Origin of the sequence: Roseateles albus, assembly GCF_028595345.1 — a bacterium.
Classification (GTDB): Bacteria; Pseudomonadota; Gammaproteobacteria; order Burkholderiales; family Burkholderiaceae_C; genus Paucibacter_A; species Paucibacter_A albus.
Genome location: NZ_JAQQXT010000011.1, coordinates 113647 through 167678, shown reverse-complemented (window position 1 = coordinate 167678; position 54032 = coordinate 113647). Strand labels below are relative to the sequence as shown.

General features: G+C 64.1%; 60 protein-coding genes (2 of these 60 only partly in view). 26 read left to right on the top strand and 34 right to left on the bottom strand.

What is annotated here, in order from left to right; all coding sequences use genetic code 11:
* A protein-coding gene (locus PRZ03_RS17685; RefSeq protein ID WP_273601543.1) for a S9 family peptidase crosses the window boundary here: on the bottom strand, positions 1–831 show its 5' portion. The gene continues 1212 nt to the left of window position 1, outside the view; only the first 831 of its 2043 coding nucleotides appear in the window; its start codon is at positions 829–831; its stop codon lies off the left edge, out of view.
* Positions 832–967: 136 nt separating this feature from the next.
* Here PRZ03_RS17685 and PRZ03_RS17680 point away from each other — a divergent pair, with 136 nt between their 5' ends.
* Positions 968–1102 carry a hypothetical protein gene (locus PRZ03_RS17680; protein WP_263534806.1) on the top strand — a complete coding sequence of 45 codons (135 nt, stop codon included), beginning with the start codon at positions 968–970 and terminating at the stop codon, positions 1100–1102.
* 305 nt (positions 1103–1407) lie between these two features.
* On the opposite strand, the gene PRZ03_RS17675 is transcribed toward PRZ03_RS17680, so the two are convergent.
* A complete protein-coding gene (locus PRZ03_RS17675; RefSeq protein ID WP_273601542.1) occupies positions 1408–2619 on the bottom strand; it encodes a M24 family metallopeptidase in 1212 nt (403 codons plus the stop codon).
* Positions 2620–2730: 111 nt separating this feature from the next.
* Here PRZ03_RS17675 and PRZ03_RS17670 point away from each other — a divergent pair, with 111 nt between their 5' ends.
* Both PRZ03_RS17670 and PRZ03_RS17665 read left to right on the top strand, forming a co-directional pair.
* Positions 2731–3306, top strand: a complete 576-nt coding sequence (locus PRZ03_RS17670) for an NnrU family protein (protein ID WP_273601541.1) — start codon at positions 2731–2733, stop codon at positions 3304–3306.
* Positions 3307–3417: 111 nt separating this feature from the next.
* Entirely contained in the window at positions 3418–3891 is a 474-nt protein-coding gene (locus tag PRZ03_RS17665; protein ID WP_273601540.1) for an RcnB family protein, read from the top strand.
* A 28-nt stretch (positions 3892–3919) separates the two neighbouring features.
* Here the strand turns inward: PRZ03_RS17665 and PRZ03_RS17660 are convergent, their stop codons facing one another.
* The 12 genes from PRZ03_RS17660 to PRZ03_RS17605 form a co-directional block, all read right to left on the bottom strand.
* Positions 3920–4846, bottom strand: a complete 927-nt coding sequence (locus PRZ03_RS17660) for a response regulator (protein WP_273601539.1) — start codon at positions 4844–4846, stop codon at positions 3920–3922.
* Positions 4846–7038 (bottom strand): hybrid sensor histidine kinase/response regulator, encoded by a 2193-nt coding sequence (locus tag PRZ03_RS17655; RefSeq protein ID WP_273601538.1) that lies wholly within the window; start codon positions 7036–7038, stop codon positions 4846–4848. The genes PRZ03_RS17660 and PRZ03_RS17655 overlap by 1 nt, the downstream gene beginning before the upstream one ends.
* A 204-nt stretch (positions 7039–7242) precedes the next feature.
* Positions 7243–7467, bottom strand: coding sequence for a CsbD family protein (locus PRZ03_RS17650; RefSeq protein WP_263534812.1), 225 nt, complete (start codon positions 7465–7467; stop codon positions 7243–7245).
* Between the two features lie 34 nt (positions 7468–7501).
* Positions 7502–7825 carry a BON domain-containing protein gene (locus PRZ03_RS17645; protein WP_273601536.1) on the bottom strand — a complete coding sequence of 108 codons (324 nt, stop codon included), beginning with the start codon at positions 7823–7825 and terminating at the stop codon, positions 7502–7504.
* A 43-nt stretch (positions 7826–7868) separates the two neighbouring features.
* A complete protein-coding gene (locus tag PRZ03_RS17640; RefSeq protein ID WP_273601564.1) occupies positions 7869–8381 on the bottom strand; it encodes a ferritin-like domain-containing protein in 513 nt (170 codons plus the stop codon).
* Between the two features lie 157 nt (positions 8382–8538).
* A complete protein-coding gene (locus PRZ03_RS17635) occupies positions 8539–17232 on the bottom strand; it encodes a GH36-type glycosyl hydrolase domain-containing protein (protein ID WP_273601535.1) in 8694 nt (2897 codons plus the stop codon).
* Between the two features lie 3 nt (positions 17233–17235).
* Complete coding sequence (locus tag PRZ03_RS17630; protein ID WP_263534815.1) at positions 17236–17478, bottom strand: hypothetical protein; 243 nt, start codon at positions 17476–17478, stop codon at positions 17236–17238.
* A gap of 16 nt (positions 17479–17494) precedes the next feature.
* Entirely contained in the window at positions 17495–18409 is a 915-nt protein-coding gene (locus PRZ03_RS17625) for an OmpA family protein (protein ID WP_273601534.1), read from the bottom strand.
* Between the two features lie 50 nt (positions 18410–18459).
* Positions 18460–18876 carry a DUF4398 domain-containing protein gene (locus PRZ03_RS17620; RefSeq protein WP_263534817.1) on the bottom strand — a complete coding sequence of 139 codons (417 nt, stop codon included), beginning with the start codon at positions 18874–18876 and terminating at the stop codon, positions 18460–18462.
* 115 nt (positions 18877–18991) lie between these two features.
* A complete protein-coding gene (locus tag PRZ03_RS17615) occupies positions 18992–19543 on the bottom strand; it encodes an NADPH-dependent FMN reductase (protein ID WP_273601533.1) in 552 nt (183 codons plus the stop codon).
* 37 nt (positions 19544–19580) lie between these two features.
* Positions 19581–19904 (bottom strand): chaperone modulator CbpM, encoded by a 324-nt coding sequence (locus PRZ03_RS17610; protein WP_273601532.1) that lies wholly within the window; start codon positions 19902–19904, stop codon positions 19581–19583.
* A gap of 23 nt (positions 19905–19927) precedes the next feature.
* On the bottom strand, positions 19928–20911 hold the full coding sequence (locus tag PRZ03_RS17605) for a DnaJ C-terminal domain-containing protein (RefSeq protein WP_273601531.1): 984 nt from the start codon (positions 20909–20911) through the stop codon (positions 19928–19930).
* Positions 20912–21213: 302 nt separating this feature from the next.
* Here PRZ03_RS17605 and PRZ03_RS17600 point away from each other — a divergent pair, with 302 nt between their 5' ends.
* From PRZ03_RS17600 to PRZ03_RS17590, 3 genes are all read left to right on the top strand, one after another.
* Positions 21214–21933, top strand: coding sequence for a Crp/Fnr family transcriptional regulator (locus PRZ03_RS17600; RefSeq protein ID WP_263534821.1), 720 nt, complete (start codon positions 21214–21216; stop codon positions 21931–21933).
* Positions 21934–22078: 145 nt separating this feature from the next.
* Entirely contained in the window at positions 22079–22804 is a 726-nt protein-coding gene (locus tag PRZ03_RS17595) for a Crp/Fnr family transcriptional regulator (RefSeq protein WP_273601530.1), read from the top strand.
* A 113-nt stretch (positions 22805–22917) separates the two neighbouring features.
* Positions 22918–23610 (top strand): Crp/Fnr family transcriptional regulator, encoded by a 693-nt coding sequence (locus tag PRZ03_RS17590; protein WP_273601529.1) that lies wholly within the window; start codon positions 22918–22920, stop codon positions 23608–23610.
* A 139-nt stretch (positions 23611–23749) separates the two neighbouring features.
* Here the strand turns inward: PRZ03_RS17590 and pepA are convergent, their stop codons facing one another.
* From pepA to PRZ03_RS17545, 9 genes are all read right to left on the bottom strand, one after another.
* A complete protein-coding gene (pepA, locus tag PRZ03_RS17585; protein ID WP_273601528.1) occupies positions 23750–24559 on the bottom strand; it encodes a flocculation-associated PEP-CTERM protein PepA in 810 nt (269 codons plus the stop codon).
* Between the two features lie 220 nt (positions 24560–24779).
* The gene (locus tag PRZ03_RS17580; RefSeq protein ID WP_273601527.1) at positions 24780–25427 is read right to left on the bottom strand and encodes an ABC-type transport auxiliary lipoprotein family protein; all 648 of its coding nucleotides are present in this window, start codon (positions 25425–25427) and stop codon (positions 24780–24782) included.
* Positions 25424–26389: an MlaD family protein gene (locus PRZ03_RS17575; RefSeq protein WP_273601526.1), complete on the bottom strand. Its 966-nt coding sequence runs from the start codon at positions 26387–26389 to the stop codon at positions 25424–25426. The genes PRZ03_RS17580 and PRZ03_RS17575 overlap by 4 nt, the downstream gene beginning before the upstream one ends.
* A complete protein-coding gene (locus tag PRZ03_RS17570) occupies positions 26386–27258 on the bottom strand; it encodes an ABC transporter ATP-binding protein (RefSeq protein WP_273601525.1) in 873 nt (290 codons plus the stop codon). The genes PRZ03_RS17575 and PRZ03_RS17570 overlap by 4 nt, the downstream gene beginning before the upstream one ends.
* Positions 27255–28391, bottom strand: coding sequence for an ABC transporter permease (locus tag PRZ03_RS17565; protein WP_273601524.1), 1137 nt, complete (start codon positions 28389–28391; stop codon positions 27255–27257). Before PRZ03_RS17565 ends, PRZ03_RS17570 begins: the two co-directional genes overlap by 4 nt.
* A 10-nt stretch (positions 28392–28401) precedes the next feature.
* On the bottom strand, positions 28402–28791 hold the full coding sequence (locus PRZ03_RS17560) for a hypothetical protein (protein WP_273601523.1): 390 nt from the start codon (positions 28789–28791) through the stop codon (positions 28402–28404).
* Entirely contained in the window at positions 28788–29144 is a 357-nt protein-coding gene (locus PRZ03_RS17555) for a hypothetical protein (RefSeq protein ID WP_273601522.1), read from the bottom strand. Before PRZ03_RS17555 ends, PRZ03_RS17560 begins: the two co-directional genes overlap by 4 nt.
* Complete coding sequence (locus PRZ03_RS17550; RefSeq protein ID WP_263534831.1) at positions 29141–29332, bottom strand: hypothetical protein; 192 nt, start codon at positions 29330–29332, stop codon at positions 29141–29143. Before PRZ03_RS17550 ends, PRZ03_RS17555 begins: the two co-directional genes overlap by 4 nt.
* A 153-nt stretch (positions 29333–29485) precedes the next feature.
* Positions 29486–29983, bottom strand: coding sequence for a BON domain-containing protein (locus PRZ03_RS17545; protein ID WP_273601521.1), 498 nt, complete (start codon positions 29981–29983; stop codon positions 29486–29488).
* A gap of 232 nt (positions 29984–30215) precedes the next feature.
* Between PRZ03_RS17545 and PRZ03_RS17540 the strand changes: the two genes are divergently transcribed.
* Genes PRZ03_RS17540 through PRZ03_RS17530 form a run of 3 tightly spaced genes read left to right on the top strand, consistent with a single transcriptional unit; the run spans position 30216 to position 33849 of the window.
* Complete coding sequence (locus tag PRZ03_RS17540) at positions 30216–30665, top strand: hypothetical protein (RefSeq protein ID WP_273601520.1); 450 nt, start codon at positions 30216–30218, stop codon at positions 30663–30665.
* A complete protein-coding gene (locus PRZ03_RS17535) occupies positions 30662–32146 on the top strand; it encodes an ATPase domain-containing protein (RefSeq protein WP_273601519.1) in 1485 nt (494 codons plus the stop codon). The genes PRZ03_RS17540 and PRZ03_RS17535 overlap by 4 nt, the downstream gene beginning before the upstream one ends.
* 44 nt (positions 32147–32190) lie before the next feature.
* Positions 32191–33849, top strand: a complete 1659-nt coding sequence (locus PRZ03_RS17530) for a diguanylate cyclase domain-containing protein (protein WP_273601518.1) — start codon at positions 32191–32193, stop codon at positions 33847–33849.
* Positions 33850–33921: 72 nt separating this feature from the next.
* Here the strand turns inward: PRZ03_RS17530 and PRZ03_RS17525 are convergent, their stop codons facing one another.
* Complete coding sequence (locus PRZ03_RS17525; protein ID WP_263534836.1) at positions 33922–34155, bottom strand: glycine zipper 2TM domain-containing protein; 234 nt, start codon at positions 34153–34155, stop codon at positions 33922–33924.
* 150 nt (positions 34156–34305) lie between these two features.
* On the opposite strand from PRZ03_RS17525, the gene PRZ03_RS17520 reads away from it, so the two are divergent.
* The 5 genes from PRZ03_RS17520 to fumC all read left to right on the top strand — a co-directional run bounded on the left by PRZ03_RS17520 (position 34306) and on the right by fumC (position 38932).
* Positions 34306–34524, top strand: coding sequence for a hypothetical protein (locus PRZ03_RS17520; protein ID WP_263534837.1), 219 nt, complete (start codon positions 34306–34308; stop codon positions 34522–34524).
* 33 nt (positions 34525–34557) lie between these two features.
* Positions 34558–35442: a YihY/virulence factor BrkB family protein gene (locus tag PRZ03_RS17515; protein ID WP_273601517.1), complete on the top strand. Its 885-nt coding sequence runs from the start codon at positions 34558–34560 to the stop codon at positions 35440–35442.
* Positions 35435–36568, top strand: coding sequence for an AI-2E family transporter (locus PRZ03_RS17510; RefSeq protein ID WP_273601516.1), 1134 nt, complete (start codon positions 35435–35437; stop codon positions 36566–36568). Before PRZ03_RS17515 ends, PRZ03_RS17510 begins: the two co-directional genes overlap by 8 nt.
* 131 nt (positions 36569–36699) lie before the next feature.
* Positions 36700–37512 carry a Crp/Fnr family transcriptional regulator gene (locus PRZ03_RS17505; protein WP_273601515.1) on the top strand — a complete coding sequence of 271 codons (813 nt, stop codon included), beginning with the start codon at positions 36700–36702 and terminating at the stop codon, positions 37510–37512.
* 16 nt (positions 37513–37528) lie between these two features.
* Positions 37529–38932: a class II fumarate hydratase gene (fumC, locus tag PRZ03_RS17500; protein WP_273601514.1), complete on the top strand. Its 1404-nt coding sequence runs from the start codon at positions 37529–37531 to the stop codon at positions 38930–38932.
* A 27-nt stretch (positions 38933–38959) separates the two neighbouring features.
* On the opposite strand, the gene PRZ03_RS17495 is transcribed toward fumC, so the two are convergent.
* Together PRZ03_RS17495 and PRZ03_RS17490 are read right to left on the bottom strand one after the other, a co-directional pair.
* Entirely contained in the window at positions 38960–39451 is a 492-nt protein-coding gene (locus PRZ03_RS17495; protein ID WP_273601513.1) for a CBS domain-containing protein, read from the bottom strand.
* A gap of 84 nt (positions 39452–39535) precedes the next feature.
* Complete coding sequence (locus PRZ03_RS17490; RefSeq protein WP_273601512.1) at positions 39536–39937, bottom strand: hypothetical protein; 402 nt, start codon at positions 39935–39937, stop codon at positions 39536–39538.
* 275 nt (positions 39938–40212) lie between these two features.
* On the opposite strand from PRZ03_RS17490, the gene PRZ03_RS17485 reads away from it, so the two are divergent.
* Both PRZ03_RS17485 and PRZ03_RS17480 read left to right on the top strand, forming a co-directional pair.
* Entirely contained in the window at positions 40213–40590 is a 378-nt protein-coding gene (locus tag PRZ03_RS17485; RefSeq protein WP_273601511.1) for a hypothetical protein, read from the top strand.
* Between the two features lie 65 nt (positions 40591–40655).
* Entirely contained in the window at positions 40656–40805 is a 150-nt protein-coding gene (locus PRZ03_RS17480; protein ID WP_273601510.1) for a hypothetical protein, read from the top strand.
* Between the two features lie 28 nt (positions 40806–40833).
* On the opposite strand, the gene PRZ03_RS17475 is transcribed toward PRZ03_RS17480, so the two are convergent.
* Together PRZ03_RS17475 and PRZ03_RS17470 are read right to left on the bottom strand one after the other, a co-directional pair.
* Positions 40834–41904, bottom strand: coding sequence for a flavodoxin family protein (locus PRZ03_RS17475; protein ID WP_263534846.1), 1071 nt, complete (start codon positions 41902–41904; stop codon positions 40834–40836).
* Positions 41905–41937: 33 nt separating this feature from the next.
* Positions 41938–42162, bottom strand: a complete 225-nt coding sequence (locus tag PRZ03_RS17470; RefSeq protein ID WP_273601509.1) for a hypothetical protein — start codon at positions 42160–42162, stop codon at positions 41938–41940.
* A gap of 195 nt (positions 42163–42357) precedes the next feature.
* On the opposite strand from PRZ03_RS17470, the gene PRZ03_RS17465 reads away from it, so the two are divergent.
* The 6 genes from PRZ03_RS17465 to PRZ03_RS17440 all read left to right on the top strand — a co-directional run bounded on the left by PRZ03_RS17465 (position 42358) and on the right by PRZ03_RS17440 (position 47965).
* On the top strand, positions 42358–42831 hold the full coding sequence (locus PRZ03_RS17465; RefSeq protein WP_263534848.1) for a PRC-barrel domain-containing protein: 474 nt from the start codon (positions 42358–42360) through the stop codon (positions 42829–42831).
* Between the two features lie 18 nt (positions 42832–42849).
* Positions 42850–44577, top strand: a complete 1728-nt coding sequence (locus tag PRZ03_RS17460) for an ABC transporter ATP-binding protein/permease (protein ID WP_273601508.1) — start codon at positions 42850–42852, stop codon at positions 44575–44577.
* Between the two features lie 103 nt (positions 44578–44680).
* Positions 44681–44965 (top strand): hypothetical protein, encoded by a 285-nt coding sequence (locus PRZ03_RS17455; protein WP_273601507.1) that lies wholly within the window; start codon positions 44681–44683, stop codon positions 44963–44965.
* Positions 44966–45005: 40 nt separating this feature from the next.
* Positions 45006–45164, top strand: coding sequence for a DUF3309 domain-containing protein (locus tag PRZ03_RS17450; protein ID WP_263534851.1), 159 nt, complete (start codon positions 45006–45008; stop codon positions 45162–45164).
* 9 nt (positions 45165–45173) lie between these two features.
* Positions 45174–46526 carry a PQQ-dependent sugar dehydrogenase gene (locus tag PRZ03_RS17445; protein ID WP_273601506.1) on the top strand — a complete coding sequence of 451 codons (1353 nt, stop codon included), beginning with the start codon at positions 45174–45176 and terminating at the stop codon, positions 46524–46526.
* Positions 46527–46678: 152 nt separating this feature from the next.
* Positions 46679–47965, top strand: coding sequence for a phospholipase D-like domain-containing protein (locus PRZ03_RS17440; RefSeq protein WP_273601504.1), 1287 nt, complete (start codon positions 46679–46681; stop codon positions 47963–47965).
* Here the strand turns inward: PRZ03_RS17440 and PRZ03_RS17435 are convergent.
* The 5 genes from PRZ03_RS17435 to PRZ03_RS17415 form a co-directional block, all read right to left on the bottom strand.
* Positions 47953–48420, bottom strand: coding sequence for a hypothetical protein (locus PRZ03_RS17435; protein ID WP_273601503.1), 468 nt, complete (start codon positions 48418–48420; stop codon positions 47953–47955). The two genes, PRZ03_RS17440 and PRZ03_RS17435, sit on opposite strands and share 13 nt — an antisense overlap.
* Positions 48417–48833: a hypothetical protein gene (locus tag PRZ03_RS17430; RefSeq protein WP_273601502.1), complete on the bottom strand. Its 417-nt coding sequence runs from the start codon at positions 48831–48833 to the stop codon at positions 48417–48419. Before PRZ03_RS17430 ends, PRZ03_RS17435 begins: the two co-directional genes overlap by 4 nt.
* Positions 48834–48864: 31 nt before the next feature.
* Positions 48865–49242, bottom strand: a complete 378-nt coding sequence (locus PRZ03_RS17425; RefSeq protein ID WP_273601500.1) for a hypothetical protein — start codon at positions 49240–49242, stop codon at positions 48865–48867.
* A 44-nt stretch (positions 49243–49286) separates the two neighbouring features.
* Positions 49287–49451 carry a DUF1328 domain-containing protein gene (locus PRZ03_RS17420; RefSeq protein ID WP_263534857.1) on the bottom strand — a complete coding sequence of 55 codons (165 nt, stop codon included), beginning with the start codon at positions 49449–49451 and terminating at the stop codon, positions 49287–49289.
* Positions 49452–49619: 168 nt separating this feature from the next.
* Complete coding sequence (locus PRZ03_RS17415; protein WP_273601498.1) at positions 49620–51011, bottom strand: CHASE3 domain-containing protein; 1392 nt, start codon at positions 51009–51011, stop codon at positions 49620–49622.
* A gap of 56 nt (positions 51012–51067) precedes the next feature.
* Here PRZ03_RS17415 and PRZ03_RS17410 point away from each other — a divergent pair, with 56 nt between their 5' ends.
* Positions 51068–51700, top strand: coding sequence for a response regulator (locus PRZ03_RS17410; protein WP_273601497.1), 633 nt, complete (start codon positions 51068–51070; stop codon positions 51698–51700).
* Positions 51701–51755: 55 nt separating this feature from the next.
* Here the strand turns inward: PRZ03_RS17410 and PRZ03_RS17405 are convergent, their stop codons facing one another.
* A complete protein-coding gene (locus tag PRZ03_RS17405; RefSeq protein ID WP_263534860.1) occupies positions 51756–52157 on the bottom strand; it encodes a response regulator transcription factor in 402 nt (133 codons plus the stop codon).
* Positions 52158–52499: 342 nt separating this feature from the next.
* On the opposite strand from PRZ03_RS17405, the gene PRZ03_RS17400 reads away from it, so the two are divergent.
* The 3 genes from PRZ03_RS17400 to PRZ03_RS17390 all read left to right on the top strand — a co-directional run.
* Positions 52500–53303, top strand: a complete 804-nt coding sequence (locus PRZ03_RS17400) for a beta/gamma crystallin-related protein (RefSeq protein WP_273601496.1) — start codon at positions 52500–52502, stop codon at positions 53301–53303.
* 135 nt (positions 53304–53438) lie between these two features.
* Positions 53439–53582 (top strand): hypothetical protein, encoded by a 144-nt coding sequence (locus tag PRZ03_RS17395; protein ID WP_263534861.1) that lies wholly within the window; start codon positions 53439–53441, stop codon positions 53580–53582.
* Between the two features lie 53 nt (positions 53583–53635).
* On the top strand, positions 53636–54032 hold the 5' portion of the coding sequence (locus PRZ03_RS17390) for a hypothetical protein (RefSeq protein WP_263534862.1). 155 nt of this gene lie beyond the right edge of the window; the window shows 397 of its 552 coding nt (coding positions 1–397); it begins with the start codon at positions 53636–53638; its stop codon lies beyond the right edge, outside the window.

Below are 54032 nucleotides of genomic sequence, written 5' to 3'. Positions count from 1 at the left end.
GCTGGCGCGCAGCTGCTCACCCGCTGCGGGCAAGATCTGGCGTTTCTCGCCGCTGGCAATATCGAGCAGCCAGATGCGCGACTCATTGGCCGAGATGTATTCGCTCAGCGCGATCTGCTTGTCGTCCCTTGACACAGCGCCGACGCCCCAGCCGCCGCCCGGCAGTTCGGCCAGCAGGCGTTTTTGCGCCGGCTTGAGCGGGTCCATCAGCCACAGCTGCGTTAGCACCTGGGCGCGGCTGCCGCCTGCGGCCGTACGGTCCAGCGGCACCGAGGTGAACAGCATCTGGCTGCTGTGATGCAACCAGCCGCTCATCGCATGCCGCTGGTTGGGGTCGGTCAGCAGCAGCGGCTCTTTGCTGGCTGCGTCCAAGCGATAGAGCTGGGCCACCTCGTTGCCGCCGCTGGCGCGGGCAAACACGATGTAGCGTCCGCTGCCCGGCTCATAACTGGCGTTGCTGACGGGGTCGGCGGCGTCGGTCAGCTGCTCCGGCTCGGCCATGGGCTTGCTGACCCGGTAGAGCTGGGCCGTATTGGCGCCGGCCTTGCGGTGCGTGACCAGCATCTCACGCTGACTCGGGTGCCAGGCCACAAAACCATGACCACGGAAGTCGTTATAGCGGCCCACCGCGTCCGCCAGGCTCTGCGGCACCGGCGGAACACCCTGCACCAGCAAATTGGCGTTAGGTGCCAGCACGGCCGCAGCCGGCTCAGACGCGGCGGCCGCAGGCGCTGGCATGGGCGTATGTGCCAGTACGGCGCCTGAGGCCATCAAGAAGGCAATGGCCGATGCGCCAAGGCGCGGCCGGAACAAATCAAACAAGGGCTTCATGCGAGACACACTCCTGGGAATCAAGCTCGGCATTCTGACTGGAAACACCGACCGCTGCTTTCACCCTCGCTTGAGGCCCTGGGCATGGCTCTTGCGTGCGGCTTGCCACCGCAATCACCTCTGAACAGGAGCATCCATGAAGCTGATAGCCGATCAAAAGCGCGCCAAGAGCGCAACCTTGGCCCTCAAAGCATTGCTGCTGGTCGCCTTGGTGTGGGGCTTGATTTATCCCGCCTTGCTGTGGGGCGTGGGAAGCTTGGTGCAACTCTGAGCAGATTCCCCAGTGGGCCGCTGCACAGCGCTGCGCGGCTTCACTTCGCTTGGCCCAGCGAGGCCTGCACTCATTTTTGAGCCCCACGACTCGCCTTGGTGCAAGGCAAATCCGCACACGCACCAAGAACAGGCAGCCCTTGCAGCTAGCTGGCAAGAACAGGCAAAAAAAAGCCCCAGGCACGAGGCCTGGGGCATAAATCCATCCAGGGGCGATGGAGGAGACAACTGAAGATAACTAGGTTTAGCAGCTTCCGTGCCAGCTTTTTAAAACAGCAAGTTTTCTTAGCCTGCGACGCGAGCTGATCAGGCCTGCAGCCCAAAGGGATCGTCGATTGAATGCGCCGGCTGGCTGAACCAGCGCGGCCCGTCCTCGCTCATATAAACATGGTCCTCATGCCGGATGCCGAACTCACCGGGGACGCAAATCATCGGCTCGTTGCTGAAGCACATGCCGGGGGCCAGCGGTGTTTCATCGTTTTCAACCAGATAAGGCCATTCGTGGATGTCCAGGCCGCAGCCATGGCCGGTGCGGTGCGGCAGGCCCGGCAATTGATAGCCAGGGCCCAAGCCAGCGGCAGCGATGACGCTGCGTGCGGCACGGTCCAACTCGCGGCAGGGCGTGCCCAACTGCGCAGCCGCAAAGGCGGCCGCCTGCGCGGCTTTCTCCAGATTCCAGATCTGCCGCTGGCGCGTGCTGGGCTCGCCAAACACATAACTGCGGGTGATGTCCGACATATAGCCATGGACCAGACAGCCGGTGTCGATCAAGACCATATCGCCGTCCTGCAAGACTTGCGCCTCCTTGACCCCATGCGGGAAGGAACTCGCCACCCCGAACAACACGATGCAAAAGTAGGAGCCGCTGGCCCCCACCTTGCGATGGGCCGCCGCAATAAAGGCCTCGACCTCGGTGGTCGTGATGCCCGGCCTGAGCATGCTGGCAGTGGCGCGGTGCACGGCCATGGTCATGTCATGCGCACGCTGCATCAGGGCGATTTCGGCCGCTGACTTGTGCATGCGGCAGGCGGCGGTAACCGGCTTGGCATTGACCCAGGCAAGCCCCTCGCGCTGCAGACCGTCAAGGACGAAGAGCGGCGTGTCCTCGCTGACGGCCAAGCGCGCCGAACTGGCCACGCCCGCTTGCGCCAGCACTCGCCGGCACAGCGCGTAAGGGCTTTCATGTTCTTGCCAGACATGCAAGTCGCCCGGCAGCTGCATATATTCCCGCAGCGTGCCCTCTTCAAAAGCCGGGGCCACGTATTGCGGCTCACCCTCGGCCGGGATGATCAGACCCACCAGGCGTTCGCTGGGGTACCAGACCGTGCCGCTGAAGTAACGCATATTCGTGCCGGCATGCGCGTAGAGCGCGCCGAGACCCCGTTCGCGCAAAAGCGCCTGCACGCTAGCGACCCGCGTGCGGTACTCGGCCACACCAATCGGCTCGGCGCCGGCCATCATTGAGCTCAGCCCCGCCAAGGCCTGCTCGGCGGTCTGCCCGCCCACCCCTATCGTCATTGTTTATTCCTTTAAATATATTTACATAATATCCCAACCAACAAGGTCGTCATCAGCTACTCATCGCGTACAAAGCGAGCCAGCGGCAGCGTTGCCGCGCGGAGAACATTGATGCTTGAACTGGTTTTGGGGCTGTTTATTTTTTTGGGCGTGCACTCGGTGCGCATTGTTGCCAATGACTGGCGCAGTGCGCAAGTGCGCCGGCGCGGCGCCGCAGCCTGGAAGCTGGGCTACACGGCGCTGTCTTTGCTGGGTTTTGGCTTGATCCTCTGGGGCTATAGCCTGGCTCGTCAAAATCCTCAAATCCTCTGGGCCACGCCCAAAGGCATGAACCACCTCGCCGCGCTGCTGACCCTGATCGCGTTTGTGATGCTGGCCGCCGCCTATGTGCCGCGCAATGCCATCAAAGCCCGGCTGCATCACCCCATGGTTTTGGGCGTCAAGCTCTGGGCCTTCGCGCATCTGCTGGCCAATAACAGCTTGGCCGATCTGCTGCTGTTCGGCAGCTTTTTGGTGTGGGCCGTGCTGAGCTTTCGCGCTGCGCGCCAGCGTGATCGCTTGAACCCACCCGCTGTGCTGACGGCCAAAGCCAGCGGCACCGCGCTGACGGTCTTGATCGGCGCTTTGGCCTGGGCCGGTTTTGCCTTCTGGGGGCATGCGGCGCTGATTGGGGTGAGCCCGCTCTAAGCCGCTCTAAGGCGCGTGTGCTGGCGTACGCTGACGCACAGTCAGCGCACGCCGCTGGCTCTAGGCTCCAAAGCACGGGCGCTCGCTCCGAGCCGCCACGAGGAGTTCCCTATGAGCAAGAAGCAACAATGCCTGAGCGGCCTGCTGGTGATGAGCCTGCTGCTGAGCGGTGGGGTGCAGGCGCAGCCGCATGACAAGAACGACAAGAGCGAAAAAAGCGAACGCGGCGCTCGCGACGATCGGGAAGACCAACATCAGCAGCAGCCACCGCGGCCCGATGACAAGCGCAGAGATGATCCTCGGGAGCAGCGCCGAGACCCACGCTATGAGCAGCGCAGCGACGGTCGCTACGACAGCCGCCAGGGCGGCCGCTACGAAGGACGCGGCGCCGGCCCGGATTTCAACTACTACCGCGGGCAGCGCCTGCCTTCGCAATATCGGCAACACCCCTATGTGGTGCAAGATTGGCGCGCTCACCAGCTCTATGCGCCGCCACGCGGCTACCACTGGGTGCAATCGGGGGATGACTATCTGCTGGTGGCGATTGCGACCGGCGTGATCCTGCAACTGATGCTGAGCCACTGAGCACCGGGCTGCCAGGCTGGAGAAATCATCAAACCTCGACCTTGTCAACTGGCTGCCCGACTAGCAAGCGGCTAGGCTTATGCGCAGGCGGCGCTTGCATTGGCGTCGGCAGCAGGGACTGCTTGCAAACCTTGCAAGCCTCGGTCAAGACTTCGCAGCCAATGCCGCGATAGCCGACAAAACCAGATCGCTGGTCGAACATCGGTTCACCGCTGACGCGGTATCGGTGCTCGACGCCGTCAGCGCCGGTGCGGCTGAAGCTGAAGTCCAAGAAGGGCCGGCGGGCCGCAATGGCCGCTTGCACCTGGGCTCGCTCGACTTCATTCCAGCCGCTGACACTGCCCTTGTTTGCGTGCCCTAGAAATGCGCCCAGACCCAGGCCCAACAGCTCTTGCACCGGGCCGGACACGGTGGTGAAGTCGCCGCTCTCGTTTTGTTCCCAATACCAATCGGCGGCCAACTCGGTCAAGCGTCGAAAGCGGCTTTCGCTCTCGCGCAGCTCGGCGGTTCGCTCAGCCACCGTGCGCTCCAAGAGCTGGTTGAAGCTGGCCAGCTTTTTGTACAAGAGCCGCACTTCCAGCATATTGTGAATGCGCGTCTTGACCTCCAGCAGGTCGAACGGCTTGCTGATGAAGTCCTTGGCCCCTGCTTGCAAGGCGCGCAGCTTGTGGGCCGGTTGAGCCGTCAACACGATCACCGGCAAGTAACCGTCGGCGTGCAGCGGCTGCAGCGCCGCCATCACTTCGAAGCCATCCATGCCCGGCATCTGCAAGTCAAGCAGGATCAGATCGAAATCATGCAGCTGGTGCAAGGCGCAGACTTCGGTGGGCTGCATGGTCGACCAGACTTGCGTATAGCCGGCGCCGTGCAGCAGCCGCTCGAACAACTGCAGGTTGGCATCCAGATCATCGACGACCAAGATGCGCGCTTGAAGAATACTGGCTTCATCACTCATCATGTGCTCTCTTTCTCAAACGCCGGTCTTGCAGCACCGCTCAACTGGCGCTCCTGCAAGGCCAGCGCCAGCGTGGCGAAAAATTCGTCGACCCGAATCGGTTTGGTCAGGTAGCGGAAAAACCCCGCCTCCAAGCCCTTGGCAATGTCGCGCGGCATCGCGTTGGCGCTCAGCGCAATCACCGGAATAGCGCTCGTCAAAGGATTGCCGCGCAGCACCTGCAAGACTTGGAAGCCATTGATGCCGGGCAAATTGATGTCCATCAGAATCACGTCGGGCAGGGCCATCAGCGCCAGCTCCAAGCCTTGGCGCCCATCGCGCGCCTTCAGAAGGCGCAGGTCGGCTCGCCTTGCCAACAGCTTTTCAATCAAGAGCATATTGGCCGGGTTGTCCTCCACATAAAGCAAGGTGGCCACTCCCGCCGGCGCTTGCTCAGGCTTGACCGGCGGACTGACCGGGTCTTCGGCCAAGGTCGCATCGGCATCCCACTGCGGGGCAAGCGCTTGCTGCAACTCGATCCAGAACACGCTGCCAATCCCCGGCTGGCTGCGCACGCCGATCTCGCCGCCCATCAGCTCCATCAAACGCTTGCTCACGACCAAGCCGATGCCGGTCCCTTCGGTCGCGCCGCCTTCTTGGCCGAGGCGGTTGAAGGGCTGAAATAGTTGTTCGATCGCCGCCGTGCTCAGGCCTTCGCCATCGTCTTCGACACTCAGGCGCAGACGCGTCTCAGCGCCCGAGTTGCCCGCAGCGGCTGTGCATATGACCCGCACCTCACCGCCGCTGCGGTTGTACTTGATCGCGTTGGAGAGCAGATTGATCAACACCTGTTTGACCCGGGTGCGGTCGGCGGTGATGAAGGCCGGGCCCTCGGGTGCGGTGAAGTTCATCCTGATGCCGGCCCGCTGCGCCTGCGCTTCCATCATCGCCTGGCAATCCAGCAAGACCTCGGCCAGCGACATCGGCTCGGGTGACAGCGACAGCTTGCCCGACTCGATCAGGGCCAGGTCAAGAATCTCATTGATCAGCTCCAGCAGATACCAGCCGGCCTGCAGGATCTGATCGATGCTGGCCTGCTGGCTGGGCACGGGCAGCGGCTCGCCCGTCTCCATCAGCTGAGCAAAGCCCAGAATCGCATTCAGCGGCGAGCGCAGTTCGTGGCTCATGCTGGAGAGGAAATCGGACTTGGCTTGATTGGCTTTTTCCGCCACCACCTTGGCGCTGCCCAGCGCCACATTGACGTCCTGCAACACCAGGTCGAGCGCCTTGCGCTCGGTGATGTCGCGCGCGGCGGCAAACACGCCCTGCAGATTGCGGTCGCGGTCGTAAAAAGTCGTGGCGTTATAGGACACAACAGTTTGTTTGCCGTCGCGCGCCAGCGCGGTCAGCTCGTAATTGGTGACCTTGTTCTCAGCCAGCACCCGTTTGATGCCGGCCTCCGCGCGCAGCGGATCGGTGAAATAGTTCTTGAACGGCGCCCCGATCAGCTCATCGCGGGTGCAGCCGGTCAGCGCCTCCATCTGTTTGTTGACGTCGGAGATGATGCCGGCCGGGTCGGTGGTCATGATCGCGTCGATATTCGCTTCGATCAGCGAGCGGGTGTAAAAGTGCTGGTCACGTAGGCGCTGGTCGAGCTTTTTGCGCTCCTCCTCGATCTGCTTGCGCGCGGTGTTGTCGGTGCCGATCAGCAAATAGCCGATGATGGCGCCGGCCGCGTCGCGCAGCGCCGTCACCGACACCACCGCCGGGAAGCGGCTGCCGTCCTTGCGGATATAAGTCAGCTCATAGATGTCTTCGATGCCGCGCGAAGCCTTGAACACCAGCGCCTCAAAGCCCGGTGTGATGGTGGTTCCCAGCTCCACGCTGAGCGCTTGGGCACGCGCAATCACTTCCAGCGGGTCGGAGATATCGGCCGGGGTGATTTTGTTCATCACATCGGCGGCGGCAAAGCCCAGCATGCGCTCGGCGCCGACATTGAAGAGCTGGATCACGCCTTTCTCATCGGTCGCGATGCTGGAGAAATTAGCGCTGTTGAGAATGGCGTTTTGCAGCGCGCCGGTTTTGAGCAGGGCGGCTTGGCGGCGCTGCTCGGCGCTCAGTGCGGAGCCAATGCTGACACCGGCGTCGCCATCATCTTCGGCATCGGCAAAATCCTGCACCGCTGGCGCAAGGGGTAAAACAGCATCCAACATGGGGCGATCCTCGAACAGCGTACACAAACCCCGAAAACAGGGCAACGCTCATCGGGCCGACCTAGCCAGCGGTCGAACGAACAAGGCGAGGAAGGAAAACAAGCGCCCAAGCTCTTAGGAACTTGGGCGCTTGAATAGTCACCTACAAGGCGTCTGCCGTCTGTACGCTGACGCACATTGACAAGCAATCGCCAAACTAACTCTTTAGTTAGCCGGTGTGAACCAGTCGTCGGTGGCGGAACGTTCCCAGGCACCGATTTGCGCCTCGGCCTCGTCCTTGGCGACGCCGTAGCGTTCCTGGATCTTGCCGGCCAAGATTTCGCGGCGGCCGGCGACAACATCAAAGTCGTCCTTGCTCAACTTGCCCCATTGCTCGGTGGCGCGGCCGGTGAGCTGTTTCCAATTGCCTTCGATGCGGTCCCAATTCATAGCTAACTCCTGAAATGTGGTGATTGAATGAGGTTCAAGGACGAACGGTGATTTCGTTCTTGACGGCCTTCACGCCGTTGACCTTCCAGGTCAGGCTTTGAGCCATGTCCTTTTCTTTCTGATTCTTGGCGAAGCCCGACAGCATCACGGTGCCCTTCATCGTTTCCACGCTGATGGCGGCGGCGTCGACTTCCGTGTTCTCGACGAAGCGGGCCTTGACGGCGGTGGTGATGGCGCTGTCATCGATATAGGCGCCGACCGGCTCTTGGCCGCGCGTGACGGCGCAGCCCGTGGCGGACAGCAGAGCGACAGCGGCGATCACGCCAGCCAAGATATTGCGTGCATTGAATGTGTTCATGGTCAGTCTCCGTTGGGGTTAAAAAAATGTGCGGGCTGTGGCCTTAGGCCACCAACCAGTCTTTCAATTCGTCGGCATGTTCTTGCTCATCGCTGAGGATGCTTTCAAGCATGCGGCGGGTGGTGCTGTCCTTGTCGCCTATCAGGCGGATCAGCTGGCTGTAGCATTCGATCGCGACCCGCTCGGCGATCAAGTTGGCGCGGATCATGTCCTTCAGATCGCTGGACTCGTCGTAGGCCGCGTGGCTGCGCTCGGTCAAGGAAGCGGGCGAGAAGTCCGGTTCGCCGCCAAGCTGCACGATGCGCTGTGCCAGCAAGTCGGCATGCGCCGCCTCCTCATTGGCGTGAACCATGAACTCCTCGGCAATCTTGGGCGAGGCCAAGCCTTGCGCCGTGAAGTGGTGGCGCTTGTAGCGCAAGACGCAGACCAGTTCGGTGGCCAAGGAGTCATTCAGCAGCTTGATGATGTCGGCCGCCCAGGGCCCGTAGCCGGGCGTCACCGCGCCCTGATCGAGGCTATTCTTGGCGGCCTCGACGGCCGCCATATCCAGTTGCATGGCCGGCTGCAGTTGTGGCTGCTGCGGTGCTCTGTCGTGGTCTTTGTGGTGTGTCATGGCGCGGTCCTGTTTGGGCTTGCTGGCTGGCTTGATCTGCTGGGCCGGGGCTGGCCCCAAGCGATAAGCCCACTTTAAAAAAACGGGCCCTGAATCACCATCAGAGCGCAACGCCCGCCGCTGTAGGAGAAGGCCGCGCGGGGCTGTGGGCTGCTGCCGGCACAAGATGAACAAGAGGCACGACAAAGCTGCTCGGCACCGCGTTGGCCGGCAGGTCGGACCAGGCCAGGCTTTCACCCGGCAGCAAGACCTGAGCCCCTTCGGCCGCGGCGCTGGCCAGCGCTTCGGTCCTTGTACAGCGCAGCAGCACAAAGCGCATCACCCGCCCATCCCGCCTGAGCGTCAGCTCCACGCGCGGCCAGTGACTGGGCAGGCAGGGCTGGAAGGAGAGTTGGCTCGCCTCCAAGCGCAGGCCACAGATCGACTCGATGGCGGCGCGGTGCAGCCAGGCCGCCGCGCCGGTGTACCAGCTCCAGCCCCCGCGCCCCACATAGGGCGGCTGGCTGTAAACATCCCCGGCCAGCACATAGGGCTCGGCGCCATAGACCGGGCCACGCTGCGGGTGAGCGGCCCGGTGCGCCGGGCTCAGGTAGCTGAAGTAGCGGTATGCGGCGTCCCCTGCAGCTTCACCCTCAGGCCCATCTGCCCGCTCGGCAGCACCCTGCCCCAGCTGCGCCCTGGCCATCAAGGCCCAGACGCCGGCATGCGAATACTGGCCGCCGTTCTCGCGCACTCCCGGCGGATAAGCCTGGATATAGCCAGCACTCGGCACAGCCTTGGCCAGTGGTGGGTCAAGCAAGCGCAAGAGGCCGGCGTCTGAGTCGATCAAATGGCTTTGCGCGGCCGCCATGGCCATGCGCTGCAAGGCCGGCGGCGCCGCGCCCGACAGCACACTCCAAGCCTGCGCGATCAAGTCGATGCGGGCTTCGGCGTTCTGGCTGCTGCCCAGCGGCTCGCCGTTATCGAAGAAGGCGCGCTTGAACCATTGCCCGTCCCAAGCCGGCCCGATCAGCGCCGAGCGCCAGCCAGCAGCGGCCGACTCCCAGGTAGCGGCACGAAAGCTCTCGCCGCGCGCCCGCGCCAGCGGCGCAAAGTCAGTCACCACGCGGCACAAGAACCAGCCCAGCCAGACCGATTCACCGCGCCCCTCAGCGCCCACGCGGTTCATGCCGTCGTTCCAGTCGCCGCTGCCCATCAAGGGCAGGCCATGGACGCCGACGCGCAGGCTGCGGTCCAGCGTGCGCGCCGCGTGCTCGTAGACCGAGGCAGCCTCTGCGCTCTGCGTCGGCGTGTAATACGCATCCTCGGCGCCGGCAGGGATCTGCGCGCCATCAAGGAAGTGCACGCCTTCTTCCAAGAGCCCGGCGTCGCCGGTGCAACGCAGGTAATGCGCGCAGGCCAAGGGCAGCCACAGCAAATCATCGGAGAAATGCGTGCGCACCCCTGCGCCCAAGGGGCTGTGCCACCAATGCTGCACATCGCCCTCAACAAACTGGCGCGAAGCGCACAAGACGATTTGCTGGCGCAGCAACTGCGGCGCGGCCCAGGCCAATGCCATCGCATCTTGCAGCTGATCGCGAAAGCCGGTGGCGCCGCCGGCCTGGTAGAAGCCCGCCTTGGCCCACAACCGGCAGGCCACGGTCTGGTAAAGCAGCCAGCGGTTGACCAAGGCATCGAACAAGGGGTCAGGTGTTGCTAGCTCGGTGGTTCCCAGCAGCGCATCCCAGCTCGCCTGCGTGGCGCCGAGGCGCTGCGCGGCGGGCACACCGACGGCCTGCTCGGCCAGCGCCAAGGCCGCGGCGGGGCTGGCGCCATAGCCGAGCAGGAACACGCGCTGCGCGCTGGCACCCGGCGCCAGTTGCAACTCGGTCGCCAGTGCGGCGCAGGGGTCCAGGCCAGCACCATCGCGCTTGCCCAAAAAGTCGGGCATCACCAAGCGGCCGCGCGCATCGAAGAACTCGCGCCGATCGCAGGTCCAGTCCACGCTCTCGGCCCCAGGCCCATGTTTGCCGGCAGGCTCGGTGGGCGCCGCCAGGGCAAAGAAGGCCGTGCCCTCGCCAAAGCCCTGCCCCTGCTCGCGCTGCGTCGCCAGCAAGGTGTTCAAGCGCCGGTCGCTGGCGCGGGTCGGCTTGGACAGGGTTTGCAGCGTGCTGCGCTCGGCGCGGCCGGCACCCATCTGCCACTCCACCATGCCCAGCACCCGCAAGGTCAAGCTGCGGCTGCCATGGTTGACGAAGGACAGCTCGATTTGCTTGACCGAAGTCGCCGCATCGACACACCAGGTCGCCGCAACGCCCAGATCGCCCCTCCGGTGCTTGATCACGCTATAACCCTGACCGTGGCGCACCTCATAGCCAAGCTCGGCCTCGCCCCAAGCGCCAGGCGCCACGCTCCAGACCGCCAGCGTCGCCATATCCTGCAGCAAGAACCATTCACCCGGCGGGTCGGCCACGGCATCATTGGCCCATGGGGTGAGTTGATTCATGCGGCTGTTCAAGGCCCAGCTGTAGCCGCCACCCGACTCGGACAGCTGCGCGCCAAAGTCGCGGTTGGCCAGCACATTGATCCAAGGTCGCTGCGGCTTGCGCTGTGCGTCGACCTCGAAGCTGAACTCGCCCAGCTCGGGTGTGGCGGCGCCGCCAAACTTGCCTTGAAATTGCTGCGCGGAAGTCTGCACATGGGGCCCGAGCTCAGGGCCCACGACCGTGCTTGAAGCCTCCAGGCGTGCATCCAAGGCCTGCTCATGCTGGCCCAGCCAGTCCGCAATATGGTGCGGCAGCGGCCGGCCGTCAGCATGCAGGCGCAGGCAGGCCAGCGTGCGCAGGCTGCTCAGCTCGGAGGGCGAGAGCTCCTCCGCGCGCAGCACGTGCAGGCCGCTCAGGTCTTGCCCGCTTGCGGCGCCGGCCTGGTTTTCGGCCAAATGGCGCTCGCGCAGGGCCAGCAGTTCGCGCTGCAAGGTCATCAGATAAGAGGCCGGCTCGCCGTTGATGATCACCAGATCACAGGCCACCCCGCCCCAAGACCACAGGCGCAGCGCCTTGGCCAGGGTGCGCAGCAGCCCCAGGCCCTGCAGCACCCCTGCCGACACCAGGATCAAGGGCTTGTCGCCCGAGATACCGAAGCGCCACAACACGCGTCGATCACAGACCGCCGTGGCCTCCAACAGTGCGGGGTCCCCATCGTCCGGCGTGGCGGCTTGCGGCCGCGCCAAGCTCAGCAGCAGCGCGGTCGTGACCGACTGCAGCGCGGCCAAATTCTCGGCACTCAGGCCCAGCGTGCGCAAACGGATGCAAGTCAGGGTGGCCGACATCAGCGTGGCCCGCTGCACATGGCTGGGTTGGCGGTATTTGTCGATGATGGCGTCCAGCTTGGCGCGGCTGTCGCAAGCGGCGGTGGCAAAGGTCAGCACCACCTTGGCCTGCGGCGCGATGTGTATCCGCGCGGCCAGGGCGCAAACCGGGTCCAGTCCGGTGTCCTGTTCGGCCGGCATGCCGGGCTCAGCGCTGTCATCGGCGTCAAGGGGGGTCTCAAAATCAGCCAAGGGCCGGCCAGCTTGTCGATTGCGGCCCAGCCATTGCTGACGGTCGGTCTGGCAGCGCAGGCCGAGCAGATGCGGCCCGCCGTCGGCCAGAAAATGCGCCGCCAACACACCCTGCTCGGTGTCCAGGCGTGGCTTGCGCTCAAACAGCAGCGCCTGATCCTCGGCCTGCCATTCGGCGCGCAAGAAGAGCTTGGAGAAGGCCGGATGCGCCTCGTCAGCGCGCGGCTCGGCCAGGGTCGGCTCGAAGGCCGAGATCAGCTCGAAGTTCAGCGTTCGCTCGCTCAGATTGCGCAGCTCGACCTGGCGAAACTCGATATCGTCTTCAGGGCTGACCCAGACGGTCAGCTTGGCCTGCAACTGCGGCCATGTCGCCTCGAAGCAGACGGTATCGGCATGAAAAGTACTGCGGTACTGAGCGGCCGGATCGGGCGCCGGATGCTGGGTGAGCGACACCAAGCCGGGTCCGGCAGAGGGCGTCAAACCACGCAGATAGAAGAAGCTACCCAGCGCGTCACGCAAGGCATCATCGCGCCAGCGGCTGATGCCGACCCGCCCCCAACGGCTCCAGCCCGCACCATTGGCGCGCAGCGAGACGCTGTAGCGCCCGTTCGACAGCAGATGGGTCGGAGCCACGGCGGTCTCGCCCGGCAGCACTTCGCGAAGCAAGCTGGGCGCGCGCAACTCCCGCGTGGGCTGCACCCAACCTTGCGGAGGCTCGAACAAGACCGGCACCTCGCGCGGCGCACGCTCATGCAGCAGCGAGGCGACCGCCTCAATCTGCGCCGGCGCCATGCCCCAGCGCTGCGCCACGCCGCCCAGCAAGACATTGGCCAGCGCCACCACACTCATGCCCTGGTGGTGAGCCATAAAGGTGCTGACCGGGGTGAAGCGGGCCTTGCCGGCTTGGCGGGCGGGTGAGTAGTCAAGCGCCTCGATAAATCCATAACGCCCTCGCACAGCGGGGCTCAGCCCCTCCAGCAGGGCAAAATTTCGGCAGGCCGCCTGCGGCGCGATCTGCGCGGCCAGCGCGGTGGCGTAGGGCGCAATCACCAGCTCATCGCTAGGCGTGCGGCGCAACGCCAGCCTGGGCACACCTTGGGGCGCGTACTGATAGGCCAGCGTGTAATCGCGCCCGGCAATCGCTGATTCTGAAATTCCCCAAGGCGTTTGGTTCTGCGCGGCAAAGCGCATCTGCTCTTGCAGCGCGGCCAGGCAGGCTTCACGCAAGACGCTGCCATGCGGCTCGTCCAGCACCAGGCTGGGCATCAAATACTCGAACATCGAGCCCGACCAGGAACGCAGGCCCGCCACCTTCGCGACCGCAAAAAACGGCCGCCCGAGTGCGCACCAGTGGCGCACCGGCACATCGCCCTTGGCCACGGCAAACAGGCTGGTCAAGCGCGACTCCGAGGCGAGCAAATCGTAAAAGCCCGAGTCCAGCTGCTGCTCGGCGACGCGGTAGCCAATATGGAAAAGATGGCGCTTGGGGTGGTAGAGGAACTTGAAATCCGCCTCCATCGCCAAGCGCTCGAAGGCGCCGGCCAGCGCCAGCAAGCGGCCGATAGCCGCCGGCTGCTCGGCGGCCACCAAGTCCAGCGCAGCCGAGCGCCGCGTGGCTCGCAGATCGGCCAGGCACCAGCGCAATTGCTCGCGCACAGGTGCACCTGCGCCGCAGCGGCTGGTCAATAAAGGGGCGAGCCGTTCTTGTGCGATGCGCTGCGCACGCGCGCCCGCCTCGGTGTCAAAGGGCGCTTGCGCCAGCTTGCGGCAGGCCTGTGCCGCGGCCAGCAAATGGCCACACAGATTGCCGCTGTCCACGGTGGACACATAACGCGGCAACAACGCGGCCCCTCGTTCAGTGTCATACCAATTCAAGAAGTGACCCCGGTGGCGCTCCAGCGCGGCAAGGCTGGCCAGCGTCGCTTCGAGCCGACTCAAGAGCTCCTGCGTGCCTATCCAGCCGAACTCGCGTGCGCAAGGGACAGCCAACAGGTACAGGCCGATATTGGTCGGCGAGGTGCGATGCGCCAGCATGTCTTGCGGGTCGGTCTGAAAATTGTCGGGCGGCAAATAGCGGTCGCCGGGGCCTATGCAGCGCTCGAAAAAGCGCCAGGTATCTCGCGCCACGCCATGCAGATAGACCTGCTCGGCGGCCAAGAGCACGGGCTGCTCACAGGCCAGATTCGGGCGGCTCACCCACCAACTCAGCAGCGGCGCCGTCAGCCAGGCGCCGCAGAGCAAGGCCGCCAACAGGGGATGCTCGGTGCCCGTGTAGAGCAGGCCCACAAACAAGAGCAGGGCCAGCAAGGGAGCGCGCCAATGTTGGCGCAAAACCGCAGGCAGCGCCGTCTTGGCGGCGGCTTGCGCGGCCGCGGCGGTAGTCCATTGCAGCAGCCGGCGGCGGCTGATGAACATACGGAACAGCGCGCGTGCGACAGCGTCCAGCGCCATCAGCGCCTGCTGCATCAACTGCCCCAGCAGCCAGGCCCCACTGAGCAAGGCGCGCAGCAAATCGCTGCCGGCGCGCCCGTAAAAATGGCGCAGGGCAAGATCATCTCGGCTCGGCGCAAAGCCAGCCAAGGCACCCAGCAAGGGCCCCGCCGCCAGCGCGGCCCACACCAGGCCCAAGGCCACCCAGATCGGCGCACCGTCGCCCGCCAGCGAAAGAACCAGCAAAGCCATGGACGCCGGCGCCACCAGGGAGCGGCGCAAATTGTCAAACATCTTCCAGCGGCTGACGGCCCGGAAGGGGTAACGCCAGGGGTTCATCAGAATCGGCAGTAACTGCCAATCGCCACGGGTCCAGCGGTGCACGCGCGACGCGGCCACGTCGGCATGGAAAGGGGCGTCCTCGACCACGGTGATGTCGCTGACCGCTGCGCAGCGAGCCAGCGCGCCCTCCAGCAAATCGTGACTCAAGACCTGGCCCTCGGGCAAGCGCGCATGCAGCACGGCATGCAGCGCCTGCACATGCAGCAGGCCCTTGCCACTGAAGCTGCCCTCCTGGAACAAGTCCTGGTAGACCTCGGAGCTGGCGGCGCTGTAGGGGTCGATGCCGCATTGGCCGGCGAAGAACCAGTGGTAGAGCGTGAAGTCCTTGGGCGCCGGCAGCGGCGTGACCACGCGCGGCTGCAAGATGCCATAACCCTGGGCGACAAAGCGCCCGCTCGGATCAAGCCTGGGCTGGTTATGCGGATGGGCGGCCACGCCGACCAGTTCGCGCAAGCGCCCCGGCGGCAGCTGGGTGTCGCTGTCCAGGGTGACGATGTAGCGCGTGTTCTGCATGGGCGTGGACAGCTCGCCGAGGTCGACGAAGCTGGACTCACCGCCGGGCTCGGCCAGCAGCGTGATCAGTTGCTCCAGCTTGCCGCGCTTGCGCTCCCAGCCTATCCAGGCCTGCTCGGTGGGGCTGAAAGCCCGGCGGCGGTGCAGCAAGATGAAGCGCGGCGCGCGCTGCTCGCTCAGCTGCGGATGGCGCAGATTGAGTTTGCTCAGCTGTGACTGGGCCAGCGCCAGCAAGGCCGCATCGCCTGCCAGCTCGGGCGAGGGCGCATCGAGCCAATCGCTCAACAAGGCGAACTGAGCCTGAGGCTCTGGATTGGCAAGATAGTGCAGGTGCAGGCGATGCACCAACTCGGCCACGGCCGCCGCGCTGCTCAACATCGCCGGCATCACCACCATCACCCGATGCTCCGGCGGTATGCCTTGCGCCAAGGCCAGGCGCGGCAAATGGCTGGGGCGGGCCGACTCGCTGACCAGCCGATTGATCACCGCCACCACCGCCTCTGAAGCCGGAAACAACATCAGCAAGGCCACCAAGGGCCAAGCAGCCTGCGCCGGCAAGCCCCAGGCCACCAGCCCAATGCTGCCGCAGAGCAGCGCGCAAAGATAAAAAGGCAGGGCCAAGCGCCGCGTGCAGCGCTGCAGCAGGCCGATGTGCCGCCCTGGCAGACCCAGCGCGGCCCACAGGGCGGGCCTGCCAGCGCCGCTGAGCCAATGGCTGGCGTCTGTTTTGCTGGCGTGCGCTTGACTGGCATCCGTGTCCTTGGCGTCGATCGCCCCATGCGACACGTCCATCAGGCCCAGCAAGGCCTGCGCCACGGCCACCTCGCTGCGGCCGCTGCGCCGCGCCAGGCGCTCGATCGCGTGCAGGCTTTGGTCGCGGCTGACCATATGCTCGGCCGCAAATACCGGCGAGCCCATCATCACATGCATCAGGCTGCTGCTGCGCGCGACGATGTCGGGCCAGTCGGCGTCACCGATGGCGCGCAAGCTGGTCAAGGCATTGCTGACACTCAGGTTGTCGGCGGTCTGATCGGCGGTTTGCTGCAGCTGTGCGGCGGCCAAGTCGGGCAAGGCCTCGCTCAACCAGCGCGCCCGCCAGGAGTCGCTCAGGCGCTCCCCGGTCATGCGCTGATCCTGCAGGCGCTGCGCCATCTGGGCGAGGAAAATCCGCCCGACGCCGCGCCGGTTCAGCAGCGCCAGCAAGTCCTCCAGCGCACCGGTGGTGAAGCTGTCGAGCCGATCAAAGCAAAGGTTAGCGACTTCGCGCGCAGCCTTGTTGGTCGCCACCCGCTCGGCCAAGCGGCGCAGGTTTTCCACCAGCACGACCCGCAAAGTGGTCGGCAGCGCCCAGATCTCGCGCAGGCTCAGCTCACGCGTTTCTTGGTAGGCGGACAGGAACTGCAGCAGCAAGTCCTCGTCGAAAGCGCCGTCGGTATGGGCGACAAAAGCCCAGGCCACGCCGTAGATGCGCGGCAGGCCAGCGAGCGGCTCGTCCACCAACACCGGCAAGGCGCGGAAATAGCTGCGTGGCAGCCCTTCGTGGACTTCTTTGAGTTGCGCCTCAACCAGGTGAAAGTTATCCAGCAGCCATTCGGCTGCAGGGCTGATGTCATAGCCACTTTTGGCACGCTCGCCGATATAGCGGTGGGCCTGGCGCAGCGCTTGAACATTGCTGCGCAGGCGCGGAAAGAAGCTCGCCGCAAAGGCGCTGGCGCGCTCGGCGCTGTGGGTCGCACCGAGGCTACGACCATGCTGGGCGAAGCGCTGCTGGCCGAAGATCTCGGCCCGGATCGGTGCTTGCAGTGCGCCATGCTGGCTGCCCAGGATGTCGCACAGCAGGGCCGAGGCTTCGGGCAGCAGGCGCTGCAACTCGCGCGGAAACGCGGCAGCCCCAAAGGTCTCCCGGACCCCTCTCGGGGCGGCGGGCGCAGCAATGCTGCGACCTTGGGGGCGCTCAGAGCTGCCCATCGCTCAGCCCAGCAAGACGCTGCCGACCATCAATAGCAAGAGGGCCAGAATCAGGCTGGTGATGAAGCGGGGAGCGACAAAACCGTGCAAGCTCTCGGCCGCACAGCGCAGCCTGAAGACGGCGCCGCTATTGGCCCGGCACAGGCCCAGGTGCTCGCCCATGGCTTGGAGTTCGCCGGGCGAGGTGTCGGCGCTGTCGCCAAAAGACGAGGTGCTCCAGGTGCCGGCAGCGTGTTTGTAAGACATGGTGTGCCCCATTCGCTTAACGACGCGGACGCACGGGCTGGTCGTTCTCCGAGATATAGATCTCGACTCGACGGTTCAAGGCCCGGTTGCTGGCATTGCTGTTGTCGGCCACCGGAAAGCGCTCGCCGTGACCCACGGTTGAGATGGCTACCGTCGGCAGGCCGTTGCCGGCGCTCAGCAGGGCGGCCTTGACCGCGTCGGCGCGGCGCAGCGACAAGGCGTCGTTCAAGGCGCTGCCGCCACTGTTGTCGGTATGGCCTTCGATCAAGACCTGGCGCTTGGGGTTCTGCTGCAGATAGTCGGCCAGCTTGCGCATAGCCTGTTGAGCCGCAGGCTTGACTTCGGCACGATTGAGCTCGAACAAGACGTCGCCCAGCGTCACCAGCATGCCGCGTTCGGTCTTTTGCGCCTGCAATGCCGACAACTCGGCTTGCGCTTTGGCCGCGTCTGCCTGCGCTCCTGCGGCTGTCGCGACTGCTATTTCCGTGACCTGTTCGGCCGCAGCGGCTTGACGCTGCGCGACGCCGGTCTGCTTGCGCGAACTGGCCAACTCCTGGGTGCGTTGATCGGCGCGGGCGCGCTCGCGCTCGGCCACGCTGCCGGCCACGGCTGCGTCATTGCTTTTGGCCAAGGCCACTGCAACGGCGCGACGCGCTTGTTGATTGGCCACATAGGCCGCGCTGGCCAGCTCGGGGCCGTCATCGCCCTTGGCCAACATGGCGTTGGCGCGGCCGAGCGAGTCGGTCGCGGTCTTCAATTCCAACGGTGCATGCGTGCGCACCATCGGGTCGCCCTCGGCGCTTTGCACGGCTTGCCGCGCTTGGGTCAAAGCGGCCGGCGGCGCCGGCGGCGTGCTGGCGCAAGCACCCAGCAAGAGGCTGGTCAACAGCAGGCTGGAAGTCTTCTTGGGAGAGTAGGCGAATGATGTCATGGGGCTGGTTTCCTGTGGGTTTGGCGGCGGCAAACGAATCTTTTGTTCACTTACTTGCGCGACATCTCGTCGCGCAGCTGACGGATGCCTTCGCGCACCTCGGCCAGCGCGCGGGCCGAGCGCACCGAGCGGGCTTGGCTCTCGGCCAGGGCCGCGTCGGCTTCGGCCTGTTCGGCCAAGCGGCGGGCCAGTTCAAAGTCCTGCTTGGCAAAGGCCGCATTGGCCAGATTGAGCTTGGCGCGCGCGGCGGCAACTTCGACGGGTGCGTCGACTGCGGCGGAGGTGTCGGCGCGTTCCACGGCGGCCTTGCTGACGGCCATTTGTGCGGTGGGCGGCGTGCTGGAGCAAGCCGCCAACACGGCGACCCAAGCGAGCACAGCGGCCGAAGCCAGCTTAGGCCCAGCCTTCATGGCGGGGCGCTGGGCCGGTATTGCTTGCATTGCTGCTGTTGTGTTGATGTTTTTCATGGCTTCTCCATAGGTGATCAAGGACTGCAGCCATCATGCTGGCGGGGGGGCGCGGCCACCATCAGCAGAGCCCGCGCGCCCTTGTCGGACAGGGCCTACAGCAAGGCAGCAAGATTCAATCTGCGTGCCGCTTGAGCCAAGCGAGGTAATGCTCGACCCAACGCTGCATCAAATCCTTGACACTGGCCCCGAAGCCTCCGTCTGCATCAAAGAGGCCGGGCTGAGCCTGCAAGAACGCCTCGGGCGCGGGCATCAGCGGCACATCCAGGCAAGACAGCACATTGCGCAAATGCTGCTGCGCCGCCGCGGTGCCTACCGCCCCCGGCGACACGCCCAAGAGCCCGGCCGGCTTGCTCGCCCAAACGCTTTGGCCGGACGGGCGCGAGCCATGATCGATGGCGTTCTTGAGGACGCCGGGGATGGAGCGGTTGTATTCGGGCGTCACAAACAGCAGGGCTTGCGAGGCCTGCACATCGGCCCGCAGACGCTGAACGGCGGCTGCGGGCTTGGCGTCGTCGTCCTGGTTGTAGAGCGGCAAGTCTCCGATCTCGATTGCTTTGAAGCTGATCCAATCCGGCGCCAAGCGCATCACGGCGCCGGCCAACTGCCGATTGAGGGACTCGCGGCGTAGGCTGCCGACGATGAGGGCCACTTGATAGTTCTGCATAGAAGTCTCCGCAAAAAGGAGCTTCGAACTTACGATCTCAAGTCTGCCGGGTCTGTGCGTTAGGCAACGCTGCGAGCTGCTGCTTCAGTTGCTGAATTTCATCCAGAAGATCCAAAACCAGGGCGGTGCCGTGCGGGCCCAGATCGAGTTCGCGCTGCAGGCGCAGCGCCAAGCGAGCACGGCGCAACGCGGCGCCCTCGAACATCCATTGCGACATGTCCTCGTCCATGCGCCCGAACACGCCCTCGCGCACCAACTCGACCAGGCACAAACTCTCCACCTGGCATGCTTGGCTGAGCCCGCTCAGCGTGAATCTCAGCTCGCGCTCGACCAGCATCGCTTGCTCGAGTTGTGGGGCCATATTCATTGCCATCATGTTGCTCCTCAAGCCTGCACCGAAACGCGTGGGTTGAAAGCGCTGAACTGCGCCGCCATGCTGCGGTAGGCGTCTTCGGCCGCCTGCGTGTCGGCCGGCGGCAGCTGCACTTGCAACACCGCATAGAGATCGCCGGCGGCACCGGCATTGAAGGCCGGCAAGCCACGCCCTTTGAGCCTGAGCTTGCGCCCGCTTTTGGACGCCGGCGGCACCGTCAGGGCCAGCTCGCCGTCGGGGGTTTGCACGGTCACCGTCGCACCCAAGGCCGCCTCCCAGGGTGCCAGCGGCAGGTCCATGAACACATCGCCGCCCTCGACCCGAAAGCGCGCATCCGGCAAAAATGCAATCTCAAGATAGAGATCCCCTGGGGGCGCATCACCCGCGCCAGCATGGCCCTGCCCCGCCAGCCGCAGATGCTGACCGGCCTGTATGCCTTTGGGGATGCGGATCTGGATGCGCTTGTTTTGCATGCGCGCGGCGCCGCCCGCGTCAAGCATGGGCACATGCAAGGTGATGGTGCGCTCGGCGCCCCGATAGGCGTCCAGCAAAGCAATGCTGACCTTGGCATGCTGGTCTGCACCGGCGCGTTGCGAGAATTCATGCGGCGCGCCTCGGCCCTTGCCACGCCCGGCTTGGCGGCCAAACAAGGCCTCGAAGAAGCTGCTGTGGCTGCCGTCCGGACCGTTCGCGCCGTTCGGCCCACCCGCGAATTCGCCGCCTTCGAAGGCAAAACCATCGCTCCAACCCGGCGCCGGCTTGAACGCCTTGCCGCCTTGCGCGTCTTTGTCGATCGCGTCATAGGCGGCGCGCCGCTCCACATCGCAAAGCGCCTCATGCGCCTCCGCGACCTCTTTGAAGCGGGCCTCCGCGTCGGGCTCTTTGCTGACGTCGGGGTGGTACTTGCGCGCCAGCTTGCGATAGGCGCGCTTGATCTGATCGGCCGTGGCGCTGCGCTCAAGCCCTAGCGTGCGGTAATAGTCCTTGAACTCCATGGCTTGGGGCTTCCGCTGTGTGTGAATGCGCAGCGCTGGCCCTCAGGGCCGCGCTTGCTGCCCGGCATTTAGCTCGGCGGCGACACGCTCGGTCTGTGCGCCAGCGCACACAAGCGGCGGCATTTCTCGCCTGCATTGCGCCAAAGCAACGCGCTCACCGGTCAGCCCCCCTAACTTCATCGGCAGGGCCGTTTCAGCCACGGTAGCCGTCTACACTGCCGGTTCAACCTGACCAGGCCCCTCACCGCAAGCTTTCGCCGTTATTGGCCGTATTCGCCAATATTCGCCGCCTGGAGTTTCTGATGGGTGCCCCCTCAAACCTTCGCAAGAATCACCTGCTCGACGCCCTGCCCGAGCCGGAGTGGCAGCGCCTGCTGCCTCATCTTGAGAGCGTCGACATGCCGCTGGGCTTGGTGCTGTACGAGCCGGGCAGCACGCTCAGCCATGTCTACTTCCCCACCAGCGCAATCGTGTCTTTGCTCTACGTGATGCAAAACGGCGCTTCGGCCGAGATCGCTGTGGTCGGCTTTGAGGGCCTGCTGGGCATCTCACTCTTCATGGGCGGCGATTCGACCCCCAGCCGTGCGGTGGTGCAAAGCGCGGGCCAAGGCCTGCGGATGAAGGCGCAGGCCATCAAGGACGAGTTCAAGCGTTCCGGCCCGGTGATGCATTTGCTGCTGCGCTACACGCAGGCGCTGATCACGCAGATGTCCCAAACCGCTGTTTGCAACCGCCACCATTCGCTCGACCAGCAACTCTGCCGCTGGCTCTTGCTGAGCCTGGACCGCCTGCGCGGCCAAGAGCTGGTCATGACCCAGGAGCTGATCGCCAATATGCTGGGCGTGCGCCGCGAGGGCGTGACCGAGAGTGCCTTGAAGCTGAGCCAAGCCGGCTTGATCCGCTATGCGCGCGGCCACATCACGGTGCTGGACCGCCCCGGGCTGGAGCGGCGCAGCTGTGAATGCTATGCCGTGGTGAAAGAGGAATACAAGCGTTTGCTGCCCAGCATCCTGGCAGTTTGAACCACGCGACTTCGGGCCTGCGATCCAAGCCCCCTGTTGGGCTGCATCTGTAGGACAGAGTTGACAGCAGCATCAGCCCCCGGCTGATGTTCAGCGAGGCGGTGCAGGGCAAAGATGGAAGCTCCAAAACGCATCGGAGCCCGTCATGAAACCAAAGCTCTTCCCGAGCTGCGAGCCGCGCCAGAACCAACTGCTGGCCAATCTGCCCGACGAGGATCTGGCACCTTGGGCTGCAGCGCTGGAACCGGTGGCGCTGAGCCTGGGCCAGGTGCTGTGCGAGTCAGGCAGCACCGCAGCCTACGCCTATTTCCCGACCACGGCCATTGTCTCGCTGCTCTACCTGACGCAGGACGGCGAGTCGACCGAGATCGCCGTGGTGGGCCGAGACGGCATGGTCGGCGTTTCGCTCTTCATGGGCGGCAACGCCACGCCCAGCCGCTCGGTGGTGCAAAGCGCGGGCATGGGGCTGCGCCTGCCGGCCCATCTGGTCAAGCAGGCCGTCACCAACGCCGGAGCCCTCCAGGCCATGCTGCTGAGCTATACCCAGACCTTGATGGCACAGGTGGCGCAGACCGCCGCCTGCAACCGCTACCACTCCATCGACCAACTGCTGTGCCGACGCCTGCTGATGGGCTTGGACCGCTTGCCCAGCGAGGCCATGATGATGACGCAAGAACTGCTGGCCAATCTGCTCGGCGTGCGCCGCGAGGGCGTGACCGCCGCCGCGCTCAAGCTCAGTCAGGCCGGCCTGATCAGCTATAGCCGAGGCCGCATTGCGGTGCTGGACCGCGAGCGCCTGGAACAAAGAATGGGCTGCCCCGCCCCTGCCGCCAAGCCGCGCAGAACAGCGCCAATGCAAATGGCCGCGTGAACATGGAATGAGCATGACCGCGCAGCCAACCGCGCTTGAACGGCCCTGAGAAGGTCTCAGGGAACGAATCCGAACCACAAGCACGGGGTCGTCCACACCCCGGGAGCGTCATCTTGACCCAGGCCGACAACCACCTGCTTGAGCTGCTGCCGATGCCCTCAAAGGAGCGCCTGCTTGCACTTTGCGAGCCGGTGCAGCTGCGCTTGTCCGATCGCCTCAGCGAGCCCGATCAGCCCTGCAGCCATGTCTACTTTCCGGTTGATGCCTTTGTGTCCCTGCTGGCCTTGACCGATGGGCATCCCGGCCTGGAAGTGGGCATGGTCGGGCGCGAAGGCATGGTCGGGGCGCATCTGGTGCTGGGCGTCGACCATGCGCCCGTACGCGCCTTGGTGCAAGGCACGGGCCTGGCGTGGCGGCTTGCGACGGACAGTTTCCAGGCCGAGCTGGCGCTCAGCCCAAGCTTGCACAGCCTGCTGCAACGCTTCGTCTATGTGTTGATGGCGCAGACCGCGCGCTGCGCCAGCTGTTTGCGCTTTCACCTGATCTTGCCGCGCCTGGCGCGCTGCCTGCTGATGAGCCATGACCGGGCGCATGCCGATGACTTCTACGTCACCCATGAATTTCTGGCCGATATGCTGGGCGTGCGCCGCGTCGGTGTCACACAGGCGGCCGGCAAGCTGCAAAGCCAGGGCTTGATCGCCTACCACCGGGGCCATGTCTCGGTGCTGCACCGGGCCGGCCTTGAGGCTGCAGCCTGCAGCTGCTACGGCCTGGACAATGCGCTCTACGCCAAACATCTAAGCTGATTCGGGCTTCAGTTTGGCTCCGCATAGGGGGCAAAAAGCCCACGCCACAACCTCGAAACAAAACGGCAAGGAAAGCAGGCGACAAAAAGGGCGGACGCCAAAACATGCGCGCCCGCCCTTTGTCAAGTCAAGGCTGTGTTCAGCGCTTGCTGCTGCGGCGACGGGCCACAAAGGTGAGCGCGGCCAAGCCGGCCAGCATCAGCAAATAGGTCTCAGGCTCCGGCACGGCGGCGGTGAAGTTGATCGATCCGCCACCTTGGCTGATCAAGAAGCCGCCTGCCATCGGCGAGACCTGCGAGCTCGTGTTGGTGAAGGCCGTGATGGCCTGGCTGAAAAAAGGCGCAGGCAGTTGGAAGAAGCCGCCCTGGCCAGGCGCTACTTCAAAGGTCAAACTGGCCGCAGCCGAGGGCGTGAAATGTACACCGTCGCCGCTCGGAATCGACACCACGCCGCCGGAGATCAGGCTGCCGCTTGCCAGCACCACTTCACCGCTGGCGGTCTCGGTGGGCGTGCTGCCGCTGAAGCCGAAGCTGGCCGGGCCGTTATAGCCGTACATCGTGTAGTTGAGCGCGGTCAAGGCGCCGAACGTGATGCCCTGCGCGGGATTGCCACCGGAAGTGACACCGCTGCCGCTGAAGGCAATGTACATGCCGTAGCTGCTGTTCAGGCCGGCCGGCGTGAAAGTAGAGCCGCCCAACTGCAGGGCACTGAAGGACAGATAGCCGCTTTCCGTGAAGCTGCCGCCAGGGCCAGAAAGCACGGACGAGTAGTTGGAGATCAGGATGTTGTCGCCCGTGAATGCGGCACCAGCCAAGCCAGCCGCCGCCGGGTTGAAAGTGAATTGCGGCAAGGCATCGGCCGAGGCGCTGGCGCAAACCGCCGCCAATGCCAATGCCATGGCGCTGCGCTGCAATAGCGGCTTGAAGAAGGAAGAGGAAGTCAAAGTCATGCTGATACTCCAAGATACTGGTCAACACCGAACGGGATGCCCGGCGTTTTCTTTCCTAAGCTCATGGCACCGGCTCTTGGATAGCAAGGGGACCAAACAATGAGCTTAGGTCTGAAGAATAGAAACTTAGTGCTGCCGGTTCTGTGCGTTAGCGCACCCAAACGCAGACATAAAGCACTGACTTCCTGGCAGCCGAGCATCAGGGCGGGGCAAGCCCAAGTCAGTGCGTAAAACCAGGTGCCCGCACCAGGTCGGCCAGCAGTTGTTGCAGCGCTTGATTCGCCGCAATCACGCCACCGGCGGCGTCCTCGCTGGGCGCCGCCACGCGTACATCGAACTCGCGGCTGGCCAAGACCTGGCGCGTCGCGTTGTCGAGCAAGCTGGCCCGCAGCGTCAGCCGCAGCTGGCTGGGTATATGGCAGAAGTCCTGCTGCAAGCGGATCAGTTCGGTGTCCAGGCTGAAATCCGCAGCCGCCGCGCTGGGCGCTGCAAAGACGGCTCGAAAGCCGCCGCCCGCCTCGAAGGCAGTCAGCAAGAGCGGCGCCAACATCCGCGCCGGCGTGTCCGCCCATTCATGCTTGGCAAAATAGTCCAGGCGGTAGGGTTCACGCAGGTAGATGATGCGGCGGCTGTCGAAGCCGGCGGCGGCCTGCGGCGGATTGATGCGCAAGCTGGCTTGCACCGGCGCTATCTTCAGGCTTGGCAGGCTTGCCAGGCTTGGCAAGGCCCGCGCTGCGCTGTCCCTGGTCAGCAGATGCAAGGTCGGCGGTGGCGCGGGCTTGGGCAGCAAGCTGCCGCAAGCGCCCAAACCCAGCACGGTGACCGCGCAAACAAGGCGCAAAACACCCGCAAGCAGATTTGGTTTCATGGTCTTTCTCCTCTCGGCTTGCGCGTGGCTTCAAGCGCTTCGCCTGGGCCGTCGGGCACCGCGCCCTGGCCCAGAATCAGCGCGCCGGGGTTGCGCTCGGCCTGCTCGCTTAAGCGCCGCAACGAGGCGGCCAGCACGGCCATCTCGCCCATCAGCTGCTGCAACTCGGGCAAGGCCACGGCGCTGAAGCGCTTGATGTCGCCGCCCACATCGACCACGGTGCGGCCCGCGCTGCTGCTGGCTTGCGCGGTCTCAAGCCCCATGCGCTCGACAGCCAGCGCCGCACTGTCAATGCGGGCCAGCAAGGGCCCGGCTTGACGCTTGAGCTGCCCGGTCAATTCAGCACTGTTGTCAAAGGTTTTTGCCGCGCTGTTCAGGCCGGCATCAATCGTGCTGCGCCGCTCGGCCAGGGTATGGGTCAACAAAGCGATATCGGCCAATGTGCTGCTGAAGGCCTTTTGATTCTGCGGGCTCAGCAAGGCATTGAGACTGCTCGACGTACTGTCGAGCTTGGTCAAGACCGTGGTCAACACATTCTCCAAACGAGCACTGAGCGAAGGCTTGCTGCGAATCAGCGGATAACGCTCGGGCGCCACCGCCTGCAGCGGCGCAGAGCTTGCGGCGCCGCCGTCCAGCTCCACATAGGCAATACCGGTCAGACCTTGGGTCTTGAGCACGGCGACGGTGTCAACACGGATCGGCGTGCCCCGGTCGATCGCAAACAGCAGGCGCACCCGCTTGGGGTTCGCAGCGTCGAGGCCGATCGCCTGCACCTTGCCCACATCCACGCCCATGTATTTGACCGGCGCGTTCAGGTTCAGACCCGCCACCGACTCTTCCATGATTGAAAGATAGATGTCTTGCCTGGTTTGCCAAGCGCCGCCCGAGGCCAGCCACAGCAGGCCCGCGATCAGCAGCGCGCCGAGCACAAGCACAAAGCCGCCAACCAAGGCGAAGTTCACTTTGGTTTCGATGGCGTGCTCCCGGCTTGTTGTTCTTGTGTCGGCTGTTTTGTCTGCCGCTTTGCCTGCTGTTTTTCCTGCTGTTTTGCCTGCTGCTGCGCCTGGCGGCCGCGTGGGCCGTCAAAAAATTGCCGCACCGCCGGCAGCTGCATGGCGGCCAACTCCTTCATCGAACCTATCCCCGCCACGCTGCCATCGGCCAGCACCGCGACCCGGTCGGCCACCTGCCAGAGCAGGTCCAGATCATGGGTGATCATCACGATCGTCAGACCAAACAGCTCGCGCAGTTTGAGCACCAACTCGTCGACGCCGGCGGCGCTGACCGGGTCCAGCCCGGCGGTGGGCTCGTCCAGAAACAGCAGCTCCGGGTCCAGCGCCAGCGCCCGCGCCAGCGATGCACGCTTGAGCATGCCGCCGCTCAGCTCGGTCGGATACTGCGCGCCCACCTCGGGTTTCAAGCCTGCCAGCTGCAACTTCCAGGCCGCCAGCTCCTTGATCAGACCATCGTCCAACTCGGTGTGTTCGCGCAGCGGCAGGCCGATGTTCTCCAGCACCGTCAAGCTGCCGAACAGTCCGCCATGCTGAAACATCACACCACAGCGCAGGCGCAAGGCCAAAGCATCCGCGTCGCTGATGCCTTGCAGCGCCACACCGCAAACGCTGACCGTGCCGGCATTGGGCTGCTGCAAGAGAATCATCTCGCGCAACAAGGTGGATTTGCCGGAACCGCTGCCGCCAATCAGCGCGAAGATCTCGGCCCGCCGCACGCCCAGGCTGATGTCGCGGTGGACGACGTGATCACCAAAGCTGGTGCTGACGCCGGCCATTTCAATCACGGTGTCGGTTTGTGAGGCGGCAGCGTTGCTCATAGATCCAGCGCGCTGAAGGCGACCGAGAACAAGGCGTCTGCACTGATGACCAAGAAGATGGACTGCACCACGCTGCGGGTGGTTTGGCGACCGACGCTGTCGGCGCCACCCTTGGCGCGAAAACCCTGGAAGCAGCCGACCAGCACGATGATGGCGGCAAACACCGGCGCTTTGCCTATACCAATCAGGTAGGACGTTACGCTGACGGCCTTGTGGAAACGCTCGATGAATTCGGTCGGCGTCACGTCCAGCTTGACGCTGGCCATCAGCATGCCGCCCAGCACGCCCAGCACATCGGCGAACAAGGTCAGCAGGGGCAAGGCAATCACCAGGGCGACCAGCTTGGGCAGCACCAACAACTCCAGCGGCAGCAGCCCCAAGGTGCGCATCGCGTCGATCTCCTCGCTGACGACCATGCTGCCGATCTGCGCCGCATAGGCCGAGCCCGAGCGGCCGGCAATGATGATGGCCGTGATCAGCGGCGCGAACTCACGCAGCATCGCCAGACCGACCAGATCGGCGACAAAGATATTGGCGCCGTACTGGCGCAGCTGGCCCGCGCCTTGGTAGGCCAGCACCACGCCGAGCAAGAAGGACATCAGGCCGACGATGGCCAAGGCATCAAGCCCGGCCAGACGCAGATTGAAAAGCATGGGGCGCCAGCGAAAGCGCGCGGGCTTTGCAAAACAGCGGCCCAAGGCCAGCGCGTTCTCGCCGACGAAACTCAGCAAGGCCAAGAGCTCAGCGCCAGCGGACGAGCCGCTCGCCACCGAGCTGCGACCCAGCCGCTCCAGCACGCCCGGTCGCGCCCTTGGGGACTCGGCCACCGGCGCGGTCTTGGCCAGCTGCTCGCCCACCACCCGCAACAAGGCCGTCATGGGCGCGGGCAAGTCGACCAGCGGGGCCTGCTGGCCCGCTGTCCCAAGGCGCAGCAAGAGCTTTTGCAAGACATAGGCGCCCGCGCTGTCGAGCGCCTTCACACCAGCGGCCTCAATCTCCAGCCCGCCGCCCGGCTGGGTAAAGGCTGCGGCAGCCAGTCGCGCCGGCAAGTCGCCCAGACCCAGCGTCGTCCAGCATCCGGCCAAGACAAGCCGCTGCGGCGTCGCTTGGCTGAAGCTGGCGGCTGCATCCATGCTGGATGAACTACTTGATTGGCTTTTCGAGCGCTTTTTCTGGAGGGTTTTCGGGCGTTACCAACTCCCGCAGCAGGCCGCCGCCGGCGACGCTGCCGCTGGCCGGCATGCGCATTCTGGCAATGCATTCATAGCGCTCCGGCGCGGGCAAGGCCATACAGCGCTCATGCGCATTGCGCTCGTAGGCGGCGGGGTCAGTGACCAGTGCTCCGCGCTTGGCTTCGGCCAGCGCGGCGCCGGCCTCACGCTGGCAATCGGCCCGGCTTTGCGAGGCCTGCGCGCTCTTGCATGCGGCCATCTCTTGCTGGTAGCGCTGTTGCGCAGAGGACGGCTGCGCCGCCACGGCCGCACTCAGCAGCGCGGCAGCCAGAAAGAAGCTGCTGTGGAGGGTCTTTTTCATGGGGAACTCCTGGTCTTGAGAAGGGATGCCGGCACTGCGGCATCGGCTCGCGCGCTGGCATTCAGCGCCAGCAAACAAACTTCTTGCCGGCGCCCGCCGACCAGCTGTGTGCATTGGCGCGCTTGGCCCAACTGGGTGACCTTGATCGCTCGGCGCACTTGTTCCTGGTCGACCGAAGCCTGCAAGACCGACTGCAGCGCCAGCAGCAAAGCCAGGCCAAGCAAAACCGCCCCGCCCGCCCAGCACCAGCGCGCTCGCTTGCTCGGCCCCTGGTTGCCGATGCTGGTGCCTGTGCGGGCGCGGGTGCTAGCGCGGCTGCGGCCACGTGCAGCCTGTAGCGCGTGGGCGCTCATGCGGCCTGCGGTGCTGCGCCGCCCTGATCAAGCGCTGCGGGCCAGAGAGCCCCGAGCAAAGCAGGGCAGGCCGACTCGAAACCGATCGCGCCCAGCCCTTCGACATGGAAGTCGGCGCTGCTGCGCCAGCCAGCCGCTGGCCGCTCGCCCGCAGACGATGGGTCACATGCGTTCAATTCATCCGTCATCAGAGACCCCGAAAGCCGACCCAGCGACAGCGAGCCTTGGCTGTGCCCATCTTCAGTCGCTGCAGACGCCTGCGCCATCGGCCAAAAGCGGGTCGGCTTGTAGGACGGGCCCGACAGCCACGCGAGCGGCCTGGCGACTGCTGCCGCGCGCTTTCAGGGCCTGGCCTTGGGCTTGACCGTCACCTGGTTGTCCACGCTGATCACACCCTTGACGCCCAGAGCGATCTCGCGCGCCCGGCCCACGGCGACAAAGTCCGCCACCGTGCCGCGCAAGACCACCCGGCCCTGACTCGCATCGACGTTGATGCTGGCCGCGCTCATCACGCTGTCGGCGGCCAATCTGGCCTTGACCAGGGTGACGATGCCGGCGTCGCCGAGATCGGCGCCGACTTGCTCGCGGATGTCGAGCGAAGCCTGCTTGACGTCGCGCACCGCTGCGCTGGCGGCCAGGGCCGCAGCGGCGGCCTCGCGCTCCATATTGGCCCGCAAGGCGTCGGACTGCCGCTCGACCTTGGCGATGCCGTCATCCAGCTGCTTGCCCGGCGTTCGCCCGGCCTCATCTTCTTTGCTGCAAGCAGCGAGGCTCAGGGCGATGATGGCGGCAGCCAGGGCACGCATCATTTGCGGCGATGGATTTTTGGGAATTTTCATATGAGGCCTTTTTGAATATCAGGCCGAGAGCCTAGCCAGCGCGGCGGCGATCCGATGCAGGCCGAGGCCGCCAGTTCTTGTCGGACGGGTCCGACAAAAACTCCGGCTATGTACGCTGGCGTACAGATTCCGCTTTGAATGTGCGTTATGGTCAACACTCATTTCAAAACAAGCAGGCAGGCGGACAGACAAGCATGCCTGCCTTTGACTCCTTCAGTGACCCGGCCCAACCATGACAAGTTCAGAGAGCGATCACACCTTGGCATTTCTGGCCGAGCATCTGGACGCAGGCGCCGATGCGGCGCAGATCGCCCGGCTGTTTGGCCGGGTGTGCCAGGAGATCAATCTGGCCCTGGTGCCTATCGTGGGCCAGCGCGGTGTGGCGGCGCTGTTTGCCCGCAGCTTGCAGCTGGGCGCCAAAGCCCACCCCTGGATGAGCGACGCCGGGACGCCCGCTAGCACCGGCAGCGGGCCTGTGCCGGTGAACTTCGATACCGCATCTTTTTGTGCCTTGACCGCAAGGCAAACGCGCCCGGAAGCAGCGGCCGCCGCTTGCCTCTTATTGCAAACTTTTTATGAGCTGCTGGGCAAATTGGTCGGGCGCTCGCTCACCGATCGCCTGCTTCGCACCCCTTGGCTTACTTTTTTGAGCGGTTCGGCCGCGCAGGACAACACGCAATGAGCAGCAAAGTAGCCATCCAACGGTTGACCACGGGCGTGCCGGGCCTGGACCAAGTGCTCGGCGGGGGCTTGCCCGAGTTTTCCTTCAATCTGATCGCCGGCCAGCCCGGCTGCGGCAAGACCACCTTGGCGCACCAGATCATGTTCTCGCTCGCCACCACGCAGCGCCCGGCGATTTACTTCACCGTGCTGGGTGAGCCGCCAATGAAGATGCTGCGCTACCAGCAGCAATTCGACTTCTTTGACAGCGAGTTGATCAACGATTCGGTGCGCTTCATCAATCTGTCCGATGACGCGGCCAATGGTGACCTGGAGCGCGTGCTGGCACGCATCAGCGAGGCGGTCGCTACCTACGAGCCGGGCCTGGTGTTTGTCGACTCGTTTCGCTCGGTCATGGTCGCCAGTGAAGCCAGCGACCACCCTCACAGCCCCACCCACCGGCTGCAGCAGTTCGTGCAGCAACTCGGCATGCTGATGACAAGTTGGCAGGCCACGACCTTTTTGATCGGCGAATACTTCATCGAAACCGATGCCAACCCGGTCTTCACCGTCGCCGACGGCCTGATCTGGCTGCGCCAAAGCGTGCAGCGCAATTCCATGGTGCGCAAGATCGAAATCCTGAAAATGCGCGGGCAGGCCACTCTGCCGGGCTTGCACACCTTCCGGATCAATAACAGCGGCATCAATGTTTTTGCCCCGGCCAGCGCGCCCAGCATGGTCCAGCCCGAACACAAGCCCGGCAGCGCGCCTGCAACCGCAAACCGCGCGCTGCTGGGCGTGCCCAAGCTGGATGAGATGTTGGGCGGCGGTCTGCCGCGCGGCTATTCCTTGCTGGTGGCGGGGCCCTCGGGTTCGGGCAAAAGCATTCTGGCGGCGGCCTTTCTGGCCGAAGGCGCGCGCCTTGGCGAGACCGGTGTGCTGGCGGCCTTCGAGCAGCGGCCCAGCCGATCACAAAACCGCATCATTGCCGACCTGGTGGCCAGCGGCCAAGTCGGCTTGGTCGACAGCCGCGCACCGGACCTATCGATCGACGAGGTGATAGGCCTGCTGCTGCACGAGATTGCGCGGCTGGGGGCGACGCGCGTCGTGATTGATTCCCTGTCCGGCTTCGAGCTGGCGGTGGCGCCGAGCTTCCGCGAGGACTTCCGCGAGTCCTTGGCCCGCCTGGTGCTGGCCATGGCAGGGGCCGGCGTGACGATCTTGATGACCTCCGAGCTGGAGGATCGCTACACCGATCTGCGCTTCAGCCCCTATGGCACCGCCTTCCTGACCGACGCCATCATCGTGCAGCGCTATATCGAGATCGACAGCCGCCTGCGCCGCATGCTGGCCGTCGTCAAGGTGCGCGCGAGCGCTCATTCCGACGAGTTGCGCGAGTTTCATATCGATGACGGCGGCCTGCAAATTGGCGACACCTTGGCCGAACAAGAAGGCTTGCTCGGCGGCCGACCCCGCCAAAAAATCAGCCCGCTCAACGCCTGACGCTCAAGCAAGCAAAAGCCGCCGTGGACGCCCTTCACTCCCCCATGACACCGCCTGTGGCCAAAGCCGAGCAGGAGCTGACTCACATCACCGAGCGCGTCGAAGCGATGCGAGCAGTCTTGGTGCGGCTGCTGCAAGACGTGGTGCGGGCGGAGAGCTTTCTCGAACAAAATCAAAGTGTGCAGCTGCTGGAAGCTAACGAGCAATTGGTACTGACTTCGCTGGGGGCACAGGTCGCCAGCGAGTCGGCCCTGCAAGCGCTGGAAGAAGCGGCGCGCGCCAGTGGGCTGGACCCCTTGACGCAGTTGGCCAACCGCAGCTTGGCTTTTGACCGCCTCGAGCGGGCCATTGCGCACGCCAAGCGCCAGGGCACGCAACTGGCCCTGCTGTTCGTGGACCTGGACAAGTTCAAGCAGATCAATGATTCCAAGGGCCATGCCGTCGGCGATCAGGTCTTGCAGCAGGTGGCCAATTGTCTGTTGTCGGCGGTGCGGGAGTCGGACACGGTCAGCCGCCATGGCGGCGATGAGTTCCTGATCCTGCTGGACGATTTGCCACAGGTCAATGACGCCTTGGGCGTGGCCGAAAAGCTCAAAGATATGTTGCAGCTCGCGCGGACCGCGAACGACAACTGGGGCGAGCTGAGTGCCAGCATTGGCATCAGCATCTACCCGCGCGACGCTGGCACGGCCGATGCCCTGATCGCCTGCGCCGACCTCGCCATGTATATGGCCAAGCGCCAAGGACCGGGCGGGATTTCATTTTTTGTCGATGACGCCGACCCCCTGGAGTTGTCTCCGCCGGTGCCGCAGGGCAGCGCTCAAGGGCCGACAGAACCCGCCATGCGGGCGCTGCAGCGTCATTCGGCCGAGCTGGCTCGTGAGCTGGTCAAGCAGGAGCAAAGGCATTTGTTGTTGCGGGAGGCGAACGAGCAGTTGGTGCTGGCCAGCCTCAGCGCGCAAGACCTGCAGGCCGCTGCGGCCGCCGCGCAGGAGCGCAACAGCGAGTTCATGGTCGGTGTGGCGGCCGAGTTGAACGATCCGATGTCGCCGATCCGCATCGCCATGGCGGCGCTGGGTCGCCCGCCGGATGCCACGCCACTGCTGCCGCATGCGAGCAATTTGATGGCGCTGCAGGCCACCTTGATTCGCGGCTTTGTCAGCGATTTGCTGCAACAGGAGCAAGCAGCACCGCCAACTGACGCAGACAAAGCCAGGCTGCTGCTGATGCTGGAGCCGCTGGATCTGGCGGCCCTGCTCGACCATTGCGCTCAAGAATGCCAGCCGCTGCTGGCCCGCCGCGAACAGCAGCTGCAGTTTGAGCCGGCGATCAAAACAGCGCCAACGCTGTGGGTGCAGGGCGACGCCTTGCGCCTGAGCCAGGTGCTGAGCAATTTACTCAGCAATGCAAGCCGCTACTCCCATCGGGGCGGCCTAATTCAACTCAGCTTGCAGCGCTTGGATGCCCAAGCGGTGATCAGCGTCACCGATGCCGGCATCGGCATCAGCCCACAGGCCTTGCAGAGGATTTTCGAGCCCTTTGGGCGCGAATTCCATGCGGTGGGCGTGTATGGCGAGGCCTTGGGGCTGGGCCTGACGGCGGTGCGCGAGATCGTCGAAGCGCATGGCGGCACGGTACGGGCCAGCAGCGCCGGCGTGGGGCTGGGCAGCCAGTTCATGGTGACCCTGCCGCTGTCGGCCTGAGCCCGGACCCGGGCCAGGACCCGGACCCGGCTCCGGCCCTGGCTCCGTTCGCTTGCCCTGTTACTTCTACGTCTACTTTTCCTTCTTCTTGTCCTTTTCGATCTCGTGGCCGATAACGCCGCCGACGACCGCACCGCCAACCGTAGCCGCCGCGCTGCCGCCGGTCAAGACCGCGCCACCGGCCGCGCCGATGCCGGCGCCAATCACCATGCTTTTGTCATGTTCGGACATGCCGGCACAGGCGCCGAGCGCAAGCAGCAAAGCCGCGCTAAGGGTAGTCCGGGTCAAGCCTTGGATTGAAATCATATGGGTAGCCTCTTCTTAGGTTGAAAGACATGCTCAGCCTGGGCCGTCGGGTCGCCGCCGTCTGTGTGCTGGCGCACGGACAGCCGCCCCTGCGCCCCCTAATCTGCAGGCCAACGAGTCCCAAAACTTTTCAAAAAAGGCAATGCAGCGATGAACACAATCAAACTGGGCGCCCTGGCGCTGATAGTGGCGGGGCTCTTGGGCCTGGGTTATGGGGGTTTCAGCTATACCGAGCGCAGCCAGCCCGTCAAGCTGGGGCCGATTGCCCTGACGGTGGACGAAACCCATTCGGTCAATGTGCCGGTCTGGGCCGGTTTGGGCGCCATCCTGCTGGGCGCCGTCTTGCTGGTGTTTGGCAGCAAGCGCTAGGCCTTGGCGGGCGGCACCAAGCTCCCCCGGTTCATGCAAACCGTCGATCCGCGCCTGTTGATGGTGCTGCGGCACCCCGCCGCTTTCGGTCTCAGGGCCTTGCGCAATTTTCATCGCAACCAGGGCCTGTTGCTGGCCGGCGCGGTGGCCTATTACGCGCTGCTGTCGCTGGTGCCCATGCTGATCCTGCTGGTGATCGCGCTGTCGCAGGTGATCAACGAAGCAGAGCTGCTGCTCACCTTGGGCCGTTATCTCGAGTGGTTGGTGCCGGGGCAGGCGCCGGCGTTGGTCGGCGAGCTGGCGCATTTTCTGGACCACAGGCAAGTCATTGGCTGGGCGCTACTGTTGACCATGCTGTTCTCCAGCTCGCTCGCCTTCACCGTGCTGGAGAGTGCGATGTCGGTGATCTTTTTGCACCGCGTGGTGGTGCGGCGGCGGCGCTGGATGATTTCGGCGCTGATTCCCTACGCCTACATCCTCTGCCTGGGCTTAGGCCTGCTGCTCGTCACCTTGATGACGGGCAGCCTGCAGGCCATGGGCGAGGGCGAGATCGAACTGCTGGGCCACGACTGGTCGCTTGGCCGGCCCGCCACCGCCCTGCTCTATCTGCTGGGCCTGATCGGTGAGGTGGCGGTGCTGACCTCGATCTATATGGTGATGCCGGTGGGCCGGCTGTCGCTCAAGCATGCGCTGTTCGGCGCGGTGGTGGCGGCCTGCTTGTGGGAGGTCTCGCGCCGGCTGCTGGTCTGGTACTTCAGCACGCTGGCGCAGATCGGCCTGGTCTATGGCTCGCTGACCACGGCCATCGCCGTGCTGCTGAGCCTGGAGCTGGCGGCTAGCTTGCTCTTGCTGGGCGCGCAGGTGATCGCCGAATTCGAGCGACTTCCCATCCCCAAAATACAAAACAAGCATGACTGAAATGCCCCGGACGCCCAAGCCGCGCCTGCACATCCCCGCCAACGCCGGCAATACCTCACTGGTCATCCTGGCCGCGCTGGCCTTGCTGTTCGCCTTGCGCTGGGCCAGCTCGGTGCTGGTGCCGCTGACCTTGGGCCTGATGTTCAGCTATGCCTTAACGCCCATGGTCGACGGGCTGCAACGCCGCTGCCACCTGCCGCGCGTGCTCGGCGCCGCCTTGCTGCTGCTGAGCCTAGGCGGCAGCCTGGTCTGGACCGCCTACAAGTTCAGCGATGACGCCGTGCAGCTGCTGGAGTCGCTGCCGGAGGTGTCGAAGAAAGTGCAGAGCGCCGTGCGCGCGCACCGCAGCCCGGATGAGTCCACCATCGGCAAGGTGCAAAGGGCGGCGGCGGAGATCGAGCAGGCCGCGCAGCAAAGCGGCCCGCCTGCGCCGGCCCCCGGCCGCGGCGTCACGCGCGTGCGTATCGAGCGGCCGCAATTCAATCTGCAGGACTATCTCTGGAGCGGCACCTTGGGGCTGGCGGCCAGCCTGGGCCAAGCGTTGGTGGTGAGCTTCATCACCTTCTTCTTGCTGGTGTCAGGCCAGACTTTTCGGCGCAAGATGGTCAAAATCGCCGGACCCAGCTTTGCCAGGCGGCGTGTCATGATGCAAGCGCTCAACGAGGTCAACGGGCAAATACAGCGTTATTTGCTGGTACAGCTCTTCACCAGCGTCGTGGCCGGGCTGGCGGTCTGGATTTCGTTCAGCTGGCTTGGCATGGAGTACGCGGGGGTTTGGGGCCTGCTGGCCTTTGGGCTCGATTTCATTCCCTATATCGGCGCCATCATCTTGGCCGTGACGGCCAGCCTCGTCGGCTTTGTGCAGTTCGGCGCGGTCGATATGGCTTTGGCGGTGGGCGTGACGGTGATGACCATCCATATGCTCTCGGGCAATTTGCTCTCGCCCTGGCTGATGAGCCGAGCCGCCAGGATGAACCCGGTGGCGATCTTCGTCGGCCTGCTCTTGTTCGCTTGGCTCTGGGGCTTGTGGGGCTTGCTGCTGGGTGTACCCGTGCTGACCGTGGTCAAGGCCATCTGCGACCGGGTCGACCCGCTGCAGCCGATTGGCGAATTGCTGGGGAGCTGACAGTCCCATCGCGGGCAAGCGAATAGCCGCGCTATGTAACGTAGCGCACAGACGGCGCCTGCCCGCAGACCTAGTCTTCACCCTGGACACCCCACGCAGCCCACGCAGCCCACGCAGCCCAGGAAAAAGCCATGCACAAGGCACAAGAAGCACTCATGATCGACGCGCGCCCGCGCCTGCTCAAGGCTGAGCCGGGCACAGCCGGGCTGAGCGGCGCGCAGGCCATTTACCCGCGCGACAAGGGCGCCGGCGCCAGAAGCGACGAAATTGCCCGGGTGTTGAGCTTGCTGCTGAAGCACCTGCCAGTGCGTCGCCGGCTGGTGCATGCGGGCGATCTGATCTTTGAAGCCGGTCAGCCCTTCAATCATCTCTATGTGATCAATTCGGGCTATGTGAAGGTCGTCAACACGGCCGCCGACGGCCGCAACCAAGTCGTCGGCCTGCTGTTTCGGGGCGACTGGCTAGGGTTTGACGGCATTGCCACGGGCTGCTACGGCTGCACGGCGCAGGCGCTGGAGATCGGCGAAATCTGGGCTTGGCGCTATGACCAGCTGCTGAGCGCGGCCGCCGCAGAGCCTCAGTTGCTGCATGAGCTGCACAGCGAGATGAGCCGCGCCATCACGCGCGGGCGGGATGCCCTGCTGTCTGTTTGCACGCTGCCGGTGGCGGCGCGGGTCGCCGAGTTCTTGCGCCAATGGGCCGAATCCTTGGCCGCCAGAGGGCTGCGCAATGACCAGATCATCTTGCGCATGTCGCGCGCCGAGATCGGCAACTACCTGGGCATGACCTTGGAGTCGGTCAGCCGCGCGCTGTCGAGCCTGGCCCGCGCGCGCGTGATCTGTTTCACCGAAAAGGGCCGGCGCATGATTCAGATTCCCGACCTGCAGGCCTTGAACGATTTCATTCAAGCCGATGCTCAAGCGCCCGGCGCGATTCTGCAGTGAAGCCCGGAGCTACGCGATGAGGCCGACCCGCAGCGAAACCGATAGCTTCGGCACATTGGAAGTGCCGGCCGACGCGCTCTGGGGTGCCCAGACCGCGCGCAGCCTGCTGTTCTTCAATATCGGCCAACAAGAAGGCCAGCGCATGCCGCTGGCATTGATCCATGCGCTGGCCTGGATCAAATGGGCGGCAGCCCTGGTCAACCGGGATCTGGGCCTGCTGGACGCGGTCGAGGCGCAGGCGATCGCGGCGGCCGCGCGTGAGGTGGTCAGCGGCGTGCATGACGGGCAGTTCCCGCTGTCCGTCTGGCAAACCGGCTCGGGCACGCAAAGCCATATGAATGTCAACGAGGTGATCGCCAATCTGGCCTCGCAAGCCTTGGGCGGCGGCTTGGGCGAGCAGCGCTCCATCCACCCGAACGACCATGTCAATCTCGGCCAATCCTCCAATGATGTTTTCCCCAGCGCCATGCACCTCGCGCTGGCTCTGCAGGCCAAACAGCGCCTGCTGCCGGCGCTGAGCGAACTGCAGGCGGCGCTGTTGAACAAATCCGATGCCTGGGCCGGGCTGATCAAGATTGGCCGCACCCATTTGCAAGACGCAACGCCGGTGACGCTGGGCCAGGAGTTTGGAGGCTATGCCACGCAGCTGCAGCTGTGCGAGGGCCATCTGCGTTATGCGCTGCAAGCGGTGCATCGGCTGGCGATTGGCGGCACGGCGGTCGGCACCGGGCTGAACACCCATGCGGAGTTCGGTCCAAGGGTAGCCCTGTTGCTCGCTCAGCAAACGGGGCTGCCGCTGACGCAGGCCAGCAATCTTTTCGCTGCGATGGCCGGCCATGAGGCCTTGGTCGGCCTGCATGCCGGGCTGAAGATGCTGGCCATCGCCTTGACCAAGATTGGCGGCGACATCCGCCTGATGGGCAGCGGCCCGCGCGCCGGCCTGGGCGAGTTGCTGCTGCCGGCCAACGAGCCGGGCAGCTCCATCATGCCGGGCAAAGTCAACCCCACGCAGATCGAAGCGCTGACCATGGTCTGCGCCCAGGTGATGGGCCATGACGCGGCGATTGGCTTCGCCTCCTCGCAGGGGCAGTTCGAGTTGAATGTCTACAAGCCCTTGCTCATCCTGAACTGCCTGGACAGCCTGAGCCTGCTCAGCGACGCGATGCGCAGCTTCACCCAGCATTGCGTGCAGGGCCTGGAAGCCAACCCTGAGCGCATCGAGGGTTTGCTGCAATCCTCGCTGATGCTGGTGACCGCCTTGGTCCCGCATATCGGCTACGACCAAGCGGCGGCTATCGCCAAACAAGCCCATCAAAGCGGGTCGACGCTGCGTGCAGCGGCCTTCGCACTGGGCAGCGTCACAGCAGAAGACTTCGACATCTGGGTCGATCCGACCCAGATGTTGGCACCGCGTCAGTAAGGACTTATTCAAAGACCAGCTGCTCTTTCATTGGTAGCCGATTCCCATCACATAACTGCGCAGCAGCTCCTCCTCATGGTTGCCTGCCTGCAGCAGCGCGCGCAGCCCGTCGCGCATATTCACCACGCCAAGTGGCCTGTTGTCTGCGTCGACCAGCAAGACATGGATCAAGCCCTGTTTGTGCATCATGGTCAGGACATCGGGCAGCAAATCCTGCAGCCCACAAGACCTGATGTCTCGCGTCATCACGGCATCTGCGCGCGTGCTGAAGAAATCGGCCCGCCCCATGCCGAGCTGCTTGACCAACATGGTTTCGGTAATGATGCCCAGCACTTCGCCGGTCTCGCTGCACACCACCACCACACTGATCTGAGCGCTCGACAGCAGCGCGGCCACGTTGACCAGATGGGCGTCAACAGGCACGGTCAACAGACGCGAACGGGCGACCGCCTGGATGGCGCTGACCGCTGGCTGGGCCACGCTGCGCGTCGCCTCCGGCTTGAGTTCGGGGTCATTCATGGTGAATCCTTTCAAACGGAAGAGGCCGGCCTGGGTATGTTTTCATCCAGCTCATGACCGAAACCAAAACATTGGCGAGACTGACTACAACAACTCTTCAACCGTCAGCCTGCGGTAATGCACGGCCACAGTCGCATCGCAACTGCGTGCGATGGCGGCAGCCTCAGCCGCGTGCTCGGCGCTCTTCACCTTGACCAAGAGCCAGCGGTAGCCTTCCTTGCTCAGTTTGACGTAGCGGCGAAGCAGGGTGATTTCATAGCCAAAGCCGGCCATGGCGCCGGCCTTGTCAGCCATCGCTTCCAGTTCCACCTCGGTGTCGCTGGGAGCGAAATGCAGCACGGCAGCGCTGGGCCATTCAGCGGCCTGCAAGGCTTTGCTCAAGCTTTCGGCGAGCGCCTGTGTCGGCAGGCCGACCATCAGCCAGCCCACGGGTTTGAAGGCACCAAAGGAGGTCGGCACTTGCTCGACGGTGGTGAGACTGCTCATGGTGCGGCCCTCATTGGCGGCTGAACGAGAGAAGAGCCTCGCCAGCAGTAGCAAGGCCTGCGGGCCATTCGGGTGGGGTGAGTCGGTGCATGGGGTACTCCATTGGACAAATGCTAAGTGAGGCCGGGCGAATCGGGGGCTCGTTGCTCACAGCTTGCGAGCCGGCAGATCGCCGGTCTGTTCGCTACACCACAGACGTCGGCACTCGGGTGACCCTATAAAGCTATCGAAGGCTGCAAACCAGCTGCCACTACACGCCAGACGAAAGGAACTCCATGCATCACCCGTTGAAGCTGACCGGTCTAGGCCTCCTGGCCCTGCTGCTGTGCGCTTGTGAAAGAACGCCGCCCGTGCCGCTCAGGCCAGCCGAGCCGCAAATTCGGCCCGCAAGTAGCGAGTTAGTCGCGCAGAGCGCAAGCGGCGTATCGAACCCGTCGGTGCCGGCGGCCGATACCGTACTCGGCGCAATGGGCGCAATGGGCGTCACGGGCGCGCCCGCCACGGCCACCAAGCCCGAACCCACTGCGGGCCGCTTCAACGGCAGTATGAGCCGGGCGCAGGAATCCAGCGCAATGCCGATGCCGGGTCAAGCCAACGACCACTCCGCTCCGCCGACACCGCCCAAAGCATCCAGCGGCCCGCGCCGCGACTAAGCCCCAGCCGGCCTACGACCCAACTCAAACCAGCCCAGAAGGAATTCATGATGGATACCAACACAATGCCCCCTCAGCCACCGGCCGACTTGCCGCCCAACTTCGAGCCCCTTGACTTGCCCGCCGAGCCCGTCGAGCCCGGCGATTTGCCCGTCCAACCCGATCAAGGCGCTATGCCCACGCATATCCCGGGCGACCCCGAGGCCAGCGCCTGAGCGCAGCAGGGCAACAAGCCAAGACCCCTCACTTGGGGCGCGGCTTGCTGGTGCGTTGATCGGGCTGAGCCAGCTGCCCGGCGCGCAGCTGCTTGACGGCCTGCACGACGGTGCGGGCCACATTGCGCGCCTCCTCTTGCACCGCCTTGTCCCGGTCCAGCGCCTCATGGCTGTTGTAGTAGGGCTCGAAATAGCCGATATAGCGATCCAGCTTGGCGCTGGGGCCGCTGCCTATCAGTCCCATCCATTCCAGCCAATCACATAGGCTGCGCCGATGATCCTCAATGCCGGCCACATCGCCATGCACGACCACGCCATAGGCTCGGCCGGCCAGATGCTTGGGATAGCTCCAGCCTTGCTGCTCGATGCGCTTGGCTTCGGCGACACGCTTGCCATGGGTGGTGGTCGGGTCGGGGTTGCCGCCATCGGCCGAAACCATGCGGTCAATCATCAGCTTGAGCGGGCTGGGCGACTGGTACCAATAGGTCGGCGCCAGGATGATGACCCCATGGGCCGCCACCCAGCGTTCGTATATTTCGGCCATCCAGTCGTCGGCCTGGTCTAGCGCGTGGTTGGGGTAGCAGCTGCAAGGCCAATGGCAGAGCGGCATCGCGCTCGACACGCAACCCTTGCAGGGGTGGATCGTGCGACCGTACTCGGACGTCACCAGGCTCAGGTCCAGCACGTCAGCCTGCAGCCCGGCCTGTTCGACCACGTCTTGCACCATGCCGGTCAGGCGCCAGGTTTTTGAGACCTCGCCGGGGCAAGTGCCGTCATTGCGCGCGCTGCCGCAGATCAGCAGCAGCCGGCCCGGCGCTTTGCTGTCGCTCCAACGCTTTTGCGCCGCTTGCAGGCGCTGCTGGGTGTCCAACCACTGCACCGAGATCTGGTAGCTCGGATCGGCGAAGTTGCGGCCGGCCGCCTGGGTGATGGGCGCCTTGCGGCCGTCTTGCAATGCCGCCCACGCGATCTCCTCCAGCCGGGCGATGGCCGCATATTCGCCGTCGAAAGCGGGGTCGTAGAAACGCCCCTTGAAGCGCTCGCTGAACTGCGCGCGCGTCAGCGGCAATGGGGCTTGGCCGGTTCTGATCTTGGTCATATGAACTCCCGTTTCTTGAGCCTCGTGCCGGTCTTAGCCAGCAGGTGCTGCGTCAATTTGAATGGCTTTGCTGGCCACATAGCGCTTGTAGTCACCCAGCGGCAGGGCGGCGCTGCCGTGCGAATCAGCGTCGGTCCAGCTGATGGTCACATCAAGTGTTGACTCTTCGACCTCGCATGGACCTTTGCGTATCGTGATGTTGGCGCCGTCGCCTTCTCGGTATTCGACGAGGCCCGTGATGCGTGCTTTCTGACTCATGGCAACTCCTGTGTATGGCTTGGGGCAGCACCTTTCGGTGGAGCTGAGCTCATCCTGCGAGCAGGCCGGCGCAGCGTCCGTGCGCTGGCGCACAGTGCCAGCGCTGCACTTGCCCTAACTTAGCGGCAAGGCGTTGTTTTTCTCGTTGCGGCGCTTGAGTTGAACCCCTAATGAGTTACCCACATGGAGTATCAGATGAACTACGAAGAACGCGACACCTACGGCATCTACCGCACAAATAACGGTACAGGCACCGACCTCAACACGCAGGGCATCGGCGGCTTCGACCCCGAAATTCATCAAGGCCCCGGCCCCCGCCTGATGGGCGCCAACACCTTGATTGGCAATGACGTCTGCAACCAAGAGGGCGAGGACCTGGGCGACATCAAAGAAATCATGCTGGACGTCAGCAGCGGCCGCATCAGCTACGCCGTACTGTCCTTTGGCGGCTTTCTGAGCCTGGGCGAGAAGCTTTTTGCCGTGCCCTGGAGCGCCCTCACGCTCGACACCGTGAACAAGCGCTTCACGCTCAATATCGACAAGACGCGCCTGGAAGGCGCACCCGGCTTTGACAAGGACAAGTGGCCGAATATGGCCGATTCCGAATGGGCGCTAGGCATCCATGCTTTTTATGGCACCCATCCACATGGCGACACTTTAATGAACTGAAGCGGCGCCCAAGCGACCATGCAAAGCGACGCCGCACCTGGTTTCAACGCTCGACTGTGGCGCCGCTTCTTAGCCATCGCGCGGCCCTATTGGCGCAGCGAGCAGCGCTGGCGGGCAGCCAGCCTGCTGGCGCTCTTGATCGTCTTGCTGCTTGGGCAGACCGCCTTCAACGTCTTGTTCAATCACGAAACGGGCGAGTTCACCTCGGCGCTGGCGGCGCGCGACGCCGAGCGCTTTTGGAGCGCGATTGGGCGCTACACCGCGATTCTGGTTGGCGCCGTGCCCATCTATGCCTTGTATTTTTATGTACGCGACACCCTGGGCCTGCGCTGGCGGCGCTGGTTGACCGACCATTTTCTTGCGCGCTACTTTGACCAGCGCGCCTATTACCGCCTGACCGCGGCCTCCGGCATCGACAACCCGGACCAACGCATCGCCGAAGACATCAACGCCTTCACGCAGCAGTCGCTGTATTTCTCGATGATCGTGATCGGCTCGGTGATGCAGCTGATCGCCTTTGCCAGCGTGCTGTGGGCTATCTCGCAAGGTTTGGTTTACTTCTTGGTGGGCTACGCCATCGTCAGCACCTGGTTTGCCGGCTCGGTGTTCGGCCGGCGTTTGATCGCGCTGAACTTTCGCCAACTGCAGCGCGAGGCCGACTTTCGCTACAACCTGGTGCGGGTGCGAGAGCATGCCGAGCCAATCGCCTTTCACGACGGCGAAGCACGCGAGATGGCCGCCTTGCAGCGCGTTTTCGAGGCGCTGTATGGCAACTTTCTGAAGGTGCTGCGCTGGCAGTTCAAACTCAATCTATTCCAGTACGCACACAGTTTTCTGACCGCCGTGCTGCCTATCGTGATCATTGCGCACGAGGTCTTGGCCGGCGAGCTTGAGGTGGGCCGGGCGATCCAGGCGGCCGGCGCCTTTGTGGCCATCCTGAGCGCATTGACCGTGATCGTCGACCACTTCGAAAGCTTGAGCCGCTTCTCGGCCGGCGTCGACCGCCTGCACGCCTTCGCCGCCGCGCTGGATCAGCAGTCCGAAGCCTTGCAGCGCAGCCCCGACGATGGCGTGCAGCAAATCATCACCCAACCCGCCTTTGGACTGAGCGTCGACAAGTTGACGGTGCTGACCCCTAACCGCGAGCATTTGCTGATCCAGAGCCTGGCCCTGAGCGTCAAGCCGGGCGAGGGGCTGTTGATCGCCGGCGCCAGCGGCTCGGGCAAGAGCTCACTCTTGCGCGTCATCGCCGGCCTGTGGACGACCGGCTCGGGCCAGGTGCTGCGCCCGGCCGGAGCGGACATGCTGTTCCTGCCCCAGCAGCCCTATTTGCCGCTGGGCAATCTGCGCGATCAGCTGATCTACCCGCAGTTTGAGCGCGCCATTTCCGACTCCGAGTTGCTGCGCTGGCTGGAGCGCGTCAACCTGCCACTGCTGGCCGACCGCTTTGGCGGGCTCAGCGCTGAGGCCGACTGGGGCCGCGTGCTGTCGGTCGGCGAGCAGCAGCGCCTGGCCTTTGCCCGCGCCTTGCTCGCCAAGCCGCGCTACTTGCTGCTGGACGAATCGACCAGCGCGCTCGATGCCGCCAACGAGGCGCAACTCTACGGCCAGTTGGCCGATCTGAGCATCACGCCAATCAGCGTCAGCCATCACGCCAGCCTGCTGCGCCACCACACCCAGGTGCTGGCCTTGCCGGGCGACGGCAGTTGGAGCCTGCATGCGGCGCAAGGCTATGCCTGGCAATGAGCGAAAAAGACTAGGCCACTGTGTTCGCTAACGCACGGAGTCCCCGGCGCTGCAAGCTTAGGCTGCAGCTCTTCTCTATCTAAAACAAGCCTTAAGGAATGCCATGAAGAACTCACTCTTGATTGCCTCGCTGTTGATGTCTCTGGGCCTTGCGGCCTGCGAGAAGCCGACCGTCGTCAATATGCCGCCCGCCGCCACGCCGGTGCCCGGCCCTGCCGGCCCAACAGGCGCCACCGGCCCACAGGGCGCCAGCGGTGCGCAAGGCAATACCGGCAACCAAGGCAATACGGGCTATACCGGCGACCAAGGTGCACAGGGAGCCACGGGCAAGACCGGCGGCAACACGGTGATCGTGGTCACGCCGCCTGCATCCGGCGCGCAGAACTGACCCCCTCCCCTTACTTCCCCTCACCCTTCAGGAGAACACCATGAGCTTAGGCACGATACTTTTGATCGTTTTGATTTTGATGTTGATCGGCTCCTTTCCTAGCTGGCCACACAGCCGCGGCTGGGGTTACGGGCCCAGCGGCGGCCTGGGCTTCGTGGTGCTGATCATCGTGATCTTGCTGTTCATGGGCCGTATCTAAGACCTTGGTATGCGCGCGGCTGCTTGGTCACTTGCAGGGCTTGGCCTGGGCCTGACTTGCGCTTTGGCGCTGTGCGCCTGCGGCGATCTGGCCGGCCAGCCACTGGCTGCCGGGAGTGGTGCGCGCCCCTTGTTGCCGGAACCGGTGACGAGCTGGGTGCCAACGGTTCATATTGCACCCGCCATTGGGTGGCCTGCGGGCGCTGCGCCTGTCGCAGCGTCGGGCCTGCAAGTAAAAGCTTTTGCGCGCGGACTCGAGCACCCACGCAATCTGCTCTTACTGCCCAATGGCGACGTGCTGGTGGCCGAAAGCAACGCGCCGCCCAAACAGGACAAAGACCTGGGTCCGCTCGAAAGCCTGAAGGCCTGGGTGATGGGCTTGGTGATGCAGCGTGCCGGAGCCGGCGTGCCCAGCGCCAACCGCATCACCCTGCTGCGGGACAGCGATGGCGACGGCGTTGCCGATGTCCGGACCGTGCTGCTGCAAGGCCTGCATTCGCCCTTCGGCATGGCCTTGATCGGCGCGGATCTGTATATAGCCAATACCGATGCGCTACTCAAATTCCCCTACCGGGCCGGTGATACCGAGATCCGAAGTGCGGGCAGCCTGGTGCTTGCCCTGCCGGCCGGCAAGATCAACCACCACTGGACCAAAAACCTAATTGTGAGCCCGGACGGTTCGCGGCTCTACATCACTGTGGGCTCCAACAGCAATGTGGGCGAGCGCGGCATGGCCGCCGAGCTGGGCCGGGCCGCCATTTGGGAGTTGACGCTGAAGACGGGTGTCAGCCGCGTCTTTGCCACCGGCTTGCGCAACCCCAATGGCATGGCCTGGGCGACGCGGAGTTCAGGCGAAGTAGTCTTGTGGACCGTGGTCAACGAGCGTGATGAGCTCGGCAACGATCTGGTGCCTGACTATCTCACCTCGGTCCAGGACGCGGCCTTCTACGGCTGGCCCTTCAGCTATTTTGGCCAGCATGTGGATGCTCGGGTGCAACCGCCCGCGCCCGAGCAGGTGGCGCGCGCCATAGTGCCCGACTACGCGCTGGGCGCACACACCGCGCCATTGGGCTTGGCCGCAGCGGCGGGCAACAGCCTGCCTGCCAGGTTTGCCGAAGGCATGTTCATCGGCCAGCATGGCTCCTGGAACCGGCGCCCGCACAGCGGCTACAAGGTGGTGTTTGTGCCCTTTGCGCAGGGGCAGGCCATGGACGGACCCTGGCTTGATGTGTTGACTGGATTTCTCAGCGACACGGGCCAAGCGTTTGGCCGCCCGGTCGGCGTGGCGCTTGATCAGCGCGGTGCCTTGCTGGTGGCCGATGACGTGGGCAATGTGATCTGGCGCGTCAGCGCGCGCCCTTGAAGGCGGCACCGGCCATGAGGCAAGCGAGGCGACCTTGGACATGGCTTGCGCTCATCGTGCTGGGCCTGCTTGGTGTGCTGAGTCTGGCCTGTTGCTCTGGCCTGCCCACGCTCACCCCCGAGCTCTCACGCCGAGCCCGGCCACCACCCCAGGTGAACGGCCCCACCGGGCCCCTGTCGGCGACACAGGCCAAGGCGGTCTTGCTGCGCCTGAGCGGCCAGGGCCAGCAAACCGGCATTTTTGAACGCCATCTGGCCTTGGAAGAAGCCATCACCGGCAGCCCCTTGAGCGCCGGCAACTCGGTTCAACTGCTGCAAGACGGGCCAGCCACTTACCGAGCGATGTATGCGGCGATCTTGGCAGCCCAGGATCACATCAATATGGAAACCTACATCCTCGACGACGATGAGGTCGGCCAGCGTTTTGCGCAGGCCTTGATCGCCAAGCAGGCCGAGGGCGTGCAGGTCAATTTGCTGCACGACAGCGCCGGCACCATGGCCACGCCAAGCGCCTTCTTCGAGCGCCTGAGCGCGGCAGGCATCCAGGTGCTTGAATTCAACCCACTCAACCCGATCGATGCCTTGGGCAGCAATGGCGAGTGGGCCCTCAACCAGCGCGATCACCGCAAGCTGCTGGTGGTGGATGGCCGCATCGCCTTCCTGGGCGGCATCAATATCAGCAGCGTCTATTCAGGCGGCTCCTTCAAATCGGGCTCACGCGCGGTCAAGAAAGCTAACGCCAAAACTGGTCTGGCCTGGCGTGACACCGATCTGCAATTGCAGGGTCCGGTGGTGGCCGATCTGCAGCGGCTCTTCATGGCCAGCTGGGCGGCGCAAAATGGCCCGGCACTGGCGGGCAAAAAGTACTACCCGCCGCTGCCGGCGATGGGCCGGGAAGTGGTGCGCGCGATCGGCAGCTCGCCGGATGAGCCCTTCAGCCTGATCTACGCCACCCTGCTGTCGGCAATTGCCAGCGCCGAAACCACGGTCCATCTGAGCAATGCCTACTTCGTTCCTGACCCGCAATTGCTGAAGGCACTGAGCGATGCAGCCGAGCGTGGCGTTGACGTCAAGCTGATACTGCCCGGACAGACAGACTCCTGGCTGGTGCTGCAAGCCGGTCACGCCAGCTACGCGCCGCTATTGCGCGCGGGGGTCAAGATCTTCGAGCGCCAAGGCGCCATCATGCACGCCAAAACCGCGTCGATAGACGGCGTCTGGTCAAGCATTGGCTCGACCAATCTCGACTGGCGCAGCTTCTTGCACAACCAGGAGCTGAACGCGGTGGTGCTGGGTGCTGACTTTGGCGGGCAGATGCGCAAGCAATTCGATCGCGACCTGCTGGCCTCCACTCAGATCAGCTGGGCGATGTGGCAGCAGCGGCCTTGGTCGGCGCGGCTGCAAGAGTGGTTTGCCAATGTATGGGCTTACTGGTTGTGAGGCCTGCGCTCGGGAGCAGCCGCAGGGGCTGCTTGAGCAGGCGCGGCTGATGCTTGCGTCATCGCGCCAAAAGCGGCCAAACAAGACTCCAAGGAGGCGCCGCTGAGCGCCTTGGACAAGAGCTGTTGAGCCAAGCCCGCCAGCAAGGCCGGCTTGACCAAGCGCCAGGGCCGCGCCCACACCAACAGCCCGCCGAGCAGCGCTGCGCCACAAACAAGGGCGATCGGATGGCGACGGGCCAAGGGCAGCAAGCTGGCATTGACCGCAGCCGCCAGTGGCTGCTGGCGCCACCAAGTTTTGCTCAGCTCAAATAACAAGGCAGCCCCAGGCAATGACTTCAAGCCTGAAAAGTAGCCCCCGCCGCTGCCCTCGCCAGCAGGCCGCGCGCGCAAGCTATTGCCCAAAATCTCCCGCGACACAGCCAGGCGCGCCAGTGCTGTCGAAGGCGGCTTCATAGCTTGCCGCCCGCAGCAGCAACTGCCGACACTTGGGCGCCCACCAACATGGCTCGGTCGCTCGCCAATTGATGGCGCAAGTTCACGAACATTGCGCCATCGCTGCTACGCGATGCAGCCGCAGCGCGCCAGCAGTACAGCGCCAACACCAGCGGCGGCAATGGCACGCACAAGAGCAGCCATGCAGCGTGGATCTGCGCCGGCGGCGTCACCGCCCACAGCAGCAGCGCCACGCCGCCAAGGCCAACACCCAGGGCGACGCTGCACGTCAGCACCGCATGCAGCACAAATCGCCGCCGCAGTGCCTGCTTGGCCTGCCCGAATTCATCGCCGAACAAGTCGGCATAGGCTTGCGCATGCTCGGCAAGTGCTTGCGGCTGTGTGGAAAACAAATGAAGCAGCGCGTGCAGCATGAGGCGGGCCTTCGAGCAATGCCGACGGTGATCAGCCGCGCGTGCGATTCAGCAGGCTGACCAAGGCCATCAGCGCAGCGCCGGTGGCCGCAGCCATCAACACCGACTTGACCGGCTCGGCGCGGATGTAATGCGTGGTGTTGGCACCAGCGCGCGCCGCTTGGTCGCGCAGTCGCATCGACTGGTCCCGCAGTGCATCGACGGTGTTGTGGGCGAAGTTGCTCGCCCGGTCGCTGGCCTGGTGCAAGATTGGCGAAGCTTGGTCGCGCAATTCCTGCACGCCGCCGGCCAAGCCGTCAAGCGCTTCCTGTGCCAGCACTTGGGTCGCATGCAGCGCTTGCTCGGCTGCGCTGCCGGCGTGATCCATGCTGCTGTTGGAGGGGATTGAAGTCTTGCTGCTACCGAACATGATGGTTCCTTTGTGTAATGAGGCAAGTGAGCTTGGTTAAAGCGTTAGTTCTTTGAGATCAAGCCGAACAAAAAGCTGGCAATCGCCAGCACGGCGAACACCACAAACAAGATCTTGGCGATGCCGACGGCACTGGCCGCGATGCCGCCAAAGCCAAACAGAGCGGCGATCAAGGCGATCACGAAGAAGACGACGGCGTAGTGCAGCATGGTGAACTCCTATCGAGCCGCATGGTGGGCTGGGTGTTTGAGGGGGCGCAGCCTTGAGGCTGCGGCTTGCTCTCAGTGTCTGCCCTGCTGCGCGTGCAAGCGATAGGCGCCCCGGCTGAAGCGGGGTCGGACGATCCAGCTGCAGCCTGTAGGACGAGGCCTTGTTGGCTAAGCCTTGGGTGGCTCGGTGCTGCCCTGAACCGGCAGCTGAAGTTGGATCGAAGTACCTTGACCCGGCTGCGATATCACCGTCAAGCGCCCTCCTTCGGCCTCGATACGCACGCGCATGCCCAGCAAGCCGTAGGCCGTACGAGACGTTTCATCGGCATCAAAGCCGACGCCGTCGTCCCGCAGCGACACTGTCACCCAGCCTGCGTCCTGCTTCATGCTGACCCATAGCTGGCTGGCCTGGGCATATTTCGAAATGTTCGTGATGGCCTCTTGCATCACCCGGTAGACGACGATCTCGGTGCTGCTGGCGAGCGTGACCGGCTGCAAATCGCAATGCGCCTGCACGCCGGTGGCTTCGGTGAATTCGTTCACCAGGATTTCCAAGGTTGGCACCAGGCCCAGATTGCTCAAGGTCGACGGCCGCAAGTCCTCGATGATGGTGCGGCCCAGGGCGATGCTGGCGTTGAGCGTGCCGACCAAATGCGTCAGCCGCTCCAAGGCCTCGCTGACCCCGGGCGCGCCGGGCACGGCCGTGGCGGTCTGAGAAAGCCGCGATTTGATGCGCGCCGCGTCCAGCTTGGCCGAGGTCAGTAGCGCGCCCAGCTCATCGTGCAAATCGCGGGCCAAGCGGCCACGCTCATCTTCGCGGGCGGTCAGCAAATGTTGGGTCAGCTCGGTCATCATCAGCGTGCTGATGCCGGCCTCGTCTTTGAGCTGGTCACGATCGTCTTGCAACGTGCGCCTGGAATCCAGCGTCCTTTGTTTCAGGATCAGGGCTTGGCGCAGATACAAAAACAGCGCCAGCAAGCACACTGCAGTCAGCGTCGCCAGCCCGATACGGTTGATGAGCAGCGTTCTAGCCAGCGACGCTTGTTCCGAAGCCGTACGCTCGGTCTCAATCTGCAACAGCTCTGCGACATTGGCGCGAAACTCGTCCATATGGTCCTTGCCGACGCCGCTCTTGACCAGCAAGCTCGCCTGCTCGCTCTGACCAGCATCGGTCAAACGGATGCCCTGAGCAAGCACGTTTTGCTTGGCATCGAAGTGCAGTTGGGTGTCGGCCAGCAGCGCGACGTAGGCGGGATCACGGACAAAAGCCAAGCCGAGTTCCCGCATGCCTTCCTTGCTCGCCGCCAGGCCGCGCTCATAGGGCTCCAGATAGGCCTTGTCGGCCGTCAGCAAATAGCTTCGCTGGTTGGTTTCAGCGTCCAGCAGGCCGACCAGCATCATGCGGGTGGTCATCCGGATTCTCGTCATCACGGCCAATTCCTCCAAGCTGGACGTGGCCCGGAAATAGGAGCTTTCACTGAGAAAGATAAGCGCCACCGTCGCTGCACAGGCCAAAGGGAAGACCAAGGGACTGCGCTTCGCAACGGATAGAAAATTCATTGGCTGCCTTGGCGGGAAATCGTGGGATCATGGCCCACAGGAGCCCCGTCACACACATGATTCGAATTGCTATTGTTGATGACCATGCCATCGTGCGAGCCGGCCTGCGCCAGTTTTTCGGCGACCAGATTGACTTCCAGGTCGTGGCCGAGGCCGCCACCGGCCGCGAGGCGATGGAAATCGTGCGCAAGGGGGAGGTCGACGTGATCTTGCTCGATATCTCCATGCCCGACCAAAGCGGCGTCGATGCCCTCGCCGCCATCAAGGCGCGAGCGCCCGAGCTGCCGGTTTTGATCTTGAGCGGCTTTCCCGAGACGCATTACGCCACCACTTTGTTGCGCCAAGGCGCCAGCGGTTACTTGAACAAGGACTGTGACCCCGAGGAAATCGTGCGCGCCATCCGCACCGTGGTGCGTGGGCGCAAATACATCAGCGCCGGCGTGGCCGAACAACTGGCCAATGGGCTCAGCAGCGGCGGCGACCGGCCCATGCATGAGAGTTTGTCCGAGCGCGAGCTGCAGGTGTTTTTGCGCCTGGCCAAGGGCGAGACGATTGGCCATATGGCGGACAGCATGTCGCTCAGCGTCAAGACGGTCAGCACCTATCGAACGCGCGTGATGGAAAAAATGAATCTGGCCTCCAACAGCGACCTGACCTATTACGCCTTGAAAAACGGCTTGATTCAGTGACTTGAGCGGGCCGCTGCGAGCGCGCCCGCCGCGCTGCGAATCGACGCTGAGCATCTCAGCCCAGCCCACCGGCACCGGTATCGCCGGCCGCTAAGCGGCAGCAATAGTCCAGCAGATCATCGATTTCATGGGACTTGTCGAAAACCCGCGCCGCCCCTAACTCCAGGCATTTGCGGCGCATTTCGGTGGTGGCGTAGTTACTCAAGACCACCATGGTGCGGCGACCGGGCATGGCGGCCAAGGCGCGCAGCACGCCTATGCCTGAGCCCTGCTTCAAGAAAATATCGACGATCGCCAGATCAAAGCTGTGCGCGTTGTGGCTCATCCATTGCACGGCGGAGCTTTCATCTTCGGCCGTGCCAACGACTTCAATCGGACCGAGCTCTTCCAAAGTCGCAATCAAGTTCTCGCGGATGACCGGGCTGTCTTCGACGATGTAAGTCTTGAGCTTGGCCATAGCGCGTGCGAGTTCGGATGGATCAGGGGCCGAGCGTTCAGCAATCATTTGTGGTGGGCAACGCTCGGCGGGGTTCTGTCAAACCCCGCTGACCTGGAGTCATTCTTGGACACCCCGAGTGTGCCAGCAAAAGCGCCCGCACCGCAGTCCGCTGCGGCGCGGCTGCATGTAGGACAAGGCCTACATGCAGCCCTGTGCGGAGTTGTAGGACGGCAACTACATCCGCCCAAGCCCCAGTCCGCTTCACGCCGAAGAACTATCTCCAGACACTGACGATGCCGCTTAAATTTTGCATTAGACCAAAGTTCAAGACGGACAAAAAGCTCACTTCTGGAGATATCGATGAGTTCGAAACTGAAACTTCTGGCCGCCGCAGCAGGCCTGGTTCTGGCGACCCAAGCGGGCGCACAAATCACCTTCTACGAGCATGACAACTACAGCGGCCGCTCGTTCAAGACGCAGAACAAGGTCAACAATCTGCAACGCTATGGTTTCAATGACATGGCCTCCTCGGCCGTCGTCAGCAGCGAGCGTTGGGAGGTTTGCGACCAACAAAACTTCGGCGGCCGCTGCGTCATCCTGCGTCGGGGCAACTACCTGAGTTTTTCGGCCATGGGCCTGAACGACCGCATCTCTTCAGCTCGCTCGGTGCCTGCCAAGCAGCAATACGAGGAAGAGCGTTATGGGCCGGCGCCGGTGTCGGTCTACGACTCGCGGCGCCGCAACAACGAGCGCCTGTATGAGGCCGAAGTCACCTCGGTGCGCGCCGTCATGGGCCAAGCTCAGCAGCGCTGCTGGACCGAGCAGCAGCAAGTGCAGCAGAACAGCAACGCCAATGTACCCGGTGCAATCGTCGGCGCCGTGCTCGGCGGTGTCTTGGGCCACCAAGTGGGCGGCGGCAGAGGGCGCGATTTGGCCACTGCCGGCGGTGCCGTGGGTGGTGCCGTGCTGGGCTCGCGCATGGGCGGCGACTCGCAGTCCACTCACACGCAAAACGTGCAACGCTGCAGCACAGATGCCGCCAGTGGCCGACCTGACTATTGGGATGTGGGCTACCAGTTCCGCGGCCAGGACCACCATGTTCAGATGAGGTCGCAACCCGGTAAGACGGTCACCGTCAACCGGCAGGGCGAGCCGCGCACCTGATATTCCCAAACACCCAAACTGCCAAACGGCAAACGTAGGACGGGGACTACCTTGATAAGCGATGTAGTCCGCTTTGCCACTGTGCAGCACAGGCTGACACTGCCAGCACGCTAACCCCTTCTCAAGAGGCTGCCCATGAATTTCATTCTGTTGTCGCTGACCGCGCTGGCGTTTGTGGCTTCATGCGGATTGGCCGCGGTGAGCTGGTTTGCCGCAGCGCAGATGCAGGCCGAACTGGGCCTGCAGGCGCTGGACTGTTTACACAAGCCAGACGCCTAGGCGCTCGCTTGAAGAGCGCTGATGTTTTAGTTTTTCAACCACCAAGGAACTTCATGAACACTCAATTCAAGCTCAAGGCCACCCTCGTATTGGCCGCCCTGTTCTGCCTGCCGGTCGCTCAAGCCGCCCTGAGCAGCAACGCGGATTACAAGGCCAGCAAGACCCGCATCGACGCCGACTACAAGGCCGAGAAAGCCGCTTGCGCTGCCATGAGCGGCAATGCCAAGGACGTCTGCCACGAGGAAGCCAAAGCGCATGAAAAGGTCGCCTTGGCCGAAGCTGAGTTTGCCCATACCGGCAGCACCAGCGACAGCAACAAGGTCATCACCGCCAAGGCGGAATCGGCCTATGCAGTCGCCAAGGAAAAGTGCGATGACAAGTCCGGCAACGACAAGGACGTCTGCGTCAAGGAAGCCAAGGCGATCGAAGCCAAGGCCCTGGCCGACGTGA

Coding starts and splice junctions, on each gene's coding strand:
- PRZ03_RS17565 (WP_273601524.1), bottom strand. CDS start 28,391: ATGGATGCAGCCGCCAGCTTCAGCCAAGCGACGCCGCAGCGGCTTGTC.
- PRZ03_RS17485 (WP_273601511.1), top strand. CDS start 40,213: ATGCATCACCCGTTGAAGCTGACCGGTCTAGGCCTCCTGGCCCTGCTG.
- PRZ03_RS17530 (WP_273601518.1), top strand. CDS start 32,191: ATGACACCGCCTGTGGCCAAAGCCGAGCAGGAGCTGACTCACATCACC.
- PRZ03_RS17540 (WP_273601520.1), top strand. CDS start 30,216: ATGACAAGTTCAGAGAGCGATCACACCTTGGCATTTCTGGCCGAGCAT.
- PRZ03_RS17680 (WP_263534806.1), top strand. CDS start 968: ATGAAGCTGATAGCCGATCAAAAGCGCGCCAAGAGCGCAACCTTGGCC.
- PRZ03_RS17510 (WP_273601516.1), top strand. CDS start 35,435: ATGACTGAAATGCCCCGGACGCCCAAGCCGCGCCTGCACATCCCCGCC.
- fumC (WP_273601514.1), top strand. CDS start 37,529: ATGAGGCCGACCCGCAGCGAAACCGATAGCTTCGGCACATTGGAAGTG.
- PRZ03_RS17445 (WP_273601506.1), top strand. CDS start 45,174: ATGCGCGCGGCTGCTTGGTCACTTGCAGGGCTTGGCCTGGGCCTGACT.
- PRZ03_RS17430 (WP_273601502.1), bottom strand. CDS start 48,833: ATGCTGCACGCGCTGCTTCATTTGTTTTCCACACAGCCGCAAGCACTT.
- PRZ03_RS17400 (WP_273601496.1), top strand. CDS start 52,500: ATGAGTTCGAAACTGAAACTTCTGGCCGCCGCAGCAGGCCTGGTTCTG.
- PRZ03_RS17665 (WP_273601540.1), top strand. CDS start 3,418: ATGAGCAAGAAGCAACAATGCCTGAGCGGCCTGCTGGTGATGAGCCTG.
- PRZ03_RS17490 (WP_273601512.1), bottom strand. CDS start 39,937: ATGAGCAGTCTCACCACCGTCGAGCAAGTGCCGACCTCCTTTGGTGCC.
- PRZ03_RS17640 (WP_273601564.1), bottom strand. CDS start 8,381: ATGCAACTGGATATGGCGGCCGTCGAGGCCGCCAAGAATAGCCTCGAT.
- PRZ03_RS17525 (WP_263534836.1), bottom strand. CDS start 34,155: ATGATTTCAATCCAAGGCTTGACCCGGACTACCCTTAGCGCGGCTTTG.
- PRZ03_RS17645 (WP_273601536.1), bottom strand. CDS start 7,825: ATGAACACATTCAATGCACGCAATATCTTGGCTGGCGTGATCGCCGCT.
- PRZ03_RS17450 (WP_263534851.1), top strand. CDS start 45,006: ATGAGCTTAGGCACGATACTTTTGATCGTTTTGATTTTGATGTTGATC.
- PRZ03_RS17435 (WP_273601503.1), bottom strand. CDS start 48,420: ATGAAGCCGCCTTCGACAGCACTGGCGCGCCTGGCTGTGTCGCGGGAG.
- PRZ03_RS17425 (WP_273601500.1), bottom strand. CDS start 49,242: ATGTTCGGTAGCAGCAAGACTTCAATCCCCTCCAACAGCAGCATGGAT.
- PRZ03_RS17470 (WP_273601509.1), bottom strand. CDS start 42,162: ATGAGTCAGAAAGCACGCATCACGGGCCTCGTCGAATACCGAGAAGGC.
- PRZ03_RS17535 (WP_273601519.1), top strand. CDS start 30,662: ATGAGCAGCAAAGTAGCCATCCAACGGTTGACCACGGGCGTGCCGGGC.
- PRZ03_RS17670 (WP_273601541.1), top strand. CDS start 2,731: ATGCTTGAACTGGTTTTGGGGCTGTTTATTTTTTTGGGCGTGCACTCG.
- PRZ03_RS17495 (WP_273601513.1), bottom strand. CDS start 39,451: ATGAATGACCCCGAACTCAAGCCGGAGGCGACGCGCAGCGTGGCCCAG.
- PRZ03_RS17595 (WP_273601530.1), top strand. CDS start 22,079: ATGAAACCAAAGCTCTTCCCGAGCTGCGAGCCGCGCCAGAACCAACTG.
- PRZ03_RS17455 (WP_273601507.1), top strand. CDS start 44,681: ATGAAGAACTCACTCTTGATTGCCTCGCTGTTGATGTCTCTGGGCCTT.
- PRZ03_RS17605 (WP_273601531.1), bottom strand. CDS start 20,911: ATGGAGTTCAAGGACTATTACCGCACGCTAGGGCTTGAGCGCAGCGCC.
- PRZ03_RS17655 (WP_273601538.1), bottom strand. CDS start 7,038: ATGTTGGATGCTGTTTTACCCCTTGCGCCAGCGGTGCAGGATTTTGCC.
- PRZ03_RS17460 (WP_273601508.1), top strand. CDS start 42,850: ATGCAAAGCGACGCCGCACCTGGTTTCAACGCTCGACTGTGGCGCCGC.
- PRZ03_RS17515 (WP_273601517.1), top strand. CDS start 34,558: ATGCAAACCGTCGATCCGCGCCTGTTGATGGTGCTGCGGCACCCCGCC.
- PRZ03_RS17545 (WP_273601521.1), bottom strand. CDS start 29,983: ATGAAAATTCCCAAAAATCCATCGCCGCAAATGATGCGTGCCCTGGCT.
- PRZ03_RS17405 (WP_263534860.1), bottom strand. CDS start 52,157: ATGGCCAAGCTCAAGACTTACATCGTCGAAGACAGCCCGGTCATCCGC.
- PRZ03_RS17610 (WP_273601532.1), bottom strand. CDS start 19,904: ATGGCCCCACAACTCGAGCAAGCGATGCTGGTCGAGCGCGAGCTGAGA.
- PRZ03_RS17465 (WP_263534848.1), top strand. CDS start 42,358: ATGAACTACGAAGAACGCGACACCTACGGCATCTACCGCACAAATAAC.
- PRZ03_RS17555 (WP_273601522.1), bottom strand. CDS start 29,144: ATGAGCGCCCACGCGCTACAGGCTGCACGTGGCCGCAGCCGCGCTAGC.
- PRZ03_RS17560 (WP_273601523.1), bottom strand. CDS start 28,791: ATGAAAAAGACCCTCCACAGCAGCTTCTTTCTGGCTGCCGCGCTGCTG.
- PRZ03_RS17410 (WP_273601497.1), top strand. CDS start 51,068: ATGATTCGAATTGCTATTGTTGATGACCATGCCATCGTGCGAGCCGGC.
- PRZ03_RS17395 (WP_263534861.1), top strand. CDS start 53,439: ATGAATTTCATTCTGTTGTCGCTGACCGCGCTGGCGTTTGTGGCTTCA.
- PRZ03_RS17600 (WP_263534821.1), top strand. CDS start 21,214: ATGGGTGCCCCCTCAAACCTTCGCAAGAATCACCTGCTCGACGCCCTG.
- pepA (WP_273601528.1), bottom strand. CDS start 24,559: ATGACTTTGACTTCCTCTTCCTTCTTCAAGCCGCTATTGCAGCGCAGC.
- PRZ03_RS17620 (WP_263534817.1), bottom strand. CDS start 18,876: ATGAAAAACATCAACACAACAGCAGCAATGCAAGCAATACCGGCCCAG.
- PRZ03_RS17570 (WP_273601525.1), bottom strand. CDS start 27,258: ATGAGCAACGCTGCCGCCTCACAAACCGACACCGTGATTGAAATGGCC.
- PRZ03_RS17505 (WP_273601515.1), top strand. CDS start 36,700: ATGCACAAGGCACAAGAAGCACTCATGATCGACGCGCGCCCGCGCCTG.
- PRZ03_RS17420 (WP_263534857.1), bottom strand. CDS start 49,451: ATGCTGCACTACGCCGTCGTCTTCTTCGTGATCGCCTTGATCGCCGCT.
- PRZ03_RS17625 (WP_273601534.1), bottom strand. CDS start 18,409: ATGACATCATTCGCCTACTCTCCCAAGAAGACTTCCAGCCTGCTGTTG.
- PRZ03_RS17520 (WP_263534837.1), top strand. CDS start 34,306: ATGAACACAATCAAACTGGGCGCCCTGGCGCTGATAGTGGCGGGGCTC.
- PRZ03_RS17675 (WP_273601542.1), bottom strand. CDS start 2,619: ATGACGATAGGGGTGGGCGGGCAGACCGCCGAGCAGGCCTTGGCGGGG.
- PRZ03_RS17660 (WP_273601539.1), bottom strand. CDS start 4,846: ATGAGTGATGAAGCCAGTATTCTTCAAGCGCGCATCTTGGTCGTCGAT.
- PRZ03_RS17580 (WP_273601527.1), bottom strand. CDS start 25,427: ATGAAACCAAATCTGCTTGCGGGTGTTTTGCGCCTTGTTTGCGCGGTC.
- PRZ03_RS17635 (WP_273601535.1), bottom strand. CDS start 17,232: ATGGGCAGCTCTGAGCGCCCCCAAGGTCGCAGCATTGCTGCGCCCGCC.
- PRZ03_RS17415 (WP_273601498.1), bottom strand. CDS start 51,011: ATGAATTTTCTATCCGTTGCGAAGCGCAGTCCCTTGGTCTTCCCTTTG.
- PRZ03_RS17630 (WP_263534815.1), bottom strand. CDS start 17,478: ATGTCTTACAAACACGCTGCCGGCACCTGGAGCACCTCGTCTTTTGGC.
- PRZ03_RS17475 (WP_263534846.1), bottom strand. CDS start 41,904: ATGACCAAGATCAGAACCGGCCAAGCCCCATTGCCGCTGACGCGCGCG.
- PRZ03_RS17480 (WP_273601510.1), top strand. CDS start 40,656: ATGCCCCCTCAGCCACCGGCCGACTTGCCGCCCAACTTCGAGCCCCTT.
- PRZ03_RS17550 (WP_263534831.1), bottom strand. CDS start 29,332: ATGACGGATGAATTGAACGCATGTGACCCATCGTCTGCGGGCGAGCGG.
- PRZ03_RS17650 (WP_263534812.1), bottom strand. CDS start 7,467: ATGAATTGGGACCGCATCGAAGGCAATTGGAAACAGCTCACCGGCCGC.
- PRZ03_RS17615 (WP_273601533.1), bottom strand. CDS start 19,543: ATGCAGAACTATCAAGTGGCCCTCATCGTCGGCAGCCTACGCCGCGAG.